Raw genomic sequence first — 56,361 nt, 5'->3', positions numbered from 1 at the left:
TCCTGAACGTCGAGAAGGCCGAGCTGAACAAGATCCTGAAAAACGCCGAAATCCGCAGCCTGATCGGCGCCATCGGCGCGGGCGTGGAAGGCACGGGCGACCGCATGCACTTCGACCTGTCGAACCTGCGCTACCACAAGATCGTCATCATGACCGACGCCGACATGGACGGCGGCCACATCACCACGCTGCTGCTGACTTTCTTCTTCCGGTACATGCGCCCCATCGTCGAGCACGGTTACCTGTACATCGCCCAGCCGCCGCTGTACAAGATCACCGTGGGCGCACAGACGAAGAACAACAAGGGCACGTACCTGTTCACCAACGAGGAACTCAAAGTACACGTGGCGCAGGCCAACAAAGACGGCAAGAAGTACGAAATCCAGCGCTTCAAGGGGCTGGGCGAAATGAACGCCGAGCAACTCTGGGAAACCACCATGAACCCCGAGACCCGCGTGCTGAAAAAGGTCAGCATTGACGACCTGATCATCGCCAACGAGATTTTCGACGCCCTGATGGGCAGCGACGTGGCTCCTCGCAAGGAATTCATCCGCGAGAATGCCCGCTTCGCTGAAATCAGCGTGTAAACGAACAAAAACAGAAAGCCCGCGCCGAAGCAACTGGCGCGGGCTTCTTGTTGTCAGGGGCCAGGAGGGACGCGCGAGCAGCCGGGTTGGCTCCCGTTCAGCACAGGCCTTTTTTGCCCCGCCTGACAGCACTTTCCTTTGGCTATGTTTGGTTCACCCATGATCCGCCTGACAGGACACCCCCCTGACCCTCAGGTGCACAATAAAGGCAAATGAAAGCTCAGAAAGCGCTGAATACCATGTCCGAATCGCAGATCAAGGCGCTGCTGGAAAGCCGACGCCTGCCGGACGACGCCCGCGTCATCATGAGTGGCAACCAGGCCGTGCCGTGGCGGCTGCTGCACCTGCTCGACGAAACCCTGCCCACTTACCGCCTGAGTGGCCTGAACGCCCCCCAGGGCCTTCCCCGGCGCGACGGCGTGACGTACGAAACGTCGTTCGTGGGGGCGGGCATGCGCGGCAGTGCCAGGCTGGTTTACATTCCGGCCCGCCTGAGCATGGTGCCCATCCTGTTCGGCACCACCCGCAAGCCCGAAGTGCTGCTGATTCACACGTCCACGCCCCGCAACGGCAAAGTCTCGCTGGGCGTCGAGGTGAACATCCTGCCCGCCGCCATCGAAGCGTGCCGCAAGGGTGGGGGCCTGATCATCGCGCAGATGAACAGGCAGATGCCCTACACCTTCGGGGACGGCGAGTACGACACAGACATCTTCGACGCCATACTGGAAGTAGATGAACCATTGCCTACCCCACCTGCCCGCACCGGCCAGGCCCCGGACGCGGCCCAGTCCGCCATGAAAATCGGGGAGCGCGTCTCCAGCCGCGTGCAGAACGGCGCGACCATGCAGCTGGGCATCGGTGAGGTGCCGGACGCCGTGCTGCAAGGCCTGACGGGCCTGAAGAACCTGGGGGTATGGAGCGAAATGTTCAGCGACGGCGTGCTGAGCCTGCTGCACGCCGGCGCCCTCGACCCGGACAGGAAAATCATCTCGTCGTTCGCGTTCGGCAGCGAGGAACTGTACCGCTGGATGGACGGCAACGACCAGATCAGGATGCTGCGCACCGAGACGACCAACGCCCCCACCGAGATCAGCAAACAGCCCGGCATGACCAGCGTGAACACCGCCCTGCAAGTCGACCTGTTCGCGCAGGCGAACGCCAGCCGCATCAACGCCCGCATCTTCAGCGGGTTCGGCGGTCAGACCGACTTCATCGTGGGCGCACTGCACGCGCCCGGCGGTCAGGCCATCATGGCCCTCAGAAGCTGGCACCCCAAGGCGCAGGTCAGCACCATCGTGCCCATCCTGCGCGAACCCACCACCAGCTTCCAGCCGACCGCCGTGATCACCGAGCAGGGCACCGCCGAAATTCTCGGGTACGACGAGAAACGCCAGGCCGCCATGCTGATCGAGCACGCCGCGCACCCCAACGCCCGCGAATTCCTGTGGTACGAAGCGCGGAAACTGGGCCTGACCTGAACGCACAGCGCCAAAAGCCGGCAGGGAAAGAGTCGGGAGGTGAAGGTTGCCTCTCGATTTTTTGGCCTTTAATAAGGGCAAAATGGCAATACTGCGGAGCATGAACTGGCCCGCCCTGTCCGATTTCGTGCATGGCTCTCCCCTGCCGCCGCCTGCCGAATGGCAAAGACCGGGGTTGGTGATGACCTTCAACCTGGAATGTCCGGGCTGCGTATCGCGCGGCATTCCCTTTTTGAAGCGCCTGCACGCGGAGTTTGGTGAACGGGTTCATCTGCTGGCGGTTCACACCAGTTACGGCCATAAGTTCTTTCAACGCGATGAGGTGGAACCCACGCTGCTGAAGTTCGCGCGTGACTTCGCCAGGTTACCGTTCCCGGTGGCCCTCGACCTGGACGGTTCTTTTGCCCGTGCCTGGGCCACCGAAGGCACGCCGCACTGGCTGGCCTTCGCACCCGGCGGGGAACTGATTCGCAGCGTGTACGGCAGCCAGGAAAACGCCCAGACGAGGCTCCAGTATTTGCTGGAGGAATGGGCCGAGCCAGAAGAGTAAGGCGTGGAGGGAGGAGCAAGAAATCCCATCTCTCCACGCTTTTTCCACGATTCACTTTCTATGATTCACCCACCGCTTCCCGCGCCCCTGCCGTACCCTTTCCGGTCAGGACGCCCAGCGCGACCAGTACCAGCGCCGCGCCCGTTCCGAAGGTGAGGCTGGGGCCGAAAGTTGACCGCCGGAAGCGGCCCGATCACCTGCGAAAGGGCACTGAAGGCCTGTGCGCCGCCCTGCACGCGGCCCTGCTGGTCGGCGGGCGCGGCCAGCGAGAGCAGGGCGCCCTGTGTGGCGGTAAAAATCCCTTCCCCGGTGACGAACAGCAGTACACTGGCGTAGATCAGGGGAACCAGCGGGTAAAAGGGCAGCAAGACGTAGCTGATCAGCCCCACGATCCCCATGCCGAGGCCCAGTTGCGCCACGCCTCTCTCGCCCAGCCACCTGATCAGGTGCGGCAGCAGGAAACCCTGCGCCAGGATGTCGCACACGCCCACGACCATGTACACGGTGCTGGTCTCGCCCGGCCCCCAGCCCAGCGAGTCGCGCAGCAGCGGCAAGCCCACCCCCATGAGGCTGAACGGCAGGATGAACAGCACGTTGACCGTGACCAGCCGCCTTACCTCCGGGTACGCGAGGGCGCCGCTCAGTTGAGCAAAGGGGTTCAGGTGCGCGCTGTCGAAGCGGCCGGCACGCTGCTGGCGGCTTTCGTGCAGCACGAAGTACCCTAACATATGTTCCTGGGTGGCCAGGTCGTGGTGTTCCTCTATCTGCCAGTACACCCGCACCAGCGCCCGCAAGCGGGAGTCAGGCAGGAATTCGCGGTACGTCATCCCTGTTCACTTTGACAGGCCACGCCGCGCGGCGCATCCGCCATCAGGCCAGGGCCGGAGGTCGCTTTTCTTCAAGACAGCAGACGAGAGCGCAGTGTAGGGGCAACGTGAGTGGAGAAAGCCACCCCTCACTGAACTTCAAGCCACGGCTGAACCCGCTCCAGCTCGTGTTCACTGAACACCTGAATGCCGTGCTGACGAAGCAGCGCCGCCACGACGCCCTCACCCGTGATCTGCCGCCCACTGAAGAAACCGTCGTAAATGATGTTCACGCCGCACGACGGGCTTTTCTCCTTGAGGACGGCCAGGCGAATGCTATGCCGGTGGGCGAAGGCCAGGGTCAGTTCTGCCCCGCGCCTGAAGTCGGCGGTCACATCCGCCCCGGTTTGCTCCACGACCTGCTTACCCAGGCGTTCGGCCTTGGGCCGAGGCACCGCAAAACCCGCCGCGCACTCCGCGCAGAACGGTAGAAGCCGCCCCTGCCTCTGCCACTTGAGCCAGAGGGCCGGCGGTTCCCACGCGGCCGCCCGCCCGTCGTAACGCACGCGCTCGCCCAGCAGGCAGGCACTCACAAGAATCCGCTCCACGAAAGAAAAATAACACAAGGGCAGAGAATGAGGGGGTTGCCCCTCTCCTCTCTGCCCTTTTGCGCCGGGCTTTTCAAGCCCAGGATCTTCTTCAGTTCATCTGTTCGTCGTCCATCATGGCCTGCAGCATCCAGCGGATCTTGTCGATGGTCAGGGCGTACTGGTTGTACATGTCGGTGGTGGCCATGTCGTTGGCTTCCTCGACGGTCTGGCTGTCGTCGCGGTAGCCTTTGCCGACGCGCGACAGGTCCTGCACCAGGTCAGCCACCTGGGTGCGGGCGTCCCGGACGGTTTCCTGCGGAACTCTGACCACGCTGTAGCGTTCCAGATCGGCGGGCGCGGCGGCGGGGCTGCCCCCCAGCGCCACCAGACGCTCGGCCTGCTCGTCGATACTGGGGAAGATCATGTCGATGAACTCGTCATAGGCGGGGTGCAGGTCGCGGAAGAAACGGCCCCGGATGTCCCAGTGGTACTTCTTGAATTTCAGGTACAGGGAGATGGTGGTCGCCAGGTTGCGTTGCAGCGTCTCGGCCACCACGCCGAATTCCTGTTCGGTCAGGTAGGCGTGATCCACCAGGGCATTGTTGGTGGTGCGCAGGTGCGCGGCGTCGGCGTGCGCTTCACCGCTGGCGCGTACACCCGGCTTCCCTGCGGGGACGCTGTCTTTGCTGTCTTTGCGGCTGGCCGTTTTCTTGGCTCCGGCTTTGGGGCTGTCTTTGCTGGTTTTTTTCGTCATGGCTTCACGCTACGCCGCGGCTGGACGATGCCCAATACCGTCTTTCTTCACGATTCCGGCGCGAACAGCAACCGGTTGCCGGCGACAAAGGCCCGGACTTGCCCGCCCTGCACCAGTTCCGTGAGATGGGCGCTGACCACGGCGCGGTTCAGGACGATCGCCCCGGCATGAGTCATTTCGGCCCCCAGCGCACTGCACACGCGGGCCAGCAAATCGTCGATGCTGGCCTCGCCATTTTGCACGGCGGCCAGCACTGCCTGCGTGGTGCGCTCATAAGCGGCCAGGTTCAGGGCCGCCAGTTCCGCGAGGTTCGGGGTAGGTTCCCCGTGGCCGGGCAACACGACGCGAACCCCGTTCAACTCGCCCAGCCTGCGGGCGCTGACCTTCTGTGCGGCGGAATCGGCGCAGAAGGTGAGCGGGTGTTTTGCCAGCGCGTCCTTGCCGAAAAGTCCATCGGCGGCGTACAGCACGTCCCGGACGCGCACAGCGTACATCTGCAGGGCGTGGCCGGGAATCTCGATCAGTTCCACCCCTGCCCCACCGACACTTTGAGGGCCACTCTGAAGGGGTTGCGCGGGGCTGGCCGGGGCGAGTAGGAACTTGGTGCGCAGGTCAGGGAGCGGGGAGGCGCCGTAAAGCGACAGTGGTTTCAGCACGGGGTGCTGGATGATGGCGGCCTCCAGCGGCGGCGCATAGACAGGCAGGTGTGGAAATTTCTTCAGGATGAAGGTATTTCCGCCGTGGTGATCCGCGTGACTGTGGGTGTTCAGGATGGCCGTGGGGATTAACCCCGCCTCTGCTAAGGCCCGGAGCAGTTTCCGGCCATGCGAGTCGTCCAGGCCGGTATCGACCAGCAGAGCGCCGCCGCGACCGTCCTCGACCACAACACTGTTCACGGCGCTGGGAAAAAAGTGAACGCCAGGAGAGAGTTCCGTCAGGGCACTCATGCCGACCTGCCCCGTTGCATGTTCGCGCCCGCTGCCCTGTCCCGGGCACGTCCGAATGTCTGGCAAGGACACGCTGGAAAACCCCGGCTTTCGCCTTTTTCGTCGCCACGCTGGAAACGGAACATTACGGAGTCTGGCATACGTTGGAGATGGTCGGTGGTGGTCATGCGTACCGTTCAGGGTAGGGCTTCGCGGGCGGAGCCGGTTTTGTTCTCCGTCATTTGGCTTACCGTCCCTGGCGCAGCCACAGGAGTACCCTCGGGGTTGTGACTGTTCAGACCGCGCCGCCCGTTTCTTTCCGACCTTCTGCGGCGCAACTGGGCCTGATGTTCGCCAACTTCCTGATGTGGGGCGGGTTTTTTGCCGTGATTCCACTGGTGACCGTGCACTTCGTGGGGGACTTGAAGTGGGCGGCGGCCAGTATCGGGCTGGTGCTGGGCCTGCGCCAGCTGACGCAGCAGGGCCTGACCGTGTTCGGCGGGGCGTGGTCGGACAGAAGTGGGCCGAAACCGCTGATCCTGGCCGGGTGCCTGCTGCGCATGGCGGGCTTCGTGTGGATGGGCTTTGCCACCACCCTGCCGGTGCTGCTGCTGGCCTCGCTGGTGGCCGGGGTGGGGGGCGGGTTGTTCGACGCGCCCAAGAATGCCGCCCTGACCGCGGTGACCCGCCCGGAAGACCGCACGCGCATGTTCAGCCTCATGAGCATCTTCGGAAACCTGGGCATGGTGACCGGCCCGCTGATCGGCGCGGCTTTGATGGGCCTGGGCTTCAGAACAGCGGCCATGGCCGCCGGGGTGGTGTATCTGCTGGCGGCACTGGTCATGGGTTTTACGCTGCCGCATGTGAAACCGCAGCCCACGGGCGGCGGGCAATTCGACGGCCTGAAGGTCGCCGCCGCTGACGTGCGGTTTCGGCGTTTCACGCTGGTGCTGATCGGGTACTTCATTCTGAGTACGCAACTGAACGTGCTGGTTACCCTGAAAGCCTTTGACCTGGCCGGTGCGAAAGCCACCGGCCCCATCTATGCCCTGAGTGCCGGGCTGGCGGTGCTGCTTCAGTACCCGGCGGTGCAGTACCTGGATCAAAAGATTTCCAAGCGGGCCAACCTGATGAGCAGCGTGCTGCTGGTCGCCAGCGCCCTGGGCCTGATGGCCTTCGTGCAGACCTTCCCGGCCCTGCTGGCCTGCGTGGCGCTGTACTCGCTGGGCACCATGACGGTGTTCCCGGCCCAGCAGACCCTGACCGCCCGCTTCGCGCCGCCGGAACTGGTGGGCAGCTACTTCGGTTTTTCCTCCATCAGTCTGGGCGTGGGCGGGGCGGTGGGCAACGTGGTGGGCGGTATCCTGCTCGACCTGGGGCAACGTCTGGGCTTCCCGGATCTGCCGTGGCTGGCGCTGTTCCTGACCGGCGTGCTGACCGCGCTGGGGCTGAAGTGGGCCTTGAAAGGCCTGCCGCGAAATCCCATCGGCAGCGGGTACATCATGAAAGGGCCGCAGGAGAAAAACTGACACGCCGCCCGAAAGCTGCGCTCAGGCATGAGACAAAAGAATGAAGTGCTTTTTGGTCGAGCGAACTGAAACCACCCGCAGGGAGCGAGTGAATTTGGATGAGCAGGACAAAGAATGGAGTGGTGCGAAGTGGTGTTCCACGCAGCACGGAATGCGGAGATCTGCTCTACACTCGCGGTATGTGGTCTTCGCGTCGTGCAGCGGCTGTTCCCGGTAGCGTCTTCTCGTTGATGGACGCCGCCAAATCAAGGGCGCGCGGGCGTGGCCTGGACATCATCGACCTGAGCATCGGCAGCAGTGACCTTCAGCCGCCGGAACCCGTGCTGGAAGCGCTGCGCCAGGCGACGCACGACCCTGCCACCTACCGCTATCCGCTGTTCAGCGATACGCAACCAATGCGCGACGCGGCTGCCGCCTACCTGAAGCGCCGTTTTGGCGTGACCCTGAACGCCGACACCGAAGTGCTGCCCCTCATCGGCGCTCAGGAAGGCCTGGCACACCTGCTGCTGGCCGTCACCGATCCTGGCGACTCGATTCTGCTGCCGGATCCGTGTTACCCCCCTTACCTGGGCGCCGTGGCCGTGGCGGGCCTGAATATCGTGACCTTACCCCTGCTGCCGGAGCGCGGCTTCCTGCCTGACCTGAACGCCGTGCCGGACGACGCAAACCCCCGCGTGCTGCTCCTGAATTACCCGAACAATCCCACTTCCGCCGTGGCCACCCCTTCCTTTTTTCAGCAGGCCGCACAGTGGTGCCGGGAACGCGGCACGCTGCTGATCCATGACCACCCCTACGCCGAGTTGACGTTTGGGGATTACCGCGCTCCGTCCGCCCTGGAGGCCGGTACGGCGGGTGTGGTCGAACTCCATTCGCTGTCAAAAACGCACCACATGGGCGGCTTCCGGGTGGGCTTCGCTGCCGGGGACGCCCAGGCCATCGCTGCCCTGGCCCGCGTAAAAGGCGCCATCGACTTCCACCCCTACCTGGGCATTCAGTATGCCGCTGCGCTGGCCCTGGGCCTCCCCGACGAGGTGGGCCGCGCCGGGGCCGGCGTGTTCCAGGCCCGCCGCGACGCCCTCATTCCTGCCCTGCACGGCATTGGCTGGGAAGTCCAGCCCCCGCAGGCCAGTATGTACGCCTGGGCCCGGGTGCCGAACGTCACTGACAGTCTGGCCTACGCCGTCAGGGCCGCCGAACAGACCGGCGTCGCTCTCAGTCCCGGACGCGCCTTCGGAGAAAGGGGCGAAGGCTTCGTCCGCTTCGCCCTGGTGCAACCGCCCGAACAACTACGCGAAGCCGTGAAGCGCCTGGCAGAAATGAAGGTATAAACCCCCCGATGGAGTGGCGAAATTTCTGGCCTCCATCCTCACTTCCTCTTTCTTTTCTCCGCGATCAGTTCCTCGTAAATCTGTTCAAGCGCGGCGGCCCGGGTGGGCAGGTCATATTGCGTGGCACTTTCACGGGCCGCCTTTTGCATCACGTGTAAGCGCTCGGGCGCGAGCGTATGCAGGAGGCCAGCAGCGAGGGCTTCCGGCGTGGGGGCGCGAACCGTGCCGTTGACACCCTCCTCGATCAGGTCAAGCGCGGCGGGGCTTTGCGCGGCCACCAGGGGCGTGCGCGCAGCGAGGGCTTCGATCATGCTCATGGGAAGGACTTCACTGGTGCTGGCGGTGAGGAACACGTCGGCGGCGGCGAGGGCCTGCGGCACGCGCTCGTAAGGGATGGGGCCAGTGAAGGTGACGCCTTCGCGCGACTGGTTTTGCAGTTCGGCGCGGCTGGGGCCGTCCCCGACGACGAGCAGCCTCAGTTCGGGGCGGCTGGCGCGGGCCTGCTCGAAGGCGTGCAGCATGACACCCAGGTTTTTTTCGGGGGCCAGGCGGCCCAGCGACATGACCAGGGGAACATCTGCGGGGATGTGATACTGGGCGCGGAGGTCATGTCCGTCCGCCTTCTGAAAGGCCCTGAGGTTGACGGGATTGGGGAACAGGTCGACCTGGCCCTGGTAGCCGTACTGACGGAGCATATCGATCATGGCGCGGCCCGGAGCAAGGACACGGCCGACCCGGCGGGCGAAGGCGGCCACATGGGGCCGAACGACGGCGCGGCTGACACGCTTGGGCATGGGGGCGTAGTGCAGGTACTGTTCGTACTGCGTGTGCGCGGTGTAAACGACCGGCGCACCGGCGTGCCAGGCCCAGCGCAGGGCCAGTTGACCGGCCAGGAAGGGATGCATGGTGTGGACGACTTCGAGGTCGCGCAGGGGCAGTTTGCTGGTCAGCAGGGGGCCGGGGGCCAGCATCATGGGATAGTCGGCGGGCGCCCCCAGGGCGCGTGCTCCGGCAAAGGAAGCGTTCAGGCGGTACACCCCGTGCTCGTGCAGGGGCATCTGGGGGTGGCGCGGGGCGAAGATGCGCACGTCGTGTCCGCGTTCGCGCAGGCCCTGGGCGAACAGGGCGGTGCTGGTGGCGACGCCGTTCCGGGAAGGCAGGTAGGTGGCAGTCACGATTCCGATTCGCACAACCCGTTCAGTCTAACTTGCCCGGCGTGCCAGGCCGAACCGTATGCTGGCGGTATGAATGCTGACGCAATGACGCCCCTCATTATTCCGTGCGTGGATATTCAGGCTGGCCAGGCGGTGCGCCTGTACGAGGGCGACCCCGAACGCGAAACGGTGTACTTCGATTCGCCGCTGGAGGCAGCGCGCCACTGGGTCAACCTGGGCGCGGGCCTGGTTCATCTGGTCGATCTGGACGCCGCCACCGGGCGCGGGGAAAATCGCCGGGTGATCGAGCTGATCGCTCAGGAGCTGGGGGTGCCGGTGGAGGTGGGGGGCGGCATCCGCTCGCGCGAGGCGGCGGAGGCGCTGCTGAGGAGCGGGGTGCAGCGCGTGGTGATCGGCACGGCGGCCATTGCGCACCCGGAACTGGTGCGTGAACTGATCGACGCTCACGGCCCGGAGCGCGTGATCGTCAGCCTGGATGCGCGCCCGAACGACGAGGGAGGGCTGGAGGTGGCCACCCACGGCTGGGCGCGGGGCAGCGGCCTGAAGGTGGCTGAGATGACGCCAGGGCTGGCCGAGGCGGGCCTGGAAACCCTGATCTTCACGGACGTCTCGCGGGACGGCACCTTGAAGGGCCTGAACCGTGAACTGATGCGCCAGGTGCGTGGGCTCTGGCTCAACACCTTGATCGTGGGCGGCGGCGTGGCCAACACCGATGACGTGCGCCTGCTGGCCGAGGAACACATCGAGGGCGCGATCGTGGGCCGCGCCATCTACGAGGGAACGCTCACCTACCCGGTGGCGTTAGCAGGATCGTGAAGCTGCCCTATTGACGAATGCCCGTTTCCCCTGTATCTTTCTGTGCGTGCCGGAAACGGCACCCCTTGAAAGGCAGTCAAGAAACTTCCCTTAAATGGTGATTTCAAAAGCTGTAGTGGTGTGGCCCCATCGTCTAACGGTTAGGACACTACCCTTTCAAGGTAGCGATACGGGTTCGAATCCCGTTGGGGTCACCACTGAACGCTCCCGCTCCGGCGGGAGTTTTCTTTTGGCCGAACCTTTTTGAGTGGTTCTTAAAAAACCCCCGGTGAAGGCCGGGGCGCGCAATTCGGTGGGGCTTACTGCATCACAGCTTCGAGGTCGTAGTTGTTCAGGATGGTGGTTTGAATGTCAGAGCTGCCGTTGTAGACGTTCCAGCCGTACTTGGTGCCACCGAACACGTCGCCGTCCTTGGCAACGTACACCAGCAGTTTGCCGTTGTCCTTGCTGAGGATGGTGTCACCCAGATCGTAGCTGCCGTTGTTGTTGGCGTCGCGGAACACGATCACGCGGTAGGTACCGTAGGGAACGTTACGGGGCAGGGTCAGGGTGTAACCGCCGCTCAGGTACTTGTCGATGACCTGGGCCTGGTTGCCGTCCACGACGTATTTGCCCTGATTGTAGCCGACGACGGCCAGTTGCAGGTTCTGGTTGGGCGAAAAGCCCTTGAGCTGACCGGAGACGGCGGCGCTCTTGGTACCAAAAATGCTGCACGAGCTGAGGGCAATGCTTCCGAGAGCGGCAACAGCGAGAATCTTCTTCATGGTGTTCCTCCTGGCGCGGGAGCCTGTAATCTCCGGCGCGGTTGCCTTTACGTTACTTGGCCTTGTTTTCTGCTCACAAGGCCAGCTTCTCTCATGCGGGGCACACAATGCCGGTCAGGCTGATGGGCGCCTTTAGTCCCTCTTGGGCGGGGCTTATAGGACTTATAGTGACGCCCATGCAGCACGCTCCTTTTACCGCTCTGGCCGCCGTGTACGACGCCATCATGGCGGATGTCGAGTACGACGCCTGGGCAGATTTTGTGCTGACCTACGCCCGTGACGCCGAAGTGAACGTGCAATCGGCGCTTGATCTGGCGTGCGGGACAGGCGGATTCACACGGGAGCTTCAGCACGCGGGCCTGACGGTGACCGGGCTGGACGGCAGCCCCGACATGTTGAAAGAGGCCCGGCGCCGACTGCCGGACGTGGCCTTTGTAGAGGGTGATCTGCGCTCTTTCACACTGAACGGGTCGTTCGATCTCATCACCTGCGTGTTCGACAGCCTGAACAACCTGCTCAGCCGCGAGGATCTGGGCGCGGCCTTCCGGCAGATGCACGCGCACCTGAACCCCGGCGGGCTGCTGGCCTGCGACCTGAACACGCGGCTGGGCGTGCGTGAACTGTGGGAAGGCGACGCCATCGAGGGCGTGGTGACGGCCGCCGACGGCGCCGAAGTGCACTACCACTGGTCGCATCACTTTGACCCGCAGGCGGAAGTGGGCGTGGTGCAGGCGTTCTGCCGCATTCAGCCGGAGCAGGGGGATATGCAGGAATTTGTGGAAACGCACCGTGAACGCGGCTACGACCCGCCCGAGGTTCAGGACTTGCTGCGTCAGGCGGGCTTTTCGACCTTCGAGATCGTGGAGTACCCGGACTACGCCGACCCCACACCCGACACGCCGCGCCTGTGGGTCTTTGCCCGGAGGGAACAGGCGTGAACATCCCCATTCTGGGCGCCGGAGGGTGGGGCACCGCCCTGGCGGTCGCCGCCACCCGCGCCGGCAAACGCGCGACCCTTTGGGCCAGACGCCCCGACTTTGCCGCCCGCCTCTCCGAGGTGCGCGAGAACCGCGAGTACCTGCCCGGCGTCCTGCTGCCAGGGGGCGTGCAGGTGTCTTCTCACCTGCAAGTGGCGGTGGCCGATGCCGGCTTCGCCCTGATCGTGGTGCCCAGCGTGGGCGTGCCGGAACTCCTCCAGCAACTTCCGCGCGACCTGGGACTCGTGCTGTGCGCCAAGGGCCTCGCCCCGGACGGCGGACGCCTCACGGAACTGGCGGGCCAGATGGGATTCAGGCGCGTGGCCGTCCTGAGTGGCCCCAACCACGCCGAGGAAGTCGGGCGCGGCCTGCCCGCCGCCACCGTCGTGGCCAGCACCGACCCGGCCCTGGCGGAAGCCGTGCAAGACGCCCTGATGTCTCCCGCCCTGCGCGTGTACACCAGTGCCGACGTGGTCGGCGCGGAACTCGGCGGCGTCCTGAAAAACGTGATTGCCCTGGCCGCCGGCATGTGCGACGGCCTGAATCTGGGCGACAATGCCAAAGCCAGCCTGATCACGCGCGGCCTGATTGAAATGAACCGTTACCTCCAGGCCCTCGGCGCCCAGGAGGACACCATCTACGGCCTCAGCGGCCTGGGTGACCTGATCGCCACCGCCACCAGCCACCACAGCCGCAACCGCGCCGCCGGCGAAGCCATTGCCCGCGCAGAGAATCCCCAGCAGGGCGGCAAAGTCATCGAGGGCCTGCGCACCGCCGGGCTGCTGGAGCACTGGGCCACCGCCCACGGCCACGACCTCCCCATCGTCCGCGCCGTCGCCCACGTCTGCGCCGGCGAATGGACTCCCCAGCAAGGCGTCACCGCCCTCATGGGCAGAGAAGCCAAAGCCGAGTAAAACAGCCCTCACCCGCTGCTACGCGGCTCCACCCTCTCCCCCAGGAGAGGGCAGGTCTTTTATCGTCCCACTAGTCAAAGAAGTCCATCAATCAGACTGAAGGCCGTCGGGCGCGGAGCGCACGGGCCATAGGAACCGTACCCGGACATTCAGCACACAAGGCCCTGCCGCCTTAAGCTGCGTCCCAGAGCCAGCCCACGCAAACGGCGACGACATGCTGAGCGCAGCGAAAGCCCCCTGCCCCAGCCGGGGTAGGGGGTTTGGGGGTGGGGGATTTCCGACAGACCTGAAATCCTATTCTTCAGCTTCATTCTCCTCTTTTTCTTTCAACCTGCCCGCCTTCCGTACTGCCTGCGTCAGCAGAAACTCCATCTGCGCGTTCACGCTGCGCATCTCGTCGGCGGCCCAGCGTTCGAGGGCGGCGTACAGTTCGGGACTCAGGCGCAGGGGGTAGTTTTTACGGGGGGCCATGCGAGGGTTCCCATTGTGGCATGACTAGTAGAGGCTTCCGGCATTCACGACCGGCTGGGTACCGCGTTCGCTGGTCAGAACGACGAGCAGGTTACTCACCATCTGGGCTTTGCGTTCCTCGTCGAGTTCGACGATCTTCTGGTCGCTCAGTTCGCGCAGGGCCATTTCGACCATGCCGACGGCTCCCTGGACGATCTGCTGGCGCGCGGCGATGATGGCACTGGCCTGCTGGCGTTGCAGCATGGCTCCGGCAATTTCGGGGCTGTAGGCCAGGTGCGAAAGGCGGGCTTCGAGAACTTCGACTCCGGCGTGACCGAGGCGGGCCGCGAGTTCCTGGCCGAGGGCCTGGGCGATTTCGTCGGCATTGCCACGCAGGCTGAGGCCTTCTTCGGCAAAGTTGTCGTAGGGGTACTGACTGGCGAGGTGCCGCAGGGCAGTTTCGGCCTGAATGGCGACGAACTGCCCGTAATCCTCGACGTCGAAGACGGCGCGGGCAGTGTCCACGACGCGCCAGACGATGACGGCGGCAATTTCGATGGGGTTGCCCATCAGGTCGTTGACTTTCAGGCGTTCGCTGTTGAAGTTGCGGATGCGCAGGCTGGTGTTTTTGCGGATGGTGAGGGGATTCGTCCAGTACACCCCGTTGCGGCGTTCGGTGCCGACGTAGCGTCCGAAAAGGGTCAGCACCTTGGCCTGGTTGGGTTGCACGATGTAGAACCCGGCCGCCAGGAACAGCGTGAGGGCCAGAAGGGGGGCGCCCAGGGTGAACTGTTCAGCGATGAGCAGCCAGAGGGCCAGGGCACCCAGGGCGAGGCACACGATGAAGAAGGGAATGCCGGGCAGGCCGAAGGCGGGGCGTTCGGTGCTGGCAATGCCGCTTCGGCTGGAGACGCCGCCCTGGGGGCCAGTGGTTTGGGGGGTATGTTCAAGTTTGCTCATCTTCGCTCCTCCTATCAAAGTGATATCACTTTGACTTCATTACGAGGTGAAGTGAGCCAGGGTTCCCGCTTCAGCGTTTATCCCATCGGGCCACCATCATCTGCTCGATGTGTGCGGTGAGTTGCCCCTGCTCATCGACTTCCAGGCCGACTTCCTGCTGCTGTGCCGGGGTCAGGTGCGCCGCCTGTTCTCGCAGTTGCCGCACGGTGTCCGGCGTGCAACCGGCCTGCCCTGCCCACCAGTCAAACTCCAGGCGGTACGGCACCAGTGTCTCTCCTGCCCAGGTGAAGCCCGCCGCCTGCGCCAGTTCGCGCCACTCCGCCACGGTGCGCTGGGTGAAGTGGCTGGGGTCACGGGTCTGCTGGTACGTGTCGATCCACAGTTTGAGGTCGGGAGCCGGGCTGATCTGATCGGCGATCACCAGCCGCCCGCCGGGCTTCAGCACACGGAAGGCCTCTGCCAGGAACCGGGCCAGATCCCGAAAGTGATGCGGAGCGTGCCGCGCCGTGACCAGCGTAAACGCCTCTTCCGGAAAGGGCATGGCCTCAGCGCTGCCGCGCACGAAAAGGGTATTGAGTCTGCCTTCTTCGTTGGCACGCTGCTGTGCGTGCGCCAGCATTTTTCCGGCCACGTCCAGCCCGGTCACGTGGGCGACCTGCATGGCGAGACTCAGGGCGGTGTTGCCGGTGCCGGTGGCGACGTCCAGCGCCACATCCTGCCGGGTCGGGGCAGCGTACTCGATCAGAACAGGCAGGCTGGCCCCGAAGCGGTGAACTTCGCTGCTGGCGTACCTGTCGGCCTGGGCGTTAAATTGCCGTTCACTGCTGCTGAGGTCATGGCTGGTCATGGCCTATTGTTCGGGTCTGGGCAGGCGGGGTGGCCGGCTGTTCTATTCAAGCAGCTCAAGTAGCCTCCACAGCAAGAAAGAGGAGGCCCGGAGGCCTCCCCTGTGCTGACCGCTACTACTGTTTACCAGGCGTAGAAGATGGCGACGATCAGCAGCCACACCACGTCCACCAGGTGCCAGTACAGGCTGGCGGGGGCAATGCTGCCGTGGTTGTACTTGTCGATCTTGCCAGTCAGGGCCTGGTAGTACGGGAGGGCCACGCCGACCGCGCCGATGAGGATGTGCAGGCCGTGCAGGCCGACGATGATGAAGAAGCAGGACTGCCACAGGTTCTGACGCCAGTCGCTTTCGGCGCCGAACAGGCTGAACTCGTACACCTGGAACACGAAGAAGAGGGCGCCGAGCGCCAGGGTGACGAACAGGCCGAGTCGGGCCCAGCTGGTGCGGCCGTGGTGCAGGTCGTGTTCGGCCTTGTGAACCACGAAGCTGGAGCTGACCAAGATCAGGGTGTTCAGCGCGGCCAGCCAGGCGGCGGGGCGCAGCGCGGGCGGTTCGGCGTGCCCGGTGATGCGCAGGTACACGTAGCCGGCGATCAGCACGGCGAACAGGCCGACTTCGCTGATGATGAACCAACTCATGCCCATGAAGCCGTTGTCGTACTTGGTGAGGTGGTGGTGGGCGACGGGCACGTCGTACTCGGGGGTGCCGGCCCACTTGAAGAGGCCGTAGAAGAACAGCGGGAAGCTGAGGTACAGCAGGACGCTGGCGACGATGTTCACGGTGCTGTGGCCGGGCGTCAGCGCAAAGAAGGGCTGCACCTTGTCATAGCTGGGTTGCCAGTTGGTGAACCACCCGAAGCTCAGGCCGATGCCCATGATCAGCAGGCCGAAGGCAGTCAGGAAAGGGCCCCAGCTGTCCTGCGGCAGGTGAATGCTCTTGGGATCGACGGGCGTGAGGGTCTCGCCACTCTTTTCCCAGTCGTACAGGGGGCGTTCGGTGGGGAAGTTGGTGGGGAAGTCGTGCGCGAAGTTGTAGGCGGCGGGCGGGCTGCTGCTCGTCCACTCCAGGGTGTAGCCGCCCCAGGGGTTGGGGCCGGCGGTGATGGGTTTCTGGAGGCTCTGGAGCAGGTTCCACACGAACACCAAGCCGCCCCCCAGCAGGATCAGGGTGCCAATGGTAGAGGTGAAGTTCAGTTCGTTCCAGGCGAAGTTGCCGTCGGGGTAGGTGTAGTAGCGCCGCGGCAGGCCCAGCAGGCCCAGGATGTACTGCGGCAGGAAGGTCATCCAGGAGCCGATCATGAAGAGCCAGAAGTGCACCAGGCCCAGTTTCTCGTTCAGGAACCGCCCAGTCATCTTGGGCCACCAGTAGTAGATGCCGCCCATGGCCAGGAAGGCCGTGCCGAACATCATCACGTTGTGGAAGTGCGCGACCACGTAGTAGGTCATGGTGACCTGGTAGTCGAAGGGCACCATCCCCAGGGACACGCCAGTGATCCCGCCGATCAGGAAGTTGAACAGGAAGCCGATCAGCCAGTAGGTGGGGGTGCGCATCATGATGCGGCCGCCCCACATGGTGCCGATCAGGTTGAAGATCTTCACGCCAGTGGGCACGGCCACGATCAGGGTGGCGACCATAAAGGCGATCTGCCAGGCTTCGGGAACACCCACGGCGAACATGTGGTGCAGCCACACCACCAGCGAAACCATCACGATGGCCAGGATGGAGTACACCATCACGCGGTAGCCGAACAGCGGCTTGCGGGACATGGTGGAGGCGATTTCGGCGCCGATGCCCAGGTAAGGCAGCAGCATGACGTACACGGCGGGGTGCGAGTAGAACCAGAAGAACTGCTGGAACAGCACCGGCACGCCCTGAATGCCGCTGTTGAACATGCTGACGCCCAGCTTCAATTCCAGGTAGGTGGTGAGGGCCGCGGCGGTCAGGCCGCCCAGCGAGATGAGCTGAAGGATGCTGGTGGCAAAGATGCTCCACGCGAAAATCGGCATTTTCCAGAGGCTCATGCCGGGCGCACGCATGTTGACGATGGTGGCGGCGAAGTTGGCGCTGCCCAGCAGCGACCCCAGGCCGTTGATGATGATGGCGACCATGAAGACCGTGACGCCGGTCTGGTTGCCGTCCACCGAGAGGGGGTAGTAGAACGTCCAGCCGACGCCGGGGGCACCGCCGATGCCCAGGCCGATGAGAACCAGCAGCAGGCTGAACACGAAGCTCCAGACCGCGAAGTTGTTGAGCCTGGGCAGCGCCACGTCGCGAACGCCGAGTTGCAGCGGCAGGAAGTAGTTCCCGAACCCGAACAGGCCTATCGGGATCAGGAAGAAGAAGATCATCATGGCGGCGTGCAGGGTCAACACCTGGTTATAGAGGTTGCCGACCAGCAGGGTGTTGTTGGGCACCATCAGTTGCAGGCGGATGCCCACGGCAAAGAGGCCGCCCACGCTGAACGCGATGAGGGACACGATGATGTACAGCAGGCCGATCTTCTTGTGATCGGTGGTCATCATGTAGTCCTTGATGACCTCCAGGGCTCCGCGCCGGGTGTGCACCTGCTGCGGTGAGGGGGCATGTTGAACGGTCACGGGTTGCCTCCTGCGGTGGTGGAACCGGACACGGGAATGCCGCGCCAGTAATCGGCTTCTTCGGGGAGTTTCAGGGTGCGGAGGTAAGCGGCGATATCGTCGATTTCAGCGTCGGTCAGCAGGCCACCCTTCTGAACTTTGCCGTTGATTTTGTACTCGCCGCCGTCGTAGCGGGGCATCAGGCTGCCGGGCTTCACGACCGGGCTGTGCTTGATCCAGGCGTGCAGGGCGGCGGCAGGGCTAAATTTCAAGGGGCTGTGGGGTTGAACTTCGGTCTCTTCCCACTGCCGGGGCGTCATGGCTTCCCACATGCCCGCGCCCAGCGTGCGGCGCGTGCCGAAGAAGCTCAGATCCGGGCCACTCTGACCGCCAGCGGAGGTTCCCTGAACGCGGTGGCAGGCGGAGCAGGCGACCGCGCCGGTGCTGGCCTTGCCCTGCGTGAAGAGGGTGTAGCCGCGCTCGGCGGCGCTGCCCGGCTCAGGGGTAGGGGCGGTATAGGCGGTGGCGGCATTGATGAAGGCCGTCCAGCGATCCTGATCCAGCGCAATGACCTTGTAGCGCATGTTGGAGTGGCTGGCCCCGCAAAGCTGCGAGCAGTTGCCCTGATAGACCGCCTGGCGATCCGTGTCGACTTCCCAGGTCTTGTTGCTGCCCGGAATGGAGGCGCGCTGACCGCCGATGTTGGGGGCCCAGAAGCCGTGAACCACGTCCAGGCTGCTGGTGGTCACCGAGACGCGCTGCTTGGTGGGCATGACCATCTCGTTGCCGTTGGTCACCACGCCGCCTGCCACCTTGCTGGTGGGGTAACTGAACTGCCACCAGAACTGCCGGCCCACCGCTTCGACGCTCAGGGCCTGGGCCGAGGCGGTGTTGAGCCGCACCAGGCTGCGCACCGCCAGCACGCTGAGCCCCAGCACGATCACGATGGGAACCAGCACCAGCACCACTTCCAGGCGGTTGTTGCCGTGAAACTGCTGCGGCGCGGCGTCGTGGCGGTCTTCCCGGAAACGGTTGACCGTGTAGAACAGCGCGCCCGAGACGCCCAGAAAAATCAGGATCGACAGCGCCAGTGGCCACAGGCTCATCTGCAGAATCTCGCGGTTGTAGCCGGACGCCTGATCGCCGATGGAGATGAACTGCCCGTCCCTGGCGCAGCCCGAGAGCAGCAGGGCACCGATAAACGCGCCCGCGATGACGCGCCAGGTCACCGCCCTGCGCCGCTCCGCGCCCCGTGTTGTGTCTTGGTTGGTATTCAACTTCACTCCTTTCCTCTTTCGTCCCGGTGGTGGTTCATGGTGTTCGCGCCCCAGTGTAACAGCGTCCCCCGCAACAATGTTCCGCAGGAAACGCGCGGCGTGCGGGGCCTCCGAACCTTCTCCCTGCTCCCGCACACCACCCGCCTCCCGCTACCGAGCGGTCAGGCATAAGCACCATGAAACCAGCCCGGGGGGTGGGCAAGTGTCCCACACGGGCAAAGAGCCACAGCAAAGTGCAGCGGGCCTCTTTACAACATGCGGTCGACGGCGCCCGCCACGAACAGCAGCGCCAGGTACAGCATGGAGTACAGGTACAGCGGCACAGCGACTTTCTTCTCGACCTTTGCGCCGCTCATGACGTGCCGGTACAACCTCCACGACAGCACCAGCAGCCACGCGCCCAGAGCCGCCCCGGACACGAAGTACACCCAGCCCACCGCCCCGAAGTACACCGGCATCAGCGACAGCACCACCGTGTAAATGGCATACAGGCCGATCTGCGCGACCGTCATGCGGTCACCGTGCACGACAGGCAGCATGGGAATCCCGACCTCGCGGTACTCCTCCTTGATCATCAGGGCCAGCGCCCAGAAGTGAACGGGCGTCCAGAAGAAGATGATGGCGAACAGGTAACCCGCGAACAGGTCGAGGTTCCCGGTGACGGCGGCGTACCCCACCAGCGGCGGGAAACACCCGGCGGCCCCACCGATGACGATGTTGTGCCAGGTACTGCGCTTGAGCCACATGGTGTAGATCACGACGTAGAAAATGAAGCCTGCCAAGCTCATCCAGGCGGCCAGCGGCGTGGTGAAGACCCACAGCAGGGCGAAGGACAGCACCTGCAGGGCCGTGCCGAAAATGGCAGCGTTGCGCGAACTGATCAGACCGCTGCTGGTGGGCCGCTTGGCGGTGCGCTGCATCTTCAGGTCGATGTCCCGGTCGATGATCATGTTGAACACGCCCGCCGACCCGGCGCTCATATACCCGGCGAGGCTGACCACGATCAGGGGCCATAGGCCGGGCCAGCCGCGCGCTGCCATGAACATGGCCGTGATGGTCGTCCACAGCAGCAGGCTGATGACCTTGGGTTTGGTCAGCGCCAGGTAATCGCGCCAGGTGGCACGCATCGGGGCAGGCAGGGGATCGGTGGCAGGCGGGGTCATGGGGTGGCTGGTCACGCGCTGACCTCACGGAGCCGCAGGGTGGTCAGGGCGCGGTACACCAGCATAACCGTCGCCAGCCACATCACGCAGGCGAGCAGCAGGTGCGTGAGTTGCATCCAGGCCGGGGCGCGCAGCGCCACATTCACGAAGCCGGCCACGAGTTGCACTGCCAGCAGCGCCCACACGGCCCGACTCCAGCGGGTGACCTGCGCATCGGGCCGTTCACGGCGCAGCCACGCGGCGAGGTAGGCCAGGTATACGGCGCCCACCACCGACAGCAGCGGATGAACGACGCGCAGATTCTCGATGATGCTCGCAGTCACCGCGAAATCCTTTTTCACGGTGCTGATGCCCACGCTGCCGCCCTCGGGCAGGAACAGCAGGTCACCCAGGGCCGTCACCGCGCCCGCCATGGCCATCAGCAGCAGCAGTGCCAGACCCAGGTAACTGAGCAGGCCGGCACGCCCCTGACCGCGCAGGCGCAGGGCCGGGTTGCCGCTGGCCCACAGGGCCGTGAGCAGCGCTGCTCCCAGCAGCGCGAAGGTGTTCGCCATATGAATGCCCTGCACGAAGCCGCGGGCCGGATCGGTGCTGGTCGCGGTCAGGCCCAGCAGCACCTGAACGCCGCCCACCAGGCCCTCCAGAAGAATCAGGCCCAGTGTCCACAGCGCCCCAGTGCGGGCCAGGTGCCCTCGGGGCGTGGCGCGGAAGGCCAGCACGACCAGCGCAATAGCGATTAAACCACTGGCGCCGCTGGTCAGGCGGTGGCTGAACTCGATGACGCGCTCGAAGGTGAAGCTGTGCGGCACCACACGCCCGTCGCACAGCGGCCAGTGGTCTCCGCAGCCCGCGCCCGCCCCGGTGATGCGCACCACGGCACCCCACAGGATCACCAGAATGTTGTAAACCAGCGCGGCCCAGGCCACGCGTGAAAGCCAGGTCTGGGCTGCCGTGCCCGGTTGCGCCGCTGCTCTGAGCGTTCCGCTCAACTTCTTCACCTTCCTTGTGATTTCCGACTGCTGCCCTTCGCCTGCGGGGCCTTTCACTCTGGCCCGTTGTTCAGCAGGCAATGGCCCGACAGCCTGCGTTACTCGGGGCAGTGTAACGAATCCGGTTCAGGCGGAAGTCCCTGACGAGAAAGGACAACCCGGTCGGCATCAACCGGTACCGCAGCAGAGAACGGCCTGAAATTTAACAAACTTAACGTTTTTCATGATCGGAAAACACCCCCACTGCCCACCTTTTTCTACGTCCGGTGATCCCGCAAAGTTGACGGGCTGCCGGGTGACTCTCTTCTAAGCTGCTTTCCATGAGAAGCCAGTTCACGCCTGCCGCCGCAGCGGTCAACCAAGCCGAGCTCACTGAGCCTCTTTATGCGCAGACCCGGCGTATTCAGGGGTGGATGCTGGGCCTGAGCGGCCTGATCGGGTTACTGCTGCTGACTTTTGGCCTGATGTTCCTGACTGGCGAGCGCCTGCTCAGCCATGTCGCCACGCCCCAGGACAAGCAGGCCGTCCTGCCCATGCGGCTGCTGATGGGAGCACTGGCGGCCCTGACGCTCGGGTACACGGTCGTGGTGCTGCTGTTCATTCGGCAGGTCTGGCACCTGGTGCTCAGTCTGACCCAGCACCTCGCCGCGAATTTCACCGCTCACCTTCAGGCGCTCGTCCGCAACGCCCGCAACACCCTGGTGTGGATTCGGGTCATTCAGATCGTCCCGATCATCCTGACCGTGCTGATGCTGGCCCTGGCACTCGTGGGCGATTACCTGCTGCCGCGCACGCTGGGGGAAACGGCCAGTGACCGCACCGGGCTGCTGGATGTCCTCATGAACGGGGTGAGTCTGGCCCTGCAATTTTTCATTCTGGAGTCCGTGCGCCGCTGGCTGCATGCCGTGTCGGTCAGCGCACGCGGCAGCAAGAGCCTGATCGGCCCGAAACTGAGTGCCATGAACGGCTGGACGATTCTGTGGTATCTGGGGCTGATCGGGTCACTGCTGGGCGGACTGGTCGGGACGTTCATGCTGCTGCGCTTCCCCCTGACCAGCGTGCTGAGAGGCCGAACCGGCCTGGATTTCACGGACTTGGAACTGTTTTCCCGGTTTAACGGTCTGCTTCAGGGCGGCGTGATTCTGGGCCTGCTGCTGACCGTGATCCTGCTGGTGCTGCTGACCCTGTTCAGGGGGTATGCCGCGCAGGTGACGACCTCACTGGACGAACGCAGCCTTCAGGCCCGCAGGCAGGGCCAGGAGGCCAGGGCCGACGCCTGGGCCAACACCTGAAACCGCGCCTGACCGCTCGGACACCTGCCCCGCCGCCAGTCCCTACACTGGGCGGGATATGGCTGAAACCATTAATACCCTCTCCGTCATTACCATCATAATCAGTGGCCTGGTGCTGCTGCTCGGCGTTTACCTCATCAAAAGCGGGCGGCGCGAAGCGCACATGAAAGCCATGCTGACCGCCAGTACCCTGGCGACCATTTTTCTGGTGCTTTACCTGACGCGCCTGGGCCTGGGCTACGAGAAGAAGTACATCGGCCCGAACAAGGGCGCCTACCTGCTGCTGCTGGTCAGCCACATCATCCTGGCCGCCGCGAACCTGCCACTGGCGCTGCTGGCACTCTGGAACGCCTGGAAAGGCTACCTGGCGTCCGGCCGGAACTTGGGCAACATCGACGCGCCTGCCGCCCGGTCTTTTTTTGCGCGTCACCGCCTGTGGGTGAAGTGGACGGTGCCGGTGTGGCTGTACGTCGCGGTCACGGGCTGGATTATCTACCTGCTGCTGCATAATTACGGCGAAGTGACCCGGGGCGGATAAACACGAACTACCAGCAGTCATGAAGTCTCCTGGACTCTCCGGCGCGACGAACTCCTGCCTGCTACCCTGCGGGCATGAAACTCAGTATCCCGGAGTTGCAGCATTCCGAACGTCCCATCGTGATGGTGACGGCCTACGATTACCCCGGCGGGAAGCACGCCGAGGCCGGCGGGGTGGACATGATCCTGGTCGGGGACAGCCTGGGAAATGTGGTACTGGGCTACGACAGCACCGCGCCCGTGACCCTCGCGGACATGATTCACCACGGCCGGGCCGTGCGCCGGGGAGCGCCGAACACCTTTCTGGTGGTGGATATGCCGTTCGGCACGTACCACACCGGTGCGACCGACGCCATGCGCAACGCCGTGAAGATCATCCAGGAAACCGGGGCGGACGCCGTGAAAATGGAGGGGGCCACCACCGAGATCCTGCAGGTGGTCGACAACCTGACGCGCAACGGCATTCCGGTGGTGGGCCACGTGGGCCTGATGCCGCAGACCGCCACGGCCCAGGGCGGCCTGCGGGCCCAGGGAAAAGACGACGAGAGCGCCAGACTCACAGTTGAGGGCGCGGCAGCACTGGAGCAGGCGGGGGCCTTCAGCCTGGTGCTGGAAGCCATCCCGGCTCGCCTGGCGAAACTGATTACCGAGAGATTGACCATCCCCACCATCGGCATTGGTGCGGGCGTTCATTGCGACGGGCAGGTGCTGGTGACCCACGACCTGCTGGGCATCTACGAAGGCGAACAGAAGAAAATCGCCAAACGCTACGCCGAAGTCGGCCAGATTGCTCGTGAAGCCATCGAGCAGTACGCCCAGGAAGTCAGAGCCCGCCAGTTCCCCGCCCGGGAAAACAGCTTTGTCATGAAAGACGACGTGCTGGACAAGTTGTACTGAAGCCTGCGGCAAGACTGGAGGCGAAAAAAGCTGGCGTGCGGTGGGTTCAGCACCCCGAATTCTGCGCTCTATGGCTCTCGCATGGAAATCACAGCGGGCAGGAAGTCCGTATACCACCCTTCACACGCCGTCTCGTCGCCCCGTACATTCAAGAAGCCCTGCAAGCCGGCAAATGCCTGACAAGACCTGGCGTAATAGCCAACGGCGGGATCAGTTCCAGCGTCCGCCGCGTTGCTGACGCATTTCGGGTTCGGGCGCGGCGTACAGTTCCTCGGCGCGCGAAAGTTTCTTGCGCCCGTACAGCCCCTCCAGCACGAATTCGGCGGCGGCGGCCCGCACCGCGTCGTCACTGCTGCCGGCGACTTCGTTCGCCAGTTCGGGAAGGGTCGGCACCTGCTGGGCGGCGTCCAGGGCACTTTTCGCGTCGCCGGACTGGGGGAAGCGGAAGACGTTCCCGGCTTCAAACCATTTTTCCAGGTCGCGGGTGTTGGCACTGCCGAAGTGCCGGGCATACACGGCTCCGGCAGCCTTGCGAATGATGTCCCTGGCGACGTTGTCGGCGCCCTTGAGTTCACCCTCGTATTCCAGTTCCATCTTGCCGGTAATGGCCGGCAGGCCCGCGTACACGTCACTGACACGCACCACCGGGGCGTCGCCCTGCATCAGGCTGCGGCGCTCGGCGTTGGCGGCGGAGACTTCCATCAGCGAAATGGGCAGGCGCTGCGATACGCCGCTCATCTTGTCCACGCGCCCGTCCTCGCGCGCCTGGAAGGCAATTTCCTCGATCAGCTCGGCCATGAAGCCGGGCACCTGCACGGCCTCGGCGCGCACGGATTCCTGCGCGGTGATGTCCATGCCCAGTTTCACGTCCTGCGGATAATGCGTGCGAATCTCCGAGCCGATGCGGTCTTTGAGCGGCGTGACGATCTTGCCGCGCGCCGTGTAATCCTCTGGGTTGGCGGAGAACACCAGCATCACGTCCAGTTCCAGACGGATGGGGTAGCCTTTGATCTGCACGTCGCCTTCTTGCAGGATGTTGAACAGCGCCACCTGCACCTTGGGGGCCAGGTCGGCGAGTTCGTTGACGGCGAAGATGCCCCGGTTGGCGCGCGGCAGCAGACCGAAGTGCATGCTGCGCACGTCTCCCAGGCTGGTGCCCAGGCGGGCGGCCTTGATGGGATCGACATCGCCGATCAGGTCAGCGACGGTCACGTCAGGCGTGGCAAGTTTTTCCACGTACCTGTCCTGGCGGGGCACCCAGCGAATCGGGAGTTCCAGGCCGTGCGCTTCGAGCAGGTGGCGGCCCTCGGCGCCCACCGGGTTCAGCGGGTCGTCCGGCATGTCCACACCGTCGATCACGGGAATCTGCTCGTCCAGCAGACCGGTAATGGCCCGCAGGATGCGGCTCTTGGCCTGACCGCGCAGCCCCAGCAGAATAAAATTCTGCCGCGCCAGCAGGGCATTGACCAGTTGCGGAATAACCGTCTCGTCGTAGCCCACCACGCCGGGGAACAGTTCCTCGCCGCTGCGCAGCTTGCGGGTCAGGTTTTCGCGCACCTCATCCTGTACCAGACGCAGGCGTCCATCGAAGGGTTGACGGCCCGCGTAGGCGGGTGTTTGCAGAAGTTCACCGAGCGTCCGGGGTCTGGATTCCATAGTGCAGCGAAGCTATCACGCGGCAGGTCGGCGGAATGTGGAGTCTTGCAGAGCGGGGAAGCTCAGTCGCCGGCCAGGGGGCGGTGGGCACTGCGGTAGCCCGCCACCATACTGACGGCTTCGGGCAAAGGCAGGCGTGTCCAGCGGCGAATCTGCTTGACCGCCTCGACTTCGCGGCCGAGCTGTACCAGGTGAAGAATGTCGCGTTCCTGGGTGGCATTCAGGCTGAATGGGGGACTGCTCCGGTTGAACAATTTAATCATGAGAACCGCTCCATGTTGTGAGGGGAAATGGGGGTCATCAGCTGACCGTCATTAAGCTCTCTAGAGATAGCAGACCAGCTTCTCATAAACGATTGAGGGTCAGACAAGAGTAGCGTCAGAACGGAATCAGTTTTCAGGAAAGAGCGTGCAGGAAAAGCGCAAGTGTAACCGACAATAATGTTAATCAATCGATCAGACGTTGTCGATAAAAGTCGGCGAACCTGATATCAGTCCTACTTAACACTGGAATTGTGTATTTCTTTACATGAGATCAAATATCCTGGCTTTGCTGACAGGCAAAGATTAATTGGTGGCACCGGAGCCTGCAGAGGCGGCAGAGGCGGCACTCTGGTCATCTTCCAGCACCTTGAAGGCGCACACGGCGGCCAGCGCGGCCAGTTCCAGCGGCACCTTCCCAAGGCTGAGGTTCACGTCCTTGCCATCGACCAGCCCCCCGATGCGGCCCGTCAGGCGGTCATCTTCATGGCGCAGGTTCACGTCCTTGCCGTCGATGCGCCCGGAGAAGCGGCCCTGCACGCGGCCACCCTCCACGCGGAAATGCACGTCATCGCCGTCGATGCGGCCACCCAGGCGCACGTCCACACCCTGCGGCGTGACCTCGCCATCGGCATCGAAGCCCGCGAACACGCCACCTATCCGGCCATTCACGTCACCGGGGCGGTACCTGAGTTCAATGTCCTTGCCCTGAAAAGTCCCGCCAATCCGGCCCTTCAGGTGATCGCCGTGCCATTCGGCCTTCAGATCGTAGCCGTCCACCATCCCGCCAATGCGTCCGTGCAGATCGCTCATGCCTCAAGCGTGACACAGGGCACGATTAGAAAAAACGGTGAGGGTTCCCCCACTGGCTCCACCTTCCTCAATTCTGTGCAGAACTGTTCAGGCCAGGGCCAGCATGCATGCTTATAGAACGGTATTTTTGCTTCCAGTGGTACATTTCCTGATCGGCCTGGTGCCGGAACTTCGCGGCGTCCACTTCCTCGCCCGCCGCCCGGAAAGCCATCCCCACCGACACCCTGACCTGTACCGGCTTGTCCAGCAACGACACCGGAAGCTGCATGGCCGCCAGGAACCGCAGCAGCAACGCCTGAGCCGCCGGCACCGAATCGAACCCCGGCACGATCACCGCGAATTCATCCCCGCCCATACGCGCCGCGAAGGCCCCAGGCGGCAAAACCCCACGCAGGCGCCGCGCCACCTCCCGGAGTGTCTCGTCCCCGGCCTCATGACCCAATGAGTCGTTGATCGCCTTGAAGCTGTCCAGATCGAAGTAGTACAGCGTCACCGAGACAGCGGCCTGCGCCAGTTGCTCTTGCAGGTGCTGGTCGAAGGCCGCGCGGTTGCCCAGCCCGGTCAGGCCGTCATGCAGGGCCATGTGCTGCAACTGCCGCGTCTGCTCCCGCAGGCGCCTGTTCAACAGCGAACGCTCCGTGAACGTCACTGCCTGCCGCACTATGACCAGCACGAAAATCCCCACCGTCCACCAGGCCGCGCTCTGCCCCTGTCCCCCACCGGCGTACTGCACCAGCAGCAGGCAGGTGACGCCCACCGCCACGTAAGGCAGGAAAGCCACCACCCTCCAGCGTTCCGGCAACGGTGACGACCGGGGCGCGGAGGTCGGGGCGAATATTTCCCGCGACGCCCCGAGCAGTCCCAGCGCCTGTGCCACCGTGCCCCACGTCCACAGCAGGTCCATGGGGGTTCCCGGCACGTACCTGTCCCCCAGCCCCAGGTAAAGCAGATCGGCCCCCACGAACCCCAGCACCCCCAGCACAAACAGCAGCAGTGGGCGGGCAAACTGCTGGCGCAGACTCAGCAGCGCCATGCCCAGCAGCAGCAGGTCACACAGCACGTAAGCCAGGTTGATGCCCCGCAGCACCCATGACTCCGAACCGGCCAGCGCCGATCGCAGGGAAGAAAACCACGCCGCCTCCCCCACCACCGCCACCACGATCAGGCTGTCCAGCACCCAGCCCCACGTCCGCCACGACCAGCGCGTCAGGCCATGCAGGTAAGCCAGGGTGAACGCCACCCCCAGGTAAAACGCGAAATAGAGCGGATCGGCCACCGACCAGTCCGGGAGTTCCCGGCCCGGAAAATCGTACTGAAGCATCCACGCCTCTGCCAGCAGCAGAGGCAAGACGGCCCGCGCGAAACGGTTGGTCAGCACCCGCCCAGGCCGTACCTCCAGCAGCACCATCAGGGAAGTCACGGCGATGACCAGCAGGTAAAGCAAGTCCAGCACCAGCGTTCGCGTAAATCCCGTGAGCCACGGCGTCATGACCAGCAGCGAGTGCAGCAGCGCCACCAGCGGCAGAACGTAAGTCACGGGAGAACGAACAGGCATGAAGTTTCTTCCAGGTAAGACGAATCAGGCTCAGGAAACTTTCCCGGCAGCCTGCCTGTTTCAGTAGGCCTGAAACGCCCTTCCATAAATCCCACAAGGCAGGATCTGAATACAGCGGAGCAACTGGCCCCAGGCCATGGGAAAGATGCGCCAGAAAGACGCGCCGCGAAATCCCGCTCCGGCCAGTGCCAGCAACCCACCCGCACACGAGATGTCCCAAGCCAGAATGCATAGCCTCTGCACACCATCAGAAGAAGTGCTGTCCAGGACAGCGTTTCAAGAGCAAAACGCATAAGTTTGACTTTTCCTGTATTCCCCGCTATTCTATTTTTATCACCGTCCGCGAAGGGCGGATTTTTTATTTCTCCATTTTATCTCTCTTGCCGAAGGAGTTGCCCGAGATGCCCGCCACAGGTCGGAAAAGACTGCATTTAGCGCAGGAATTCGGGCGGGTGGGCGTGTGGCTGGCGCTGGTTCTGACGGTGAGTCTGTGGTTCGGCACGTTTGCCGTCCTGACTCCGGTGCGGGCCGCCCTGACTTCCGCGCACGGCCAACTGACTGAACTGGACGCCCGGCTACAAGGGGTGCAGGACGCCCTGGCCCCTTTCGACGCGCTGAGCCGCCCGGAAACGCTGGCGGCCGTGGACACCCTGAACGGTCTGGCGCAACTCGCGCAGCGCACCCCCGTGATCGACACGATGTTCGGCCAGCAGAACCTTCAGGACGCCGTGAACCTGACTGCGCAGTGGCAGGACACCTTGCAAGACCGCCCGCCTCTGCCCGCGCTGGCGGACGCCCGCAAGGCGGTGCAGGGCTGGCAGACGCGGATCACGGCCTTGCAGGAACGCCTGACCATGCTGGGCGTGGGGTTCTGCCTGCTGTTCAGCCTGCTGGGCGCGTGGTTTGCCGCCGGGCAGTGGGCGCTGTACCAGCAGGCCAGGGAACGCCTGGCTGGCCTGGAGCCTGTGAAGGGCCGCCCACTTATGCCCGGTACAGGTCGGCGCGAGTAAGGGGCAACGGCACGGCCCGCTCGGCGTCGGGTTTGGCCAGCAGGCTCTGGAAGAGGCTCAGGTGACCTTTCTGGAAGTAGTAGGAAGTGGCGCCCAGATAAAGGCGCCATAGCCGCCATCGCTGCTCGCCCAGCATGGGCCGCGCCTGCGCCTCCTGCGCTTCCAGTCGCCTGGCCCAGTGCTTCAGGGTCAGGACGTAGTGTTCGCGCAGGTTCTCCACGTCGCGCACCTCGAACAGCGCTTCGGAGGCGTGTTTCAGGGTTTCCCACGCAGGCAGCATCTCACCGTCCGGAAACACGTACTTGCGGGCAAAGTTGCCACTCTGAAGCCACATCGGCACCCGTGCCTGCGCGATCCCATCGCTACTGGCAATGTTCAGCATCAACCCGCCCGGTTTCAGGATCGCGTAAGCGGTCTTGAAGTAGGTGGGCATGTTCTTGCGCCCCACATGCTCCGACATCTCAATGCTGGCAATCTTATCAAACGGTTCGTATCCCGCCGCCAGCACGTCGCGGTAATCCCGCAGTTCCAGGGTGATGCGGTCTTGCAGCCCGGCAGCCTTCACGCGTTCCTGCGCTTCGGTAAGCTGCGCCTGGGAGAGGGTCACGCCCAGCACCTGCACGCCGTAGCGCTGCGCGGCGTAAATGGCCAGGCCCCCCCAGCCGCACCCGATGTCCAGCAACCGCTCACCGGCTTGCAGGCGCAGTTTGCGGCAGATGTACTCCAGTTTCGCTTCCTGCGCCTGCTCCAGCGTTTCCTGCCCGCTGGAGAAGTGGGCGCAGGAGTAGAGCATGTGCGAATCCAGCCACAATTTGTAGAAGTCGTTCGAGACGTCGTAGTGGTACTCAATAGCGGCCCGGTCACGCTCGCGGCTGTGCTGCTCGCCTTCCAGCGAAACCGAAACGGGGGCCGGCACCGCGCCGGCCGCCCTTTTCAGCACCTGCACGTCGTTCAGCAGGCCGGGCCAGTCGGCGGGGCGGAGCTGCGCATCGAAATCATCGGCAATGCCGGCAATGGCCCCGATGTCGCCCTGAATATCGAAATCCCCGCGCAGGTACGCTTCTCCCAGCGCCAGATCCGCCGGCAGGCGCAGCATGCGGCCCAGCGCCTGTTCACTTCGCAGCACCAGGCGCGCCTGCGCCGGCTGACGGGTGGCCGGAATGACCGTGCCGTCCCACAACTCCAGATCAAAACCCCGTGAAGTGGGCAAAACACGCTCCAGCAGGTGCAGGGCACGGGAGCGCACCTGGGTCGGTGTCGAGGGGGTGGCCGCCATTTTCCTTGCCGCCAGGGCAACCGCTGCGGCGCCCACCGCGACACTTATCTGCCCCAGCCGACGTTTTCCAGGTGTTCCGGTCATGTCGCGAAGTATAACGACCCGCCCGCAGGGGCAGAGGCGCAAGATTCTTTCCTAAACGAAGGTTCAACGAGAAACGCCTACCCGAGACGGTTCCCTGGCCCGCCTTGACTGTCTCCCCTTAAAAAGCCGTGTCCAGTGCCCCCAGTGCGCCTTCCGCGTTGGTGATCCCAGCCTGGGCCATGTCGGGGCGTCCGCCGCCTTTGCCGCCGCCCGCAGCGGCGAGCTTGCCGACAAGTTGCCCGGCATGCGCGCCTTTTTCCACGGCAGCCTTCGTGGCTTTCACGACCAGCCCCCTATCGGAAGCGATGACGACCATGTCCGCGCCGCTCTGATCGAGGAGTTTGTCGGCGGCGCTACGCAGTTCATTGCCCTCGATACCGCTGAGTTTCAGGCTGGCCACCTTGAACCCGCCCAGTTCGCGGGTCTGTGCGGCGCTGCCGCCCCCGCCCATCTGCGCCTGCGCCAGCTGGCGTTTCAGGTTGCCAAGTTCTTTCTCGCTGGCTTTGAGTTGCGTCTGCAACCCGGCGATGCGGGCTTCCAGGCCCTCGGGGTTGGTGTTCAGCAGCGCGGCGGCTTTTGCCTGGGCATTCAGGCGGTCGCGCACCCAGGCGGTGGCGGCGTCGCCCGCCAGAGCCTCGATGCGGCGCACCCCGGCGGCCACATTCTCGTCGAACAGAATGACGAAGGCGCCGATGTCCCCGGTGCGCGAGACGTGCGCCCCGCCGCACAGTTCCATGCTGCTGACGGAAACCCCGTTCAGGTCGACGGCACCCTCGACCTTCACGACGCGTACGGTGTCGCCGTACTTCTCCCCGAACAGGGCGGTGGCTCCGGCGGCCTTCGCGTCGGCAATCGGCATTTCCTGCCAGGTCACGGGGAAGTTCGCGCTGACCCAGCGGCTCACCAGCCCCTCCACCTGGGCCACTTCCTCGGCGGTCATGGCGGCCCCGTGCGAGAAATCGAAGCGCAGGCGGTCGGCAGCCACCAGTGACCCTTTCTGCTGCACGCCACTGCCCAGCACGGCCCGTAGGGCGGCGTGCAGCAGGTGGGTGGCGGTGTGGTGACGTTGAATCGCGGCGCGTTCCAGGCTCACGACAGCCCGCACGGTCACGCCTTCTGTCAACTCGCCTTCCTCGACCAGCACGTCGTGCAGGAACACGCCCGCCTTCGTTTTCCGGGTGTCACGCACCACACCAGCGCCCCGCGCTCCATCCACACCGGCCCACTCGAGGCGACCGGTGTCGCCGACCTCACCGCCACCCTCGCCGTAGAAAGGGGTCTGGTTCAGAATCACGGTGGCTTCACTGCCTGCGCCAAGGTGGTTCAGGCGTTCGCCCGCGCCCACCAGCGCCAGCACCTGCGCTGAAGCCTGAAGGTGGTCGTAGCCGACAAATTGGGTGGCGGGCAGGCCATCGAACACCTCCTGATTCCCGCCGAACAGTTCGGACTTGCCGTACTTGCTGCCTTCACGGGAAAGCTGCTGGTCTTTTTCCAGGCTTTCCGCATAACCGGCTTCGTCCACATTGACACCGTATTCCTCGGCAATTTCTTTGGTCAGATCAAGTGGGAAACCATAAGTCCCGTAGAGCGTGAATGCCTCATCACCCGCAAGCACGTCACCTTGTTTCATCGGGCTGAGCAGCTTGCCCAGGCGCTGGATACCCGTTTCCAGCGTCTTGAGGAACAGTTCTTCCTCAGCTTTCATAGCCGCTTCGACTTTGCTCTGGTTTTCCTTCAGTTCCGGGTACGCTTCGCCCATGCTGGTAACAACCAGTCCCACCAATTCAAACAATTTCGGCTCGCGCCAACCCAGCATGTAGCCGTGGCGAATCGCGCGGCGCATGATCTTGCGGGCAGTGTAGCCGCGCCCGGTGTTGGAAAAGCTGGTGCCATCGGCCAGAATCATGCTGACGCTGCGAATGTGCTCGGCCACCACGCGGTGCGACACGCTGACCTCGCCTTCGTAGGACTTGCCGCTCAGTTCCGCGACCTTCTCGATGATGGGCCCAAACACATCGTTGCTGTAGAAGTCCGGCACGTCCTGCACAACGCTGGCGACGCGCTCCAGGCCCATGCCCGTGTCGATGTTCTTGAACGGCAGGTCTTTCAGAACGGGCTGGCCGTTTGCGTCGGGTTCCTGACGGTCAAATTGCGGGAACACCAGGTTCCACACTTCCAGAAAACGCGCACTCTCGCGGGTCTGGTAGTAGTCGCTCCAGGTGTCGTCGCCGTACTTCGGGCCACGGTCGTAGTAAATCTCGCTGCACGGGCCACAGGGGCCGTTCGGGCCTTCCAGCGGGGCGTTCGCGGGCCAGAAGTTCTCGTCGGCGTCGAAACGGTGAATATGAGCGGGGTCGAGGCCGATGTTCTGCGTCCAGTACCCGAAGGCTTCATCGTCGTCCTTGTAGATGGTGACGTACATCTTGTCCTTATCCATGCCCATCCACTCAGGGCTGGTCAGGAATTCCCAGGCCCACTCGATGGCTTCCTTCTTGAAGTAATCCCCGAAACTGAAGTTGCCCATCATCTCGAAGAGGCTCAGGTGGCGGCGGGTGCGGCCCACGTTCTCGATGTCGCCCACGCGCACGCACTTCTGCGCGGTGGTCACGCGCTTGCTGCCCCGCCCGTCGAACACGGCAGGTGCGCCCATGAACTGCTCCTTGAAGGGCTGCATTCCGGCGACGGTAAACAGGGTGGTGGGGTCAGGCGCAATGGTGCTGTAACTGGGCAGGATCAGGTGTTCCTTGCTCTGGAAGAATTGAAGGAACATGCTGCGAATGTCTTGCGTGGTCAGGCGGCGCGTCATACCCGGCAGTTTAGCGCGGGGCCGTTTAAGGCGGGCAGGCCATAGCGAAAGCTGCCCCTGGGAAGGTGTCGGAACTGCTGTGCGAACAGGCGCCACCGACAGACCGGGTGGACACCATCGGCTTCACGCGCATAGGCTCAGAGGCAATGAAGCTCCTTTGAAAAGAAAACCGGCCCCGAGTCGGGCCGCCGGGTCTGGAGCTGCTCTGTCAGTCGAAATCCACCGCCCACCAGGCTTCGCGCTGCGCAGCCAGGCGGGCGCGCGGGTCGCCGATGGTGTCCAGGGCGCGGGCCAGGCCCTGCCAGTCCTGCTCGCTCATGGGGTCGATGCTGAGGGCCTTCTGGTGGTACTGCGCGGCTTCCTTGGGCTTGCCAGCCTTGCCGGCGGCCTGCGCGGCCAGGCCCAGCAGGTTCATCTGGGTCTGCTCCAGGCGGGCACGAACGTCATCCACCCAGGGGCTGTCGGCGCCGGGCAGGAAGGTGCCGTACTGGCTGACCAGTTCCTTGAGTTCCTCGTAGCCCAGGCTGTCGGCCTCGGCCTGCGCGGAAAGCAGTTCGTAACGCTGCACGTCGTACTCGGGCTTCAGGCTGTCGGCCAGGGCATACTTGCGGTTCTGCGACACCACCGCGTCGTTGTTCAGGCTCTTGCGCAGGCGGTGCAACGTGGTGTGAAAGAGGCTGCTGGCCCGCGACTCGTCTTTCTCGGGCCACAGCGCCTCGGCGGCCTCCCAGCTGGTGACTTCCTTGTGCTCCAGCAGGTAGAAGAACAGTTCCAGCGCCTTGCGGCTCACCCACGACACCTGCTGACCCTGCCAGAACACCTGCGCGGTGCCCAGCGCCCTGGCCTGCGTGCCACTGTCGGCCTGCACGTTCAGGCCCACGCGGCGCAAGCGGGCGTCCACGGCGGTGGTCAGGTCGGCGGGCGTAAAGGGTTTGGGCAGGTAATCGTCGGCGCCCAGGTTCATGCCCCGGCGCACGTCACTGCGCTCGGCGTGGCTGCTCAGCAGAATGAACGGCATGGCCGCCAGATGGTCGTGGTCGCGCACCTGTTCCAGAAATTCCAGGCCGGTCATGTACGGCATCACCACGTCACTGATGATCAGGTCTGGCGTGAACACCTTCAGCAGGTCGAGGGCCTCGACAGGGTGGCTGCTGGTGCGCACCTCATGACCGGCACGCGACAGGATCACGCTGATCAGCTTCACGATGGCAGCGTCGTCATCAACGACCAGAATGCGGGGCATGGGCGAAGTTTAACATCTCCACCCTATTGCGGTGAGATCGCTCGCATACAGCGGTCTTACCCGACTGGAAGGAGTCGCAAGAAAGACGCGGTACGGGAAAACAGGCCTGCACCGCTCCTCTTCCCCGCGCCTTTTCTGCCCTACGCTAGAGGCATGACACATCCGCTGACGATCATTCAGGCCCAGGTCATCACGCTCGACGAGGGACACCCTCAGGCGCAGGCCGTGCTGGTGGGTGGCGGGCGCGTGCTGGCGGTGGGTTCGCTGGATGACCTGCGGGCCCAGGCCCCCAGGGCAGAGGTACTGGATCACCGGGACGTGCTGCTCACGCCGGGGCTGGCCGACGCGCACATCCACCTGGTGATGTACGGCGCTTCGCTGACGCAACTGGAGCTGTTCGGGGTGCGCAGTGTGGCCGAGGTGCAGGCCAGGGTCGCCGGGCGGGCAGCCGCCACACCTGCCGGAAAATGGATCGTGGGCGGCGGTTTTCTGACTTCCGAGCTGGGCCTGGACGGGTATCCCACCGCCGCGCAGCTCGATGAAGTCAGCCCGAACCACCCGGTGCTGCTGCACTCCCGCGACCACCACATGGTCTGGGTGAACAGCGCCGCGCTGAAGCTGGCGGGCGTCACCGAGGGCACCCCGGATCCCGAGGGCGGGCACATCGTTCATCCACTGGGGTGCTTGCAGGAGAACGCGCAGGCCCTGGTCATGGACGCGCTTCCCACCCCTACCCGCCAGGAGTGGCTGGCCCACGCCCGCGCCGGGGCGAACGACATGGCGCAGCGCGGGTACGTCAGTGTTCACACCATGGCCTTCGAGGACATCGAGGCCCCGCGCGCCCTGCAAACCCTGGCGGCCCAGGGCGAGCTGCCGCTGCGCGTATGGGCCTGCCTGCCGCACGAGCGCCTGCTGCTCGCCCGCGACCTGGGGCTGGCCCTCAACCCCGGCGGCCTCTTTCAGTGGGGCGGCGTGAAGTTCTTCGCGGACGGTGCCCTGGGCAGCCGCACCGCCTGGCTGCACGCCCCCGGTTTTGCCGACGGGTCCGGCACCGGCATTGCCCTGGACGCCCCGGAACTGATTTACCAGCGCGGCCTGGAGGCCATCGAGCTGGGCCTGACCCCGGTGACGCACGCCATCGGTGACCGTGCCAACACCGAGGTGCTGAACGTGTACGAAAAGCTGCGCCCCGCCGCCGAAGCCCGGGGCATTCGCCTGCGCATCGAGCACTCGCAGCACCTGCGCCCCCAGGACGTGGCCCGCATGAATGGTATGACCAGCAGCATTCAGCCCATGCACCTGCTCGCCGACGGCCCCATGATCCGCGACCTGCTGCCGCACCTGCGGGACACCAGTTACGCCTGCAAAAGCATCCGCGACGCCGGGGCGGTGCTGGCCTTCGGCAGTGACGGCCCGGTCGCCACGCCCGACTACCGCGACAACTTCCGCGCCGCCACCACCCGCCGCGACGACCAGGGCGAACTCATCGGCCCGGACGAGGCCCTCACCGAACTGGAGGTGCTATGGGCGCACACCCGTGGCCCCGCCCTCGCCGCCGGCTGGGAAGACGAAGGGATCATCCGCCCCGGCGCCCGCGCCGCCTTTACCCTCTGGGACAGGCTGGGCGGCAACGCCAGAGCGCTGGTGATGTAAAGAAGGTGGGGAGAGGCGTTCAGGGAAGCTGATTACCCTCTGGACGCCACCGCTCCTTTTTCACCAACCATTTACTGCTCACTCCCCTTCTCGGGCCGGCGTGGCAGCAGCGCCAGCAGGGCCAGCACGGTCGCCACGACATCCAGCAGGCCGGAAGCGCCGTACACCAGTTGCGACATGCGGTCGACAGGTTCGGTACTGAACCCCTTGATGGGAATGACGTTCATGACCGCCATGCCCAGGGACAGCGCGGCGGACACGTTCAGCCACTCCAGCAGGCGGGTGCGGGCCAGCAGGTTGCCCGGCTCCAGGGCCACGTTCAGGGTGTGGCCGTACATGGCGTTTCCGGCGAAAATGGCCGCGCCCCAGAGGGTAAAAAGGGCCGTCAGCGCCACGCTGTTTGCTTCCGGGGCCGCGCCGCCCAGCACGCCCAGCAGCAGCAGGGCCCACAGGCAGGCCCGGAAAATGGTCAGGATGGGAAACAGCACCGCGAACGAGCGCAGCACCCCGTCGGTCGGCGGGACGCCCTGCCCCAGTGGCAGGTGGCCCAGCGACAGACGACCGAAAAGCTGCGTCCACCACCACAGCACCAGCGCCGCCAGAAAGGCCTCGCCGCCGGTGATCCAGGCGTCGAAACCAAAATGCCCACTCGTCAGGGCATAGGACGCCACGCCAAACAGCGCTGCCACCTGCAACCACAGCGCCACCAGAGCGGGGGTGCGCCAGCGGTTCATAAGGCTTCCGGACATGAAGTGAACCCTGCGGCGTTGTTCCGCAGGGAGAAAGAAACGAACAGGAGGCTGATCACAGGCCCAGTTTCGCTTGCAGGCGTTCGCGCACCACTTCGGGTTTGGCCTTGCCGCCCATGCTTTTCATGACCGGGCCGAACAGGGCGTTCATGGCCTTGGCATTGCCCCCCCGCACCTTCTCGACGGTGGCGGGGTCGGCCTGCATGGCAGCGTCGATGGCGGCGTCGATGGCGGCGGTGTCGGTCACGACGACCAGCCCGCGTTCCTCGACGAGTCTGGCGGGGTCAAGACCCTGCATCACGTCGGGCAGCAGGTCTTTGCCGATCTTGCCGCTGATGGTGCCTGCGTCGATGAGCCTGACCAGGGCAGCGAGGTGCGCGGGTTGCAGTTTCGTGTCTGCGAGGCCGATTTCCTGGGCGCTCAGGTGCCCGGCAACGTCACTCAGCAGCCAGTTGGCGAGTTTCTGGGCATCAAGTGGCTGGGCATCAACCGGTTGGGCATCCGCACCGTGCTTGAGGGCCTCGTCGTAGAAGCGCGAGATGGGGACGTTCAGGCTGATGGCCTGCGCGTCGGCTTCACGCACGCCCGCCGCGAGGTAACGTTCACGTTTCTGCACCGGAAGTTCGGGCATGCGGGCCTGCACGCTGGCAATCCACTCCGGCGTGATGTTCAGGGGCGGCAGGTCAGGCTCCGGGAAGTAGCGGTAGTCGGCCTCGCCTTCCTTGGTGCGCATCAGGAAGGTCTTCTGCCCGCCTTCGTCCCAGCCCAGGGTGTCCTGCGTGATCCTGCCCCCGGCGTCCAGCACTTTGGCCTGCCGGGCGGTCTCGTACTCGATGGCGCGGGCCACGCTGCGGAAGCTGTTCAGGTTCTTCACCTCGACTTTCGTGCCCCAGGGTTCGCCGTCTCTGTGAAGGCTGATGTTCACGTCGCAGCGCATCTTGCCGTCTTCCGGCGCGGCGTCCGAAACGCCCAGCGCCTGCGCGATGGCCTGCACGGATTCCAGAAACGCGCGGGCCTGCTCGGCGCTCTGAATATCGGCCTCAGTGACCATTTCCAGCAGGCTCGACCCGGCGCGGTTCAGGTCGAGCAGGCTGTACGGCGCGTAAGTCGGGTGCGTCAGTTTCCCGGCGTCGTCCTCCAGGTGAGCGCGTTTAATGCGAACGCGGCCCGTCGTGCCGTCCGGGCTCAGCACGTCCAGATAACCGTCGCGCGCAATGGGGCGGTCGTACTGCGAGAGCTGAAAGTTCTTCGGGGCGTCCGGGTAGAAGTAATTCTTGCGGTGAAACTGCGTGAACCCCGACACGTCACAGTTGAGGCCCAGGCCGAACATCATCGCCAGTTCCACCGCCTCGCGGTTGAGGGTCGGCAGGGTGCCCGGCAACCCCAGCGTGAAGGGATCCGTGAAGGTGTTCGGCCCCTCGCCGTGGTAATCCTGCGGGCAGGCACTGAACATCTTCGATTTCGTTTTCAGTTGCAGGTGAACTTCCAAGCCGATCACGGCGCGGTACGACATGCAGAAAAGGATAGCGTCCCCCGTCCTCTGGCAGGAACGGCACGTTCAACCTTCTGGCGGATGACCCCGTACCTCCGGCTGTGTACGCTTGGCCCATGTGCGGAATTACGCCCCTATTGCTGCTTGCGGGCTTAGCCGTCGGTCGCGCTACTCCTGCCCCATCGCTGATCGGTGCTCCGCTGCCTGCCGGGTACGTCGCGAACAGGAACTTCACCCCTGAACTGAGTTCCGTTTACCGCGATGAAGGACGGCAGATCAGCGTGGCCCTTCGCCCTGGGAATTACACCTTTCTGGTCATGGCGCGGGATGCCCGGACTGGCCGCACGCTATGGAAATTCCATGGGCAGGGGACGGCATCGGTAGACGCCCGACTGGCGGGGCAAGGCGCGGTGATGGTCACGGTCATCACGACTGGCGCAATCACTCGCAGTCAGGCCTTGCTGCTGGACGCAAGGACTGGAAGGGTGCGGCGCAAGGGCCTGTTCACTCTGGAGGGCGTGCGCGACGGTAAGGCGTTGTTCATGCAGTACGACGAGGCCCCACCCAGCGCGGCTTTTCTAGCTGACCCCAACGTGCTGCTCGGCGAAGTCATGCAGGTCAGAACGGGGCGCACCCTGACGCGCAACCTTCCCATCCCCACGCGCCCAGGCTGCGGCCCTCTGAAAACCCTGAAGGTCGGCTCGAACATGCAGGCTTTCCGCATGAATGACAGACAGCAACTGGTGGCAACGCGCCAGGACAGGTGCGCAACCTTCCAGGCCACTTTCGACTGGTGGAAGGTTGCTCTGCCCGCTCCGAAGATTGAAAGTTCGGCGTCTTAGTCGAACTGGTTGACCGGCCGGGCCGCATCGAACCAGCCGAAGGTGCGCAGGTACTCGCGGAACTCTGCCAGGAACGTCTGCGCCTCGGGCTGCTCGGCGGCGTGCAGGGTGGTGCGCCAGGCTTCCCCGGTCAGCTTGGTGTAGGCCAGCAACGGTGCGTCAGGCCCCAGGTACTGTGCCAGCGAGGCCAGCAGGCTGCGGTAATACGTACTTTTGGGCAACTGGGCCTGACGCGCCAGCTCGTTCAGAAAACTTTCCCCGGCATGCCTGAGCGTGATGGGGCCCTGGTCGGGAAGTCGGCGGGGTGTGGCGGTGTCGGCGGGCCGGTGAGGGAGGTCGTTCATCGCCCGCCAGACTGCGCCGGGCGCGTCACCGGAGTTTCAGCACAATGTCAGGCCAACGTCAAAACCTGCACTGCCTGACACACCAGGATCAGGTCACGGCAGAGAGAATGACGGAAACGAATCGAAGAAATCTCATTCAGCTCCTTTTTGTCAGTCAACAACAGGCCAGCCGTCTCTTTCCTAAAGCCGGCTGCACTGACCCAGTTGCCGCCCGTCTACCCTCAGCCACGTGCCGGTGGGCGCAGCGCGGTTACTCCAGCATTCCAGGTCGCGGTTCAGGGTGGCGTGCGCGATACGAACCGGCCCGGTGTTGCGGCTGACGCGCACGTGGCCCGTGACCTGGCTGTCGTTCAGGTTGAAACTGCCCCCCTCCTCGGCCCGCACTTCTCCCTGAACGATGCTGCCCTGCACGTCCAGATGACGGAAGCCGGCGCGGCCCGACACGAATCCCTGCACGTTGGCGTTCCGCACGGTGAGGCTGGCGCCGCTCTGCACCTGCACGTTTCCGGTAATCATCACGTCGTTCAGCAGGCAGGTGGCCCCCGCCGGAACCAGGATGTTCGCGGCGATGTTGCGGCTGGTCAGGGTGCCCTTGCAGGTCAAGGTCACGGTGCTGCGGGCCTGGGCCAGGTCGAGGCTGGACACGGCTACGGCTGGGGAGGTCACGTCCGGGACAGACAGTTCCAGCGCAGAGACGTCCGAACTGGGCAGGACGCTCAGGGTGGCCAGCAGGGAAAGGACGGGAGTCATGCCCTCAGGGTAGGGGCTCAGGCATGAAAGGCACGTCCGTGCAGGCTTTACAGTCCCTTCGTGAACCTGGGGATGGGGCCACGAGGTTCACGGTCATTTCCGTGGGGCTGGCACGGAAACCCAGGCCTTCGTACAGCGGGCGGCCCGGGTCGGTGGTGCCCAGGCTCAGGCGCGTGACACCACGTTCCTGGGCGGCGTCCATGCACGCTTGTACCAGAGCGCGGGCGTTGCCCTGCCGCCGCCAAGCGGGGTGCGTCCATACGTTGACCAGCCGCGCCCGGTCAGGCTGCGGGTCTGCGCGTGTCGGCCCCCACTCCAGCAGGGTCAGCCCCGCGCCCGCGATCACTGCGCCTGCGGACTCAAGCAGGAACCCCACGTAAATGCCGCGCCCAATGGCCTCCTCGACCCACGCCGCATAAAGGGGACGTTCTGCGACATCCGGCTCGTCCGGGTAACGGTGAAGGGCAATCATGTCGGCATCGGCAGGCGTGGCGGGTCGAATCACCCTGTCATCCTGCCGGATTCACTTTCACTTCTTTCGTTCTCGTGAGGGGTTGCACCTGCACAGCAACGGCAAAGTGCTCCCCTCCGAGAAAACTCGGGGGGGGCAAAATCACGCCTTCTGGTAGACAACTTCCTGCCCATTCCCACCCCCTCTTCCCCACAGCACAGAAAGCTGCGCTGTCCATATTTCTTGGAGACGTTCACCACATACCCTAATGAAAAAGCCCCGCCATACGGAGCTTCTTCATCCTCGTGTCTCGTTGTCGTGCCGTGGGTGACCACAGGCCGCCTTTGCTGAGTTGGTTCGGGCAGAGGCTTACTTGGTTTCGGTGAGGGTGTAAGAACCGCTGCCGGAGTAGGCGTAGACTTCCCAGCGGTAGGTGCCGCTGCCAGCCGCGTAGTTGATGCTTTCGGTGCTGGTGCCGGTCTCGCTGGAGGCCACGTCGGTCCAGGTGCCGGTGCTGCTGCGCTTCTGGAGGTACAGGTCGAAGTCGGTGCCGCTGGGGCCGCTGAGGGTGGCCTTCAGGGCGCCGCCGGCGTAGGTGAAGCCAGTGCTGCCGGGCTTGTAGCTGCTGGTGCCGCTGCCCACACTGCCCGTGTACGTGGTGGTCTTGCCGGGAACCGGGCCGGTCGTGCCGCCGCTCTGGGCCTGAACGCCCGTCACACTGGTGATCCAGGGCTGGTACTCGCCGACGCGGGCAAAAGCCGTGGCTTTGGTACACACGTTGGCAATCCCCCAGCTGACCACCCCGAAGATGAAGAAGCGGTCGCCCTGCTTGCTGGCGAAGGGGCCGCCGCTGTCGCCGTGGCAGCCGGTCTGGCCCTGGCTGTTCTTGTTGCCGCAGATCATGCCGCTGGTGATGGTGGCGCCGAGCTGGGCGCCGCAGTCGGCGTTGCTGATCACGGGCAGGTTCGCCTCACGCAGGTAACTGCTGTTGCTGCTGGTGTTCCCGCCGACAGTCATGCCCCAGCCGCTGATGGTCTGTGTGGTGCCCACGGCGGCGGCGCTGCTGGCAAAGGTGGGCGTGGGCAGGGCGGCGGGCTGGATGGTGCTGCTGTAGGTCAGCGGGGAGGAGAGTTTCAGCACGGCGACGTCGTAGCCGGTGGTGACGTCCACGTAGCTGGGGTGCATGCGAATGCTGGTGACGGTGCGGGTGACGCCGCCGCTGGTGGCGTACAGGCTGCCGGCACGGACGTACAGCTGGCTGGGCAGACCGCCCTTGACGCAGTGCGAGGCGGTGAGAATCCAGTCGGGGGCGATGACGGTGCCGCCGCAGAACTGCTGGTTGTTGCTGGTGTACTGGAGCGCGACCTGATACGGGCGGGCGCCGCTGGCACTGGCCGTGCCGTTGATGACCTGCGCCGTCATGTCACCCGGGGACGAGGTCTTCTGGCCACGAACAGGGCCACTCGCGGTGGGCAGGGGAGTCTGCTGGCAGGCGGCCAGCAACAACAGGGACAAGACGGCGGGAACAACATTACGTGTACGCATGTGGCGCCTCCAGTGGCAGAAAAACAAGTTTTTGGACTTCTGAATATGTATCAGAAAAAAGGTGGAGGCATCACAAGCCCGTCTCCCAAGACTGGACAGGTCGGCGCAGTCTTGGCATTTCCCTGACATTTGCGGCCTTGCTGACGCCCGCCTTGTGCTATCGGTCGGCCGTCGGGTGACAGAAAGAGACCTGTTGCAGAGGTTGTGCACCACTGGACGCGTCCTACCGACCCCTTCCGCAACGCAGCGGGGCCGAGCCGTGACGCGGTTGTGGGATCAGGGCAAAAAGAAAGCAGGGCACGTCCGATGTCGTGCCCCGCCTTCAGGTGATGATATTTTTCAGGGTTTGCTGACGTCCAGTCCGAACCACTTGCCGCTGATCTTGGCGTAGGTGCCGTCGGCCTTGATTTGCAGCAGTGCGCGGTCGATGGCCGCTTTCAGGCTGGGGTTGTTCTTCTTCAGCGCGATGCCCATGCTGTCGGCCTTGCCGAAGCCCGCGCCCTTGATGGGCAGGTTCTGGGACTTGATCAGGTAATTGACCAGCAGTTTGTCGTTGTATCCGGCATCGATGCGCCCAGCGGCCAGGTCGGCCAGAACCTCGGCCGCTCCGGGATAGGTGACGATATTGATGCCGCCCGCGGCCTTGAGCTGCTGCTCGTAGTTGCTGCCGAGGCTGCTGCCCACGCGTTTGCCTTTCAGGTCGGCGAGGCTTTTCGGGTTGAAGGTGCTGCCCTTCTTCACGATGATCTGCGGCGTGCTGTACACGTAGGGTTGGCTGAAGGCCAGGCTTTTCTCGCGTTCGGCGGTGATGGCGACCTGGTTGACGATCACGTCGTACTTGTTCGCCTGCAATCCGGCCAGGATGCCGCTCCACTCGGTCAGCACGAATTCGGGTTTCAGATTCAGCTTGGCGGCCACCGCTTTGGCGATGTCCACGTCGAAGCCGGTGAGGTTGCCCTTGTCGTCCTTGTAGGTAAAGGGCGGGTAGGTGCCCTCCATACCGATTTTCAGCACGCCTTTGGTCAGGGTACTGGGGGCGCTGGCGGCAAAAGCGGTGGTGCCGGCCAGCAGGGCCAGCAGGGTCAGGGTTTTTTTCATGTTGAGGCTCCTTGAAAGGTCAATGGTAGGGCTGGACTTCAGTGCCCGGTCAAAGCAACATCCACAAGTTTACAAAAAAGATCAATAATAGTGTGAGAGTGGACTAAACAAGACAAAGAGAGCGGCTGGCTGATCCGCAGAAACAGCCCCACCCCCTCTTTGTTCACAAAAGATGCGTTTCTTTAGCGCGCCACGCCCCGCGCCAGTCTCCTTTCCATGCTGCGCTGCACGAGTTCCAGCAGGCTGCTGATGAACCAGTAGATCAGCGCGGCCATCAGGTAGGGGCCAAACGGCTCGAAGGTGCGGGCAATGACCAGCTGGGCGCTGCGTAGCAGTTCCACCACGGTAATCACCGACACCAGCGACGTGTCCTTCACCAGCCCGATCAGGCTGTTGCCCATGCTGGGCAGCGCCACGCGGGCGGCCTGCGGCAGCACGATCAGTTGCATGACCTGGCGGCGGTTGAGGCCCAGGCTGTAGGCGGCTTCATGCTGGCCCTTGTGAATACTCTCGATGGCCGCGCGAATGGTTTCCGAGAGGTACGCCCCGGCATTCAGCGTCAGGGCCAGAATGCCGCCGGTGATGGGATTCAGGGTCACGCCCAGGCTGGGCAGCCCGTAGTAGATCATGAAAATCTGCACCAGCAGCGGCGTCCCACGAATAAACGAAACGTACAGCGCCGCCAGCGAACGCAGGGGCGCGGGGCCGTACAGGCGCGTCAGGGCCACCAGTAGCGCCAGCGGCAAACCCAGCAGCATGGCCGCCAGCGCAAACCCGATGGTGATGGGCGCGGCCTTGATCAGCACCGGGAAGGACGCCGCGGCACTGCTCAGAATGAGTTTCCATTGCTCTAGATCCATGCGTTACCCGGCCTCTCGTGCCCCAGAGTATGCCGCGCAAAAGACAGGCGCGTCTTCACTGTCCATCCACGCGCCGCCTTCTGCACGAGCTACGGGCCATTATTCCTTATGGCCCACAGCTCATGGCCCGCCGATCAGGGTTTGCTGACGTCCTGCCCGAACCACTTCTCGCCCAGTTTCGCCAGCGTGCCGTCGGCCTTCATCTGCCGGGTGGCGCGGTCGATGGCGACTTTCAGGACGATGTTCGTCTTTTTCATGGCGACGCCCATCTGATCGACCGAACCCGCCGAACCGACGCCCTTGATGGGCAGCCCCTGCGATTTGGCCAGGTAACCGATCAGCAGCTTGTCGTTGTAAATGGCGTCCAGCCGGCCGGCCGCCAGGTCAGCCAGGTACTCGGGCGTGCCGGGATAGGTCACGATGTTGATGCCGCCCGCCGCGATCAGGTCTTTCTCGAAGGTGGTGCCCAGGCCCACCCCCACGCGCTTGCCTTTCAGGTCGGCCAGCGCCTTGTAGTCCGCGCCTTTGACGCTGTGGACGGCAATCTGCGGGCGGCTGTAGGTGTACGGTTCGCTGAAGGCGATGGTCTTCTGGCGCTCGGCGGTGATGCCCACCTGGTTGACGATCACATCGTACTTGTTCGCCTGCAATCCGGCCAGGATGCCGCCCCACTCGGTCAGCACGAACTCGGGCTTCAGGCCCAGCCGGGCGGCGAGCAGGCGGGCGAAATCCACGTCGTAGCCGGTCAGGTTGCCCTTATCGTCCTTGTAGGTGAAGGGGGCGTAGGTGCCCTCGATGGCAATTTTCAGCACACCCCGGGTCAGGGTGGGCGGCGCAGCCTGGGCTTGAGCGTGAGCGGCACTTCCGGCAAACAGGGTCAGGGCCAGCAGGGGCAAGATACGGCGCATACGGTCTCCTTCGGGCAAGCAGGCTTGGGGAGGCGGGCTAAATTGTGGATTGAAGCACTGTATACCACACTCACCGCTCTCCTTCTCAGGAGAAGCGTGCCGGAAAACCGAACCGGGGCAGATCCCAGCGGTGCGCCTCTCCCAGCGCTTTGGCCGCCAGGATTTCGCCCAGCAGCGGCACGAACTTGAACCCGTGACCTGAACAGGGCGAGGCCACGATGATCTGCTCACACTGCGGATGCGCCGCCATCAAAAAATCCGTGGTGGGCGCACGCGTAATCAGGCAGGTCTGGCGGTGCATCACTGACCCCGCCGCGTCCGGCAGATAACGCCGCATGAACTCGTCGCTGGCCTGCGCCGCGTCGCCTGGCACGTCGAAGGGGCGCAGGTCGGCGTCCACCACGGGCCGCGAGACATCCACACCAATCTTCACGCCCGGCAAGCCGAAAGACGGAAAGCCGTACGCCTGGAACTCGTCGTGCGTGATGAAAATGGGAAATTCCTGCGGCGTGAACGCCTGCGGTTCCAGCGGGCGGTAAAACGTGGTGGCCGCCAGGGTGGGGGTCAGCCACTCCTGCAATTCCGGAAAGAGTTTTGCCGTCCACGCGCCGGCCGTGACCACCAGCCGGTCACACGTGAATGAACCGGCATCGGTGTGAACGCCGAGCTGCTTGCCAAGATCGATGCCGTCCACACGGGTGTTCTCCAGCACCTGCCCGCCGTGCGCGTTCGTCAGGGCGCACAGCAGTTCCACCGTCTGCGTCGGGTTCACGATGCCCGCCTCGGGCGCGTACACCGCGGCCCAGTCGTCCGGCACGTGCCACTGCGGAAAGCGCCGCCGCAACTCAGCTCGGGTCAGGGATTCGGCCACGGCGCCGATGCGCTCCAGTGCCGCCAGGGTCTGCGTCAGGGTGGGCGTGCCGGACGGCCCCAGGTCGAGGCCACCCGTGCGGGTGTAGAGCGGCATGTTCACCTCCTGCTCCAGCGCCCGCCAGGCCGGCAGGGCTTCCTGTGCCAGGCTGGCGTACTCCGGCTCGTCGTAAGCCAGCCGGAAAATGCGCGAGTGCCCGAAACTGCTGCCCCGGTCATGCCCGACGCGGAACTGCTCGATCAGGAGGGGCTTTAGGCCGCGCCGCGCCAGGTGATACGCCGCTGCCGCGCCCGCTCCGCCCGCGCCCACCACCATAAAAGGAAAGTGCTGTCCCATAAACCATTAGAGCAGTTCTTCGAATGACGCGCGCTGTGGAGGGGCACCCCAGAGCGCTCCATTCTCCGTCGGGACAGCGACAACGACGCTGATCTGCTGGAGGCCGCCGGGTTTGCGGTACAGATCGGCACTCACCCGCACCTGACGCCGCACGCGGACGTGCAACTGAGTGAGCAGGCCGAGTTGCACGGGTATCTGCGACGCCTGATCGCGCACCTGCGTGCCATCCCTTCATGACCGGGCTCGACGTGATTGATCTGGGGAGCATCGTCCTGACGCCGCGACTGGTCACGGATGACCTGAGCGTGATGCACATGCATCTGAAAGCCGGGGCGAACAGCGGTCTGCACCGTCACACGCGGGAACGTGAGACGTTCTATGTCCTGAGCGGGCCGCTTCACTTTCTGCTGGACGGCATAGAACAGGTGGCGCAGGCTGGCGAGGTGGTTTCTCTGCCGGCCCACGTGCTGCACCGTTTCTGGAACCCCGGCCCACACGACGCCGAGGCGGTGCTGATGCTGAATCCCGGTGGCCTGGCGCATTACTTCGTCCGGCTACGCCAGTTGCTGCAAGAGAAAGCCGCGCCGGACTTGCTGGCGCGACTGAATGAGGAATACGGGCTGGACTTCTCCGGGCGTTGACCCGGCCCTATTCAGCCCTGGTTGATGACGCCGCAAACGAGGCGGGCGCCGCTGTTGCCGGCCGGATCGGTCTTGTAATCGTCGGCGGCTGCGTGAATGACGATGCTGCGGCCCATTACGCTGTCCGGGCCGCTGAGGCTGACTTTGGTGGTCAGGAAATCGGCGCTGCCCACACCGTCGCTGTTGACCGTGATCATGGGGATGTCCCCGCCGTGCCCCGCCGTGTTGGGCGTTTCGGGACTGGCGTGCTTCATGGCGTTGCTGGGGTCGAAATGGCCGCCCGCACCGCCAAAAATAACGGTGTTGCCGCTGGCGTCGGTGCTGTTGCTGCAACTGGCATTCATATGAATGTGCATGCCGTGCTGTCCGGGGGCCAGGCCGCTGACGCTGACCTTCACGCGGGTGCCGCCGCCTTCGCGGGTGAAGGTGACGCTGCCCACCGCCTTGTCGTTGGGGTCGAGCAGGTTCGCCGTGGCTCGGGGGCCGGTCATCATGGTGCAACTGGCGAGCGTGGCGGTCAGGGCGAGGGCAGTGAGGGTTAGTCCTTGCTTCATGTTTTCAGCCTCCCAGAGGGTGTTTCAGTGTCAGCGTAAGGGGGCGGCGTGAGGAAATGCTGCGGTTCACATAAACCTCACCTGTTCGGTCAGCGGAGGAAACACAGCGACCTCCAGTTGCCGTCAGCCTTCTTTGCAGGTACCTGCTTACCTGCTTATAGGCAGACTGAGCGGTTGGCCCTCTTTCCGGCGAAATGAGCAGCCCAGCAGGCGGCCAGGGGCGCTTTCCTGCTTGACCCCTTGCTTGACCCGGCTGCTTCCGTGACTCTCGCCCCTCTTTTTGCAGGGGGCGGCGGGCTACCCTGTAGGCATGACTGAGTTTCTTGGACTGGCGTTCAGTCCGCTGGGGGCGGCGGGGACACTGGCGCTGCTGTTTGCTTTCGCGTTCACGCTCTATGCCCTGATCAGCGGGGTACTGGCCGGGCGGCGCGGCGACTCACGCCTGGAGCAGAGCACGCGCCTGGCGCTGTGGGGCAATTTCTTTTTCGTGACGCTGGCCATCGGCACGCTGGAGTACGCGATCTTAAAGGATGATTTCACGGTGCGGTACGTGGCCGAGCACTCCATGAGCGTGTCCCCGACGTGGGTGAAGGTCGTGACCCTGTGGGCGGCGCTGGATGGCAGCATTCTGCTGTGGGCGTGGATTCTGTCGCTGTACGCCTTCCTGGTGTCCCTGACCGCCCGGCGGGACGTGCTGCGCCCCTGGGTCATGAGCGTGCAGGCGCTGTCGGTGCTGTTCTTCGTGGGCCTCAACCTGACCATCGCCAGTCCCTTCACGCCGGTGGTGGACGTGCCGCAGCAGGGCATGGGGCCTAATCCGCTGCTGCAAAACCACTGGATGATGGCGGTTCACCCGGTGCTGATGTACCTGGGCTTCGTGGGCCTCAGCGTGCCCTTCGCTTACGCTATTGCTGCCCTGGTCACGGGTCGCCTGGGCGAGTCCTGGCTGATTCAGACGCGCCGCTGGACGATGGTCGCCTGGGGCTTCCTGACCATGGCGATCCTGGCAGGCGGCTGGTGGAGTTACGAGATCCTGGGCTGGGGTGGGTACTGGGCCTGGGATCCGGTGGAGAATGCCTCGTTTATTCCGTGGTTGCTGGCGACCGCCTTCATTCACAGTGTGCAGATTCAGGAGCGCCGCCGCATGCTGAAGGTCTGGAACGTTTACCTGATCGTGTTCGCCTACGCGGCCACGGTGCTGGGCACCTTCCTGACGCGCAGTGGCGTGGTGGAGAGCGTTCACGCTTTCGGCACCGGGCCAATCGGGCCGCTGTTCCTGGCCTTCTTCACGACGCTGGTCGTCATCGGGGCTGGCCTGGCGACCTGGCGGCTGCCGCAGATTCGTGACCCGCACAGCCTCGACCACCCTGTTTCGCGCGAAGGGGCGGTGCTGGCCGGGAACGTGCTGTTCGTGGTGTTCGCGGCGCTGGTGGTGCTGGCGACCCTCTTCCCCATCGTGATGGAGGCCACGCGCGGGTTCCGTACCATCGTCGGGCCGACCTTCTATGACCGTTTCGCTATTCCGATTGGCCTGCTGCTGCTGCTGTTCATGGGGATTGGCCCCATGCTGCCGTGGCGGCGTCTGAACGGTTCGCTGTGGCAGTCGGTGCGTGCGCCCGCCATCGCGGGCATCGTGGGAACCGTGGCTGCCTTCGCGCTGGGGGTGCGGAACATCGGGCTGGCGCTGTGCGTGGGCCTGTGCCTTTACAACTTGGTGGGGCTGGGCCAACTGGTGTGGGACAGTGCCCGTGCCCGTGGCGGCCTGGGCAGCGTTCCCCGCCTGGTGCGCGAACACCCCCGGCGTTACGGCGCGTACCTGGCGCACCTGGGCATCGTCATGATCGCGCTGGGCATCGGCTTTAGCAGCACCTACAAGGCCCGGCAGGAAGTCACGCTGCAACTGAACAAACCGCAGACCGTGCTGGGCAAGACCGTGACCCTGACCGCCATGAACACCGAGGAACGCCCCGAGCGCTTCAGCAGCGTCGCCACCGTGCAGGTGAACAAGGAAACGCTGACGCCCAAGATGAACACGTACATCAACCAGCCGCAGCAGCCCGTCGCCATGCCCGCCGTGAAGTACCACCTGATGGGCGACACTTACGTAACGCTCCTGAAGGCCGAGCATGACCAGAAGTGGGCGACCGTGGCGGTTATCGACTCGCCGATGGTGTCGTGGTTGTGGTGGGGCACCCTGCTGCTGATGCTCGGCACGGGCCTGAGCCTGGGCGCTCCCGTGCGCGAACTGGTTCCCCGCGTCACGCCCGCCCCCGCTCCACGTGAAGGACTCACGGCATGAACCGTTTCATTACGCCCGCCATCCTGCTGGGCCTCGTCGGGTTCCTGGCTTACGGGCTGCTGAACAGCGACCCGAACCGTGACGCGCCTAACGCCCTGCTCGGTAAACCCGCGCCCGCGTTTGCCCTGGCAGACACGAAAGGCACCACGCACGACCTGAACACCGCCAAAAACGAGGGGCCTGTGGTCGTGAACTTCTGGGCCTCGTGGTGCGGTCCGTGCCGTCAGGAGTCGCCCCTCTTTGCCAGGGTGTCGAACGCACCCAGCAACGTGACCTTTCTGGGCGTGCTGTACAACGATCAGACTGCCCCCGCCGAGAAATTCGCCGCCGAGTATGGCCTGAAGTACCCCACGCTGCTCGACCCCGGCTCGAAAGTCGCCATGAAGTACGGCATCGGGCAGGTGCCGGTGACGTACATCGTCGACCCACAGGGAAAAATCGTGTACCACAAACTCGGCCCCGTCACCGACGAGAACGAGTTCAGGGCGGCCCTGCGCCAGGCCGGGGGAAAGCTGTGACCCCGGCCTTCCCCCGAAGCGCCCTGACAACCGTACTGCCGACCGCACTGACCGTCCTGAGCCTGACGCTGGCGCCGCTGCTGGCCCCGGCGGGGGCGCAGGATGTCACGCAGGTGCCGGTAACCGTGCCCCTCAGCGTCGAGCAGGAGAGGCAGGTAGAGCGCATCGGCATGAAAATCCACTGCCCCATTTGCAGCGGCGAGAGCATCGCGCAGTCGCAGACCGACATCTCGCGCCAGATGATGAACGAGGTGCGGGCCATGGTAAAAGCCGGGCGGCCCGAGCAGGAAATTCTGAATACCTTTGCCGCCAGTTACGGCGACCGGATTCTGCTGGAACCCCCAAAAACAGGGGTGAATTCCCTGCTCTGGACGTTGCCTGTCGCTTTTTTCGTGCTCGGCGGCCTGCTGTGGTGGAACTACACGAAAAAAGCCAGCCGCCCGGTGGAACGAACCCTTACACCCGAAGAAGAAAAACGAATTCAAGACCTCATGGCGGACAGAGAATGAAAAGAGCAGAAAAAGGTCTAAGGGTCGAAGGGTCTAAGAGTCTAAGGAAAACGGTATCCCAGTCACGCTTTTTCCACTCCCCACTTCCCACTGACCACTCACCGCGCACCGCGCACCGCGTCCCACGCACGGAGGGCCGCGCATGATTTACTTCATTCTGATGGCGGGCACGCTGCTGTTCGTGCTGCTGCTGTGGCCCATGCTGGGGGCAGCGCGGGTGACGCGGGAGGATACGCGGCGGCTGGAACTGGAGGAGGAGAAGGAGCAACTGCTGCTGAACGTTCAGGAGTTGCAGACTTCCGGGGCTGAAAGTGCGGTTCTGACGCGGGAGAAGGTGCGTTTGACTCAGGTGCTTCAGGAGTTGGATGTGCTGCCGCCCGCGCCCGTGCGTGACGAAAGCGGTGAGGGCCGTCCGGTGCTGCCGCTGGCGCTGGTGACGCTGGTGCTGGTGGGGGCGTTGACGATCCTGGGGGCGTTCACTTTGTTTCCGAAGTGGCGTTACGCGGGGATGCCGCCGGGGCAGGCGTCGCAGATTCAGAATGCCGTAAAAATCCCGGCGCTTCAGGCGAAAGCGGAGAAATCCGGTTCGGTGGCGGACAGCATGGCACTGGGGGACGCCGCGTGGGACGCGCAGAATTACCAGTTGGCCGCGAAGTCGTACACGACGGTGCTGATGAAGGAACGCACCAACGCCAAGGCTTTGCGCCGCACCGGGTTTTACCTGCTTCAGACGCAGGAAATGGCGAAAGACGGCCTGGGCTTCATTGGGCGCAGCGTGGAGGCCGACCCGAAAGACCCCGAGGGACAGTTGTTGTACGGGTACGCGCTGGGTCTATTCGGGCAGTACAGGGAGGGGCTGGCGGCCCTGCACAAGTACCAGGCGCTGGCCCCCGACGGGCGCGAGGCCGATGACCTGATCGTGGAATTCCAGGCGAAGACGGGCGACACGGTGGACGGCAAGCTGGTGTACGCGCAGAATTGCGCGGCGTGCCACGGCGCTCAGGGTGAGGGCGGCAAGGGCCGGAAACTGGTGGGGTCGGCAGCGCTGCAAAACGAGCAGGCCTTGCGCGGCGTCATCCTGAATGGTGGGACGGCCATGCCGGGCTTCCCGCAACTGCAAGGCGCTCAACTGGACGCGCTGGTGAAGTTCATGCAGGGCTGGTAACCCCATATTTCCCATGAAGGACGCCCTGCGGGGCGTATTTTTCTATTTTTGCACCCGGTCTGACCGGGTGGTAATCCCACTGTAATGACGGCACATTACGTTTCGCCTGACTGGGTGTCAGTCCGTTCTTTTCGCTTGCTTCAGGGAGAATCCATGTGAACGCCAATCCGTTTGTTCTCGTCGCTGTCGCGCTGGCTGCCCTGGTCGCTGGACTCGGCTTATTTACCTTCAACCACGCGCAGGGCTGGTCTTACCTGTCGCACGACCCTGCCGCGTGCGTGAACTGCCACATCATGCGCCCACAGTTTCAGGCCTGGCAGCACAGCACCCACAAGAACGTCGCCACCTGTCAGGACTGCCACATGCCGCACGACTTCGTGGGCAAGTGGTACACCAAAGCGCGTGACGGCTGGAACCACAGCAAGGCCTTTACGCTGGGCAATTTCCACGAACCCATTCACATCACGCCGGCCGACGAGCGCATCGCCCTGAACAACTGCGTGGCCTGTCACCGGCCGCTCCTGACGCAAACGCACCTGAGCGTCAAGGAAATGCAGCAGCCGAACGCCCCCACCTGCACGTCCTGCCACGGTAACGTCGGTCACCGCGACCAGGGTCAGTAACCGCCGTCCCCACGTCTGAAGGAGGATCACAGAACCCATGACTCCCCACCGCTCTTTTAATCCCCTGCCGTGGCTCTTTCTGATCGCCCTGTTCGCCCTGATCGGCCTTGGCCTGGCGTGGCTGCTCGCCAACATTCAGCAGCGCCGTGACGAGGCCGCCGTGCAGCCCACCCGGTTCGTGGAGGTGTCCGACACCGAAACTGACCCCGCCGTGTGGGGCAAGAACTGGCCCAGCCAGTACGCCTCTTTCATGAAAACGAAGGAAACCGGGGTGCGCACCCCCTACGCCGGCAACGAACCCTTCGACAAACTGGCCGCCAACCCCCTGCGCAAGAAATTCTGGGCCGGTTACGCCTTCGAACTGGAGTACAACGAAGACCGGGGCCACTACTACAGCCTGATCGACCAGAAGGAAATCAAGCGCGTGAAGGAACGCAAGCAGCCCGGCACCTGCGCCAACTGCCATTCCTCGGACGTGCCCCGCCTGATCAAGGAAATCGGCTGGGCCAAGATGAACCAGACGCCCTACAACGACCTGGCCAAGAACGAACTGCACCAGGGCGTGTCCTGCGGCGACTGCCACGACAACAAGGACATGAGCCTGAAGATTACCCGCCCCGCCTTCGTGAACGCCATGGCGAAACGCGGTTTCGACGTGAAGAACGCCACGCACCAGCAGATGCGGACTTTCGTGTGCGCCCAGTGCCACGTCGAGTACTACTTCGAGAAAGACAGCAAGGAACTGATCTTCCCCTGGAGCGAAAGCAAGAACATCGAGGACGGCATCACCATCGACCAGATTGCCGCGTACTACCGCAAAGACGGCCACACCGACTGGAACCACGCCGTCACGGGCGGCCCCCTGATCAAGATGCAGCACCCCGACTACGAAACGTACAGCACCGGCATTCACGCGAAGAACGGCGTGGCCTGCGCCGACTGCCACATGCCCTACAAACGCGAAGGCGCGCAGAAAGTCAGCGACCACTGGGTGCGCAGTCCTCTGCAAAACCTGAACAGCGCCTGCCAGACCTGCCACAAGGTGCCGGAAGCCGACCTGCGCGAGCGCGTGGTCACCATTCAGAACCGCACCCGCGACATGCAGGCCAGCGCCGAAGCCGCACTTTCCGATGCCATCGACAGCATCAAGGCCGCCAAGGACGCCGGAGCCACCCCCGAGCAGCTGAAGAAAGCCTACGACCTGCACCGCGAAGCGCAACTGCGCTGGGATTTCGTGGACGCCGAAAGCAGCATGGGCTTCCACAGCCCGCAGGAAGCCACCCGCGCCCTGGGCCACAGCGCCGACATGGCCCGCCAGGCCCAACTGGAAGCCACCACCCTGCTGACCAGCCTGAAAAAGTAACGGTTGACAGCGCCGCCAGCCCTCCCCAGCGGGAGGGTTTTTCCAGTGAATGGAGCTGGACCGGAAACGGAACGGAGGCATCAGGTCAAGCCACTCCCTGATGCCTCCGTTCCGTTCCTGAAGCTTTATACCAACTCCGATTGATTCGCCCATTCAGGGCGATGAAATCCGACCGGAGGGAGTGGGAGCAACACGGGTTCCGGGCGTGGAATCCACCATCCGGCGTTTTTCCGGATGGTGGATGAAACAGACGGAATCCGGATTACTTGCGCAGGACGTTCAGGGTACCGGCGGTGCTGCGCTTACCACCCTGCACGGCGATGACATACATCTTAGCGGTCATGCGGTCGCCGTTCTTGTCGAACTTCACTTCGCCCGTCATCAAGTCCTTGTAGGTGCCGCTGCGAATGCTGGTTTCCACCTGCGGGCGCGTGGGCACCTTGTTCTTGTTGAGTTTGTAGGCGTTCAGGATGCCGCGCAGTACCACTTTCGCGGCGTCGTAGGACATCACGCCGTAGCCCTGCAGGGGCGCCCCGAAGGTCTTCTGGTAGTTGGCGGCCAGGGCTTTGGCGGCGGGCACGCTCTCCACCGGCGGGGCCACAGTGGTGAAATACACGTTGCTGGCCCCGCTGCCGGCCAGTTTGATCAGGTCTTCGCTGTCGAAGCCGTCCCCGCCCACCACCGGCGTATTGATGCCCTTGTCACGCACCTGCTTCAGGAACGGCCCCACCTGGCCGTACAGTCCGCCGAAGTAGATGGCGTCGGGCTTGAGCGCCTGAATCTTGGTGATGACCGCCGTGAAATCGCGTTCCTCGGCGGTCACCCCCTCACTCTGTACGATGGTAGCTCCGGCAGCCTTCATGGCTTTCTCGGCCTGCTCGGCCAGGCCCTGGCCGTAAGGGGTCTTGTCGTTCAGGACGTACACTTTCTTGGCTTTCAGGTTGTTCACCACGAATTCGCCGCCCGCCGGCCCCTGCGCGTCGTCACGGGCGCACACGCGGTTCATGTTCTTCAGGCCGCGGTCCGTGACCTTTTCGTTGGTGTTCACGGGGCTGACCATCGCCACGTGACTGGGGGCCATGGCGGCGCTGGCAGGAATGGCCACCCCGCTGTTCAGGGTGCCCACCACGGCCAGGATGCTCTTGTCCGCCACGACGCGCCGCGCCGCCGCCGTGCCAGTCGCCGGGTCGGCCTGGTCGTCGTAGGCCACCAGACTCACCGACAGCCCCGCTTTGGCAAATTCGGCTTTCAGGTCGTTGATGGCCAGCTGGGTGCCGTTCTTCAGTTGCAGGCCCTGGTTGCTGGACGGCCCCGAGAGCGGACTGATGGACGCGATCTTGATGTTGGTCAGCCCACTGGCGGTGCTGAACGTCAGGGCGAGGGAAAGCATCACGGCGGTTTTCTTCATACGAACCTCCACGAGAACAGGAATTGAGAAGTGAGCCCGGTCATTCTAGAGAGCGCACCAGGGAAAGTCACCTGGATAACGACAGCACCGGATGAGAAACGCCGCCTGCACAGCTCCTGTGGTCAGCCGCGCAAATCATGCTGACGTGCTGCTAAGCCTCTGGCCTTTGCATGTTGGTGTGGTTTTTCCTGATACCCAGCCGACACAAGCCGTGAACACTGGCCGTAATGCTGAAATTCAATAAGGGTTATCGGAGCATCCGGCAGGCCAAGAACGAGTGGCGCGTCAAGTACGGTTCCCGCTGCAACGGCGGACGCACCGGGCGTGTCAGCACCAGAACTCCGAAACCGCACCGTTACTGCTGAGCCCGCTAGTACAGCGTTCTAGAAATTATAATACTTAGCCTATGGGACGCCCAATTCAGTATGCGGTCGTGCTGAGTGCTGAGCAGGAGCAGTACTTGAAGAGCCTCACGTCAAAAGGAAGCGGCAAGGCGC

General features: G+C 64.1%; 53 protein-coding genes, 1 tRNA gene and 2 pseudogenes (1 of these 56 only partly in view). 23 read left to right on the top strand and 33 right to left on the bottom strand.

Translation table 11 applies throughout. The features are described from left to right. The 3 genes from E5Z01_RS13175 to E5Z01_RS13165 form a co-directional block, all read left to right on the top strand. Positions 1-587: the 3' end of a DNA gyrase subunit B gene (locus E5Z01_RS13175; protein WP_135229783.1), read on the top strand. The gene continues 1,483 nt to the left of window position 1, outside the view; the window shows 587 of its 2,070 coding nt (coding positions 1,484-2,070); its start codon lies off the left edge, out of view; it ends in the stop codon at positions 585-587. Positions 588-799: 212 nt separating this feature from the next. Further along, the gene (locus E5Z01_RS13170; RefSeq protein ID WP_205750490.1) at positions 800-2,065 is read left to right on the top strand and encodes an acetyl-CoA hydrolase/transferase family protein; all 1,266 of its coding nucleotides are present in this window, start codon (positions 800-802) and stop codon (positions 2,063-2,065) included. Between the two features lie 100 nt (positions 2,066-2,165). Then, positions 2,166-2,615, top strand: a complete 450-nt coding sequence (locus E5Z01_RS13165) for a TlpA family protein disulfide reductase (RefSeq protein ID WP_135229782.1) — start codon at positions 2,166-2,168, stop codon at positions 2,613-2,615. A gap of 65 nt (positions 2,616-2,680) precedes the next feature. Here E5Z01_RS13165 and E5Z01_RS13160 read toward each other — a convergent pair whose 3' ends face one another. From E5Z01_RS13160 to E5Z01_RS13145, 4 genes are all read right to left on the bottom strand, one after another. Continuing rightward, positions 2,681-3,442 carry an MFS transporter gene (locus E5Z01_RS13160; protein WP_240738417.1) on the bottom strand — a complete coding sequence of 254 codons (762 nt, stop codon included), beginning with the start codon at positions 3,440-3,442 and terminating at the stop codon, positions 2,681-2,683. 128 nt (positions 3,443-3,570) lie between these two features. Next, positions 3,571-4,029 (bottom strand): 2-thiouracil desulfurase family protein, encoded by a 459-nt coding sequence (locus E5Z01_RS13155; RefSeq protein ID WP_135229781.1) that lies wholly within the window; start codon positions 4,027-4,029, stop codon positions 3,571-3,573. 91 nt (positions 4,030-4,120) lie between these two features. Continuing rightward, entirely contained in the window at positions 4,121-4,765 is a 645-nt protein-coding gene (locus tag E5Z01_RS13150) for a Dps family protein (protein ID WP_135229780.1), read from the bottom strand. Positions 4,766-4,812: 47 nt separating this feature from the next. Then, complete coding sequence (locus E5Z01_RS13145; RefSeq protein WP_135229779.1) at positions 4,813-5,712, bottom strand: MBL fold metallo-hydrolase; 900 nt, start codon at positions 5,710-5,712, stop codon at positions 4,813-4,815. Positions 5,713-5,978: 266 nt separating this feature from the next. Between E5Z01_RS13145 and E5Z01_RS13140 the strand changes: the two genes are divergently transcribed. Then, positions 5,979-7,220 carry an MFS transporter gene (locus E5Z01_RS13140; protein ID WP_338069154.1) on the top strand — a complete coding sequence of 414 codons (1,242 nt, stop codon included), beginning with the start codon at positions 5,979-5,981 and terminating at the stop codon, positions 7,218-7,220. A 179-nt stretch (positions 7,221-7,399) separates the two neighbouring features. Next, positions 7,400-8,548, top strand: coding sequence for an aminotransferase class I/II-fold pyridoxal phosphate-dependent enzyme (locus E5Z01_RS13135; protein ID WP_135229778.1), 1,149 nt, complete (start codon positions 7,400-7,402; stop codon positions 8,546-8,548). A 38-nt stretch (positions 8,549-8,586) separates the two neighbouring features. Here E5Z01_RS13135 and E5Z01_RS13130 read toward each other — a convergent pair whose 3' ends face one another. Next, positions 8,587-9,738, bottom strand: coding sequence for a glycosyltransferase family 4 protein (locus tag E5Z01_RS13130; protein ID WP_135229777.1), 1,152 nt, complete (start codon positions 9,736-9,738; stop codon positions 8,587-8,589). A gap of 54 nt (positions 9,739-9,792) precedes the next feature. Between E5Z01_RS13130 and hisA the strand changes: the two genes are divergently transcribed. Next, positions 9,793-10,539 (top strand): 1-(5-phosphoribosyl)-5-[(5-phosphoribosylamino)methylideneamino]imidazole-4-carboxamide isomerase, encoded by a 747-nt coding sequence (gene hisA, locus E5Z01_RS13125; RefSeq protein WP_240738415.1) that lies wholly within the window; start codon positions 9,793-9,795, stop codon positions 10,537-10,539. Between the two features lie 122 nt (positions 10,540-10,661). After that, positions 10,662-10,736: transfer RNA gene (locus E5Z01_RS13120), tRNA-Glu, on the top strand. Positions 10,737-10,838: 102 nt separating this feature from the next. Here E5Z01_RS13120 and E5Z01_RS13115 read toward each other — a convergent pair. Further along, complete coding sequence (locus E5Z01_RS13115) at positions 10,839-11,303, bottom strand: hypothetical protein (protein WP_135229776.1); 465 nt, start codon at positions 11,301-11,303, stop codon at positions 10,839-10,841. Positions 11,304-11,479: 176 nt separating this feature from the next. On the opposite strand from E5Z01_RS13115, the gene E5Z01_RS13110 reads away from it, so the two are divergent. Further along, positions 11,480-12,241, top strand: a complete 762-nt coding sequence (locus tag E5Z01_RS13110; RefSeq protein ID WP_135229775.1) for a class I SAM-dependent DNA methyltransferase — start codon at positions 11,480-11,482, stop codon at positions 12,239-12,241. Then, positions 12,238-13,194 (top strand): NAD(P)H-dependent glycerol-3-phosphate dehydrogenase, encoded by a 957-nt coding sequence (locus E5Z01_RS13105; protein WP_135229774.1) that lies wholly within the window; start codon positions 12,238-12,240, stop codon positions 13,192-13,194. The genes E5Z01_RS13110 and E5Z01_RS13105 overlap by 4 nt, the downstream gene beginning before the upstream one ends. A 294-nt stretch (positions 13,195-13,488) precedes the next feature. Here the strand turns inward: E5Z01_RS13105 and E5Z01_RS13100 are convergent, their stop codons facing one another. The 7 genes from E5Z01_RS13100 to E5Z01_RS13070 form a co-directional block, all read right to left on the bottom strand. Beyond that, positions 13,489-13,665, bottom strand: coding sequence for a type II toxin-antitoxin system antitoxin (locus E5Z01_RS13100; RefSeq protein WP_135229773.1), 177 nt, complete (start codon positions 13,663-13,665; stop codon positions 13,489-13,491). 24 nt (positions 13,666-13,689) lie between these two features. Beyond that, entirely contained in the window at positions 13,690-14,604 is a 915-nt protein-coding gene (locus E5Z01_RS13095) for an SPFH domain-containing protein (protein ID WP_135229772.1), read from the bottom strand. Between the two features lie 70 nt (positions 14,605-14,674). Next, positions 14,675-15,451: a class I SAM-dependent methyltransferase gene (locus E5Z01_RS13090; protein WP_135229771.1), complete on the bottom strand. Its 777-nt coding sequence runs from the start codon at positions 15,449-15,451 to the stop codon at positions 14,675-14,677. 122 nt (positions 15,452-15,573) lie between these two features. Beyond that, on the bottom strand, positions 15,574-18,048 hold the full coding sequence (locus E5Z01_RS13085; protein ID WP_135229770.1) for a cbb3-type cytochrome c oxidase subunit I: 2,475 nt from the start codon (positions 18,046-18,048) through the stop codon (positions 15,574-15,576). After that, complete coding sequence (coxB, locus tag E5Z01_RS13080; protein ID WP_135229769.1) at positions 18,045-19,304, bottom strand: cytochrome c oxidase subunit II; 1,260 nt, start codon at positions 19,302-19,304, stop codon at positions 18,045-18,047. The genes E5Z01_RS13085 and coxB overlap by 4 nt, the downstream gene beginning before the upstream one ends. 248 nt (positions 19,305-19,552) lie before the next feature. Next, on the bottom strand, positions 19,553-20,467 hold the full coding sequence (locus tag E5Z01_RS13075) for a heme o synthase (RefSeq protein WP_135229794.1): 915 nt from the start codon (positions 20,465-20,467) through the stop codon (positions 19,553-19,555). An 11-nt stretch (positions 20,468-20,478) separates the two neighbouring features. Then, positions 20,479-21,456: a COX15/CtaA family protein gene (locus E5Z01_RS13070; RefSeq protein ID WP_240738414.1), complete on the bottom strand. Its 978-nt coding sequence runs from the start codon at positions 21,454-21,456 to the stop codon at positions 20,479-20,481. A 320-nt stretch (positions 21,457-21,776) separates the two neighbouring features. Between E5Z01_RS13070 and E5Z01_RS13065 the strand changes: the two genes are divergently transcribed. The 3 genes from E5Z01_RS13065 to panB all read left to right on the top strand — a co-directional run bounded on the left by E5Z01_RS13065 (position 21,777) and on the right by panB (position 24,182). Further along, on the top strand, positions 21,777-22,748 hold the full coding sequence (locus tag E5Z01_RS13065; RefSeq protein WP_135229768.1) for a hypothetical protein: 972 nt from the start codon (positions 21,777-21,779) through the stop codon (positions 22,746-22,748). 58 nt (positions 22,749-22,806) lie between these two features. Then, positions 22,807-23,286: a DUF420 domain-containing protein gene (locus E5Z01_RS13060; RefSeq protein WP_135229767.1), complete on the top strand. Its 480-nt coding sequence runs from the start codon at positions 22,807-22,809 to the stop codon at positions 23,284-23,286. A gap of 74 nt (positions 23,287-23,360) precedes the next feature. Beyond that, positions 23,361-24,182 carry a 3-methyl-2-oxobutanoate hydroxymethyltransferase gene (gene panB, locus E5Z01_RS13055; RefSeq protein WP_119763732.1) on the top strand — a complete coding sequence of 274 codons (822 nt, stop codon included), beginning with the start codon at positions 23,361-23,363 and terminating at the stop codon, positions 24,180-24,182. Between the two features lie 210 nt (positions 24,183-24,392). Here the strand turns inward: panB and E5Z01_RS13050 are convergent, their stop codons facing one another. The 4 genes from E5Z01_RS13050 to E5Z01_RS13035 all read right to left on the bottom strand — a co-directional run bounded on the left by E5Z01_RS13050 (position 24,393) and on the right by E5Z01_RS13035 (position 28,466). After that, positions 24,393-25,838: a sigma 54-interacting transcriptional regulator gene (locus tag E5Z01_RS13050; RefSeq protein ID WP_135229766.1), complete on the bottom strand. Its 1,446-nt coding sequence runs from the start codon at positions 25,836-25,838 to the stop codon at positions 24,393-24,395. Between the two features lie 62 nt (positions 25,839-25,900). Further along, the gene (locus E5Z01_RS13045) at positions 25,901-26,101 is read right to left on the bottom strand and encodes a hypothetical protein (protein WP_119763736.1); all 201 of its coding nucleotides are present in this window, start codon (positions 26,099-26,101) and stop codon (positions 25,901-25,903) included. Positions 26,102-26,404: 303 nt separating this feature from the next. After that, on the bottom strand, positions 26,405-26,911 hold the full coding sequence (locus E5Z01_RS13040; protein WP_135229765.1) for a hypothetical protein: 507 nt from the start codon (positions 26,909-26,911) through the stop codon (positions 26,405-26,407). A gap of 67 nt (positions 26,912-26,978) precedes the next feature. After that, entirely contained in the window at positions 26,979-28,466 is a 1,488-nt protein-coding gene (locus tag E5Z01_RS13035) for a GGDEF domain-containing protein (RefSeq protein WP_135229764.1), read from the bottom strand. A 401-nt stretch (positions 28,467-28,867) separates the two neighbouring features. Here E5Z01_RS13035 and E5Z01_RS13030 point away from each other — a divergent pair, with 401 nt between their 5' ends. After that, a complete protein-coding gene (locus E5Z01_RS13030; protein WP_135229763.1) occupies positions 28,868-29,476 on the top strand; it encodes a hypothetical protein in 609 nt (202 codons plus the stop codon). On the opposite strand, the gene E5Z01_RS13025 is transcribed toward E5Z01_RS13030, so the two are convergent. The 3 genes from E5Z01_RS13025 to E5Z01_RS13015 all read right to left on the bottom strand — a co-directional run bounded on the left by E5Z01_RS13025 (position 29,448) and on the right by E5Z01_RS13015 (position 34,885). Further along, on the bottom strand, positions 29,448-30,836 hold the full coding sequence (locus E5Z01_RS13025) for an SAM-dependent methyltransferase (RefSeq protein WP_135229762.1): 1,389 nt from the start codon (positions 30,834-30,836) through the stop codon (positions 29,448-29,450). The two genes, E5Z01_RS13030 and E5Z01_RS13025, sit on opposite strands and share 29 nt — an antisense overlap. Positions 30,837-30,954: 118 nt before the next feature. Next, a complete protein-coding gene (alaS, locus tag E5Z01_RS13020; protein WP_135229761.1) occupies positions 30,955-33,642 on the bottom strand; it encodes an alanine--tRNA ligase in 2,688 nt (895 codons plus the stop codon). 208 nt (positions 33,643-33,850) lie between these two features. Next, positions 33,851-34,885: an AfsR/SARP family transcriptional regulator gene (locus tag E5Z01_RS13015; RefSeq protein WP_119763746.1), complete on the bottom strand. Its 1,035-nt coding sequence runs from the start codon at positions 34,883-34,885 to the stop codon at positions 33,851-33,853. A gap of 153 nt (positions 34,886-35,038) precedes the next feature. Here E5Z01_RS13015 and E5Z01_RS13010 point away from each other — a divergent pair, with 153 nt between their 5' ends. Then, a complete protein-coding gene (locus tag E5Z01_RS13010; protein WP_135229760.1) occupies positions 35,039-36,538 on the top strand; it encodes an amidohydrolase in 1,500 nt (499 codons plus the stop codon). A 71-nt stretch (positions 36,539-36,609) separates the two neighbouring features. On the opposite strand, the gene E5Z01_RS13005 is transcribed toward E5Z01_RS13010, so the two are convergent. Together E5Z01_RS13005 and gatB are read right to left on the bottom strand one after the other, a co-directional pair. Then, on the bottom strand, positions 36,610-37,287 hold the full coding sequence (locus tag E5Z01_RS13005; RefSeq protein WP_240738411.1) for a hypothetical protein: 678 nt from the start codon (positions 37,285-37,287) through the stop codon (positions 36,610-36,612). A 55-nt stretch (positions 37,288-37,342) separates the two neighbouring features. After that, a complete protein-coding gene (gatB, locus tag E5Z01_RS13000; protein ID WP_135229759.1) occupies positions 37,343-38,800 on the bottom strand; it encodes an Asp-tRNA(Asn)/Glu-tRNA(Gln) amidotransferase subunit GatB in 1,458 nt (485 codons plus the stop codon). A gap of 95 nt (positions 38,801-38,895) precedes the next feature. Between gatB and E5Z01_RS12995 the strand changes: the two genes are divergently transcribed. Next, positions 38,896-39,621, top strand: coding sequence for a hypothetical protein (locus E5Z01_RS12995; RefSeq protein WP_135229758.1), 726 nt, complete (start codon positions 38,896-38,898; stop codon positions 39,619-39,621). Here the strand turns inward: E5Z01_RS12995 and E5Z01_RS12990 are convergent. The 9 genes and pseudogenes from E5Z01_RS12990 to solA form a co-directional block, all read right to left on the bottom strand. Then, positions 39,618-39,965: a hypothetical protein gene (locus E5Z01_RS12990; protein WP_240738408.1), complete on the bottom strand. Its 348-nt coding sequence runs from the start codon at positions 39,963-39,965 to the stop codon at positions 39,618-39,620. The two genes, E5Z01_RS12995 and E5Z01_RS12990, sit on opposite strands and share 4 nt — an antisense overlap. Positions 39,966-40,145: 180 nt before the next feature. After that, complete coding sequence (locus tag E5Z01_RS12985) at positions 40,146-40,715, bottom strand: hypothetical protein (protein ID WP_135229757.1); 570 nt, start codon at positions 40,713-40,715, stop codon at positions 40,146-40,148. Between the two features lie 4 nt (positions 40,716-40,719). Beyond that, positions 40,720-41,220, bottom strand: coding sequence for a GNAT family N-acetyltransferase (locus E5Z01_RS12980; protein WP_240738407.1), 501 nt, complete (start codon positions 41,218-41,220; stop codon positions 40,720-40,722). A 315-nt stretch (positions 41,221-41,535) separates the two neighbouring features. Further along, a pseudogene (locus E5Z01_RS19560) lies at positions 41,536-41,859 on the bottom strand (PPC domain-containing protein); the annotation flags it as partial. A gap of 42 nt (positions 41,860-41,901) precedes the next feature. Beyond that, a pseudogene (locus tag E5Z01_RS20020) lies at positions 41,902-42,588 on the bottom strand (serine protease); the annotation flags it as partial. 462 nt (positions 42,589-43,050) lie between these two features. Further along, a complete protein-coding gene (locus E5Z01_RS12970) occupies positions 43,051-43,809 on the bottom strand; it encodes a transporter substrate-binding domain-containing protein (RefSeq protein ID WP_135229755.1) in 759 nt (252 codons plus the stop codon). A 182-nt stretch (positions 43,810-43,991) separates the two neighbouring features. Next, on the bottom strand, positions 43,992-44,669 hold the full coding sequence (locus tag E5Z01_RS12965) for an amino acid ABC transporter permease (RefSeq protein ID WP_135229754.1): 678 nt from the start codon (positions 44,667-44,669) through the stop codon (positions 43,992-43,994). 134 nt (positions 44,670-44,803) lie between these two features. Beyond that, positions 44,804-45,577 carry a transporter substrate-binding domain-containing protein gene (locus E5Z01_RS12960; RefSeq protein ID WP_135229753.1) on the bottom strand — a complete coding sequence of 258 codons (774 nt, stop codon included), beginning with the start codon at positions 45,575-45,577 and terminating at the stop codon, positions 44,804-44,806. An 85-nt stretch (positions 45,578-45,662) separates the two neighbouring features. Beyond that, complete coding sequence (gene solA, locus E5Z01_RS12955) at positions 45,663-46,784, bottom strand: N-methyl-L-tryptophan oxidase (RefSeq protein ID WP_135229752.1); 1,122 nt, start codon at positions 46,782-46,784, stop codon at positions 45,663-45,665. A gap of 233 nt (positions 46,785-47,017) precedes the next feature. On the opposite strand from solA, the gene E5Z01_RS12950 reads away from it, so the two are divergent. Further along, the gene (locus E5Z01_RS12950) at positions 47,018-47,425 is read left to right on the top strand and encodes a cupin domain-containing protein (RefSeq protein ID WP_135229751.1); all 408 of its coding nucleotides are present in this window, start codon (positions 47,018-47,020) and stop codon (positions 47,423-47,425) included. Between the two features lie 11 nt (positions 47,426-47,436). Here the strand turns inward: E5Z01_RS12950 and E5Z01_RS12945 are convergent, their stop codons facing one another. Then, entirely contained in the window at positions 47,437-47,979 is a 543-nt protein-coding gene (locus E5Z01_RS12945) for a superoxide dismutase family protein (protein WP_135229750.1), read from the bottom strand. Positions 47,980-48,289: 310 nt separating this feature from the next. Between E5Z01_RS12945 and E5Z01_RS12940 the strand changes: the two genes are divergently transcribed. The 6 genes from E5Z01_RS12940 (at position 48,290) to E5Z01_RS12915 (ending at position 54,456) form a co-directional block, all read left to right on the top strand. Next, on the top strand, positions 48,290-50,278 hold the full coding sequence (locus tag E5Z01_RS12940) for a heme lyase CcmF/NrfE family subunit (protein WP_135229749.1): 1,989 nt from the start codon (positions 48,290-48,292) through the stop codon (positions 50,276-50,278). Continuing rightward, positions 50,275-50,796 carry a TlpA family protein disulfide reductase gene (locus E5Z01_RS12935; protein ID WP_135229748.1) on the top strand — a complete coding sequence of 174 codons (522 nt, stop codon included), beginning with the start codon at positions 50,275-50,277 and terminating at the stop codon, positions 50,794-50,796. Before E5Z01_RS12940 ends, E5Z01_RS12935 begins: the two co-directional genes overlap by 4 nt. Continuing rightward, positions 50,793-51,305, top strand: coding sequence for a cytochrome c-type biogenesis protein (locus E5Z01_RS12930; protein WP_135229747.1), 513 nt, complete (start codon positions 50,793-50,795; stop codon positions 51,303-51,305). The genes E5Z01_RS12935 and E5Z01_RS12930 overlap by 4 nt, the downstream gene beginning before the upstream one ends. A gap of 142 nt (positions 51,306-51,447) precedes the next feature. Next, positions 51,448-52,470: a c-type cytochrome gene (locus tag E5Z01_RS12925; protein WP_135229746.1), complete on the top strand. Its 1,023-nt coding sequence runs from the start codon at positions 51,448-51,450 to the stop codon at positions 52,468-52,470. 155 nt (positions 52,471-52,625) lie between these two features. Continuing rightward, positions 52,626-53,093, top strand: a complete 468-nt coding sequence (nrfH, locus tag E5Z01_RS12920; protein ID WP_205750489.1) for a cytochrome c nitrite reductase small subunit — start codon at positions 52,626-52,628, stop codon at positions 53,091-53,093. A 37-nt stretch (positions 53,094-53,130) separates the two neighbouring features. Then, positions 53,131-54,456, top strand: coding sequence for an ammonia-forming cytochrome c nitrite reductase subunit c552 (locus tag E5Z01_RS12915; protein WP_135229745.1), 1,326 nt, complete (start codon positions 53,131-53,133; stop codon positions 54,454-54,456). A gap of 262 nt (positions 54,457-54,718) precedes the next feature. On the opposite strand, the gene E5Z01_RS12910 is transcribed toward E5Z01_RS12915, so the two are convergent. Next, positions 54,719-55,864: a branched-chain amino acid ABC transporter substrate-binding protein gene (locus tag E5Z01_RS12910; RefSeq protein ID WP_135229744.1), complete on the bottom strand. Its 1,146-nt coding sequence runs from the start codon at positions 55,862-55,864 to the stop codon at positions 54,719-54,721. A 227-nt stretch (positions 55,865-56,091) separates the two neighbouring features. On the opposite strand from E5Z01_RS12910, the gene E5Z01_RS19555 reads away from it, so the two are divergent. Then, positions 56,092-56,229, top strand: coding sequence for a hypothetical protein (locus E5Z01_RS19555; protein ID WP_167757917.1), 138 nt, complete (start codon positions 56,092-56,094; stop codon positions 56,227-56,229). Positions 56,230-56,361: the final 132 nt, after the last annotated feature.

The organism is Deinococcus fonticola (assembly GCF_004634215.1).
GTDB lineage: Bacteria > Deinococcota > Deinococci > Deinococcales > Deinococcaceae > Deinococcus > Deinococcus fonticola.
This window is presented reverse-complemented; position numbering and strand designations above follow the sequence as displayed.

Coding starts and splice junctions, on each gene's coding strand:
- E5Z01_RS13170 (WP_205750490.1), top strand. CDS start 800: ATGAAAGCTCAGAAAGCGCTGAATACCATGTCCGAATCGCAGATCAAG.
- E5Z01_RS13165 (WP_135229782.1), top strand. CDS start 2,166: ATGAACTGGCCCGCCCTGTCCGATTTCGTGCATGGCTCTCCCCTGCCG.
- E5Z01_RS13160 (WP_240738417.1), bottom strand. CDS start 3,442: ATGACGTACCGCGAATTCCTGCCTGACTCCCGCTTGCGGGCGCTGGTG.
- E5Z01_RS13150 (WP_135229780.1), bottom strand. CDS start 4,765: ATGACGAAAAAAACCAGCAAAGACAGCCCCAAAGCCGGAGCCAAGAAA.
- E5Z01_RS13145 (WP_135229779.1), bottom strand. CDS start 5,712: ATGAGTGCCCTGACGGAACTCTCTCCTGGCGTTCACTTTTTTCCCAGC.
- E5Z01_RS13135 (WP_135229778.1), top strand. CDS start 7,400: ATGTGGTCTTCGCGTCGTGCAGCGGCTGTTCCCGGTAGCGTCTTCTCG.
- hisA (WP_240738415.1), top strand. CDS start 9,793: ATGAATGCTGACGCAATGACGCCCCTCATTATTCCGTGCGTGGATATT.
- E5Z01_RS13115 (WP_135229776.1), bottom strand. CDS start 11,303: ATGAAGAAGATTCTCGCTGTTGCCGCTCTCGGAAGCATTGCCCTCAGC.
- E5Z01_RS13110 (WP_135229775.1), top strand. CDS start 11,480: ATGCAGCACGCTCCTTTTACCGCTCTGGCCGCCGTGTACGACGCCATC.
- E5Z01_RS13100 (WP_135229773.1), bottom strand. CDS start 13,665: ATGGCCCCCCGTAAAAACTACCCCCTGCGCCTGAGTCCCGAACTGTAC.
- E5Z01_RS13095 (WP_135229772.1), bottom strand. CDS start 14,604: ATGAGCAAACTTGAACATACCCCCCAAACCACTGGCCCCCAGGGCGGC.
- E5Z01_RS13090 (WP_135229771.1), bottom strand. CDS start 15,451: ATGACCAGCCATGACCTCAGCAGCAGTGAACGGCAATTTAACGCCCAG.
- E5Z01_RS13075 (WP_135229794.1), bottom strand. CDS start 20,467: ATGACCCCGCCTGCCACCGATCCCCTGCCTGCCCCGATGCGTGCCACC.
- E5Z01_RS13065 (WP_135229768.1), top strand. CDS start 21,777: ATGAGAAGCCAGTTCACGCCTGCCGCCGCAGCGGTCAACCAAGCCGAG.
- E5Z01_RS13060 (WP_135229767.1), top strand. CDS start 22,807: ATGGCTGAAACCATTAATACCCTCTCCGTCATTACCATCATAATCAGT.
- panB (WP_119763732.1), top strand. CDS start 23,361: ATGAAACTCAGTATCCCGGAGTTGCAGCATTCCGAACGTCCCATCGTG.
- E5Z01_RS13050 (WP_135229766.1), bottom strand. CDS start 25,838: ATGGAATCCAGACCCCGGACGCTCGGTGAACTTCTGCAAACACCCGCC.
- E5Z01_RS13045 (WP_119763736.1), bottom strand. CDS start 26,101: ATGATTAAATTGTTCAACCGGAGCAGTCCCCCATTCAGCCTGAATGCC.
- E5Z01_RS13040 (WP_135229765.1), bottom strand. CDS start 26,911: ATGAGCGATCTGCACGGACGCATTGGCGGGATGGTGGACGGCTACGAT.
- E5Z01_RS13035 (WP_135229764.1), bottom strand. CDS start 28,466: ATGCCTGTTCGTTCTCCCGTGACTTACGTTCTGCCGCTGGTGGCGCTG.
- E5Z01_RS13030 (WP_135229763.1), top strand. CDS start 28,868: ATGCCCGCCACAGGTCGGAAAAGACTGCATTTAGCGCAGGAATTCGGG.
- E5Z01_RS13025 (WP_135229762.1), bottom strand. CDS start 30,836: ATGACCGGAACACCTGGAAAACGTCGGCTGGGGCAGATAAGTGTCGCG.
- alaS (WP_135229761.1), bottom strand. CDS start 33,642: ATGACGCGCCGCCTGACCACGCAAGACATTCGCAGCATGTTCCTTCAA.
- E5Z01_RS13015 (WP_119763746.1), bottom strand. CDS start 34,885: ATGCCCCGCATTCTGGTCGTTGATGACGACGCTGCCATCGTGAAGCTG.
- E5Z01_RS13010 (WP_135229760.1), top strand. CDS start 35,039: ATGACACATCCGCTGACGATCATTCAGGCCCAGGTCATCACGCTCGAC.
- E5Z01_RS13005 (WP_240738411.1), bottom strand. CDS start 37,287: ATGTCCGGAAGCCTTATGAACCGCTGGCGCACCCCCGCTCTGGTGGCG.
- gatB (WP_135229759.1), bottom strand. CDS start 38,800: ATGTCGTACCGCGCCGTGATCGGCTTGGAAGTTCACCTGCAACTGAAA.
- E5Z01_RS12995 (WP_135229758.1), top strand. CDS start 38,896: ATGTGCGGAATTACGCCCCTATTGCTGCTTGCGGGCTTAGCCGTCGGT.
- E5Z01_RS12990 (WP_240738408.1), bottom strand. CDS start 39,965: ATGAACGACCTCCCTCACCGGCCCGCCGACACCGCCACACCCCGCCGA.
- E5Z01_RS12985 (WP_135229757.1), bottom strand. CDS start 40,715: ATGACTCCCGTCCTTTCCCTGCTGGCCACCCTGAGCGTCCTGCCCAGT.
- E5Z01_RS12970 (WP_135229755.1), bottom strand. CDS start 43,809: ATGAAAAAAACCCTGACCCTGCTGGCCCTGCTGGCCGGCACCACCGCT.
- E5Z01_RS12965 (WP_135229754.1), bottom strand. CDS start 44,669: ATGGATCTAGAGCAATGGAAACTCATTCTGAGCAGTGCCGCGGCGTCC.
- E5Z01_RS12960 (WP_135229753.1), bottom strand. CDS start 45,577: ATGCGCCGTATCTTGCCCCTGCTGGCCCTGACCCTGTTTGCCGGAAGT.
- solA (WP_135229752.1), bottom strand. CDS start 46,784: ATGGGACAGCACTTTCCTTTTATGGTGGTGGGCGCGGGCGGAGCGGGC.
- E5Z01_RS12950 (WP_135229751.1), top strand. CDS start 47,018: ATGACCGGGCTCGACGTGATTGATCTGGGGAGCATCGTCCTGACGCCG.
- E5Z01_RS12945 (WP_135229750.1), bottom strand. CDS start 47,979: ATGAAGCAAGGACTAACCCTCACTGCCCTCGCCCTGACCGCCACGCTC.
- E5Z01_RS12940 (WP_135229749.1), top strand. CDS start 48,290: ATGACTGAGTTTCTTGGACTGGCGTTCAGTCCGCTGGGGGCGGCGGGG.
- E5Z01_RS12935 (WP_135229748.1), top strand. CDS start 50,275: ATGAACCGTTTCATTACGCCCGCCATCCTGCTGGGCCTCGTCGGGTTC.
- E5Z01_RS12925 (WP_135229746.1), top strand. CDS start 51,448: ATGATTTACTTCATTCTGATGGCGGGCACGCTGCTGTTCGTGCTGCTG.
- E5Z01_RS12915 (WP_135229745.1), top strand. CDS start 53,131: ATGACTCCCCACCGCTCTTTTAATCCCCTGCCGTGGCTCTTTCTGATC.
- E5Z01_RS12910 (WP_135229744.1), bottom strand. CDS start 55,864: ATGAAGAAAACCGCCGTGATGCTTTCCCTCGCCCTGACGTTCAGCACC.
- E5Z01_RS19555 (WP_167757917.1), top strand. CDS start 56,092: ATGCTGAAATTCAATAAGGGTTATCGGAGCATCCGGCAGGCCAAGAAC.